The sequence below is a fragment of the Kitasatospora sp. P5_F3 genome, assembly GCF_054049135.1.
The window spans coordinates 59,985-117,655 of sequence record NZ_JBFUMY010000024.1 but is presented as its reverse complement, the minus strand read 5'-3'; the positions used below and the strand labels follow the sequence as shown (position 1 = coordinate 117,655).

Here is a 57,671-nt window from a genome sequence, read left to right as displayed (position 1 = left end):
GCCCTCCCCGTCCCGTTCGCGGTGGAGCTCGGCACCAACTACCTCAGGCCCCGGGCCGACGAGCTCGGCGACGGCGCCTTTGCCGCCCGGGTGGCCGAACAGGCCGACTGCGGGCTGCTGTTGGACCTGCACAACGTGCTGGCCAACGAGCGCAACGGTCGCTGCACCGTCGACGAGCTGCTCGCCGAACTACCGCTGGACCGGGTCTGGGAGGTCCATCTGGCGGGCGGCTTCGAGCACCGCGGCTACTGGCTGGACGCCCACAGCGGGCTGCCGGACGAGGACCTGATCCGGCTCGCCGAGCGGGTGCTGCCCCGGCTCCCCGCACTCCGTGCCGTCCTCTTCGAGGTCACGGCCTCGGCGGCTCCGGGCCTGGAGGCCGGTGCCGTACGGGAGTTGACGGACCGGCTGCGGGACCTGTGGCCGACGGCCACGGTCGCCGCGCCGGTGCCCCTGCGCCCGCCGGACCCGGTGGTGGGCGGGGCGACGCCGGAGGAGTGGGAGGCGGCCCTCGGCGCTCTGGCCGTGGGCCGGGAGCCCCGGACGGCGCTGGAGCGGGAGTTGGCCGCCGATCCGGCGGTCGAGCTGCTGCGCGAACTGATCCTGGAGTTCCGCGCGGGCGCCCTGGCCGGGACGCTCGTACACACCGTCCGGCTGCTCCTGCTGACCCTGGGCGAAGCCGGGGTGCGCGAGCTGATGGCCGGCTACGCCCGGCGGCGGACCCCCGAACTCTTCGCCACCGAGGAGGCGTTCGCCTTCGCCGAGCACCTCCGGCGGAGCTGCCCGGCGGTGCCGCTGCTGCCGGACGTGCTCGAACTGGACCTCGGCCTGATGCTGGTCCGGCTGGACGGTGAGTCGCGTACGGTGACCCTCGGCACCGACCCGACCGTCCTGCTGGCCGAACTCGGCGCCGGGCGGCTGCCGGTGGCCCCGCCACGCGGCAGTTACCTGCTTCGGCTGGTGGACGACCGCGCGGCCGGCTGAGGACGGGTCACTGCCCCGGCCGCAGGCGGAGGCGGTGTGCGGGTGTGCGGGTGTGCGGCCCCGGCGGTGCCGTGCCCGTTCGAGAGCTGTCCGCGGGAGCCCCTACGATGGCCGCCATGACTACAGGGGGGCCGGGCGCCCAGCTCGTCGACGGCCGATTCGAGTTGCTCGAGCGGCTCGGCGGCGGCGGTATGGGGCTGGTGTGGCGGGCCCGGGACATCGTGCTGCAGCGTGAGGTGGCGCTCAAGGAGGTCCGCTCGCCGGACCTGGCGATGCTCGCGGCCGACCCCGCCGCGGCCTTCGAGCTGCGCGAGCGGGTGCTGCGCGAGGCCCAGGCGCTGGCCCGGCTCCAGCACCCCAATGTGGTGATCATCCACCACATCGTGGACACCCCCGAACTCACCCATCCCTGGCTGGTGATGGAGCTGGTGCCCGGCGGCTCGCTGCACGACCGGCTCAACCGGGGTGCACTCTCGCCGCAGGAGGCCGCCCGGATCGGCCGCGGCGTGCTCTCCGCGCTGCGCGCCGCACACGCCGCCGGCATCCAGCACCGCGACGTCAAACCGGCGAACGTGCTGATGCGCACCGACGGCACCCCGGTGCTGACCGACTTCGGTATCGCCGCGCTGAGCGAGTCGACCAGCCTGACCGCGACCGGCGCGCTGATCGGTTCGCCCGAGTTCATCGCCCCCGAGCGGATCCGCGGTCAGGAGGGCAACCCCTCCTCCGATCTGTGGTCGCTCGGCATGATGCTGTACGTCGCCGTGGAGGGCCACCACCCGCTGCGCCGCGCCACCAGCTTCGCGACCCTGGCCGCCGTCCTGGACGAGCCGCTCCCGCCGCCGGTGCGCTCCGGCCCGCTCGGGCCGACGCTGGTCGCGCTGCTGGCCCGCGACCCGGCCGTCCGGCCCGACGCCGACCAGCTCGACCGGCTGTTCGCCGCGGCCGAGCAGGGCATCGACGGGACGCTCGGCGGCGGGTCGGTTCCGTACACGCCCACCCAGCTCAGCGGCACCGTGCCCCGTCCGGCCGGTCCCGTCGACAAGGTGCCTGAGTACGGCGGGTCCGGGTACGACACCGGTGGTCACGAGCCGTGGGTGCAGCCGGGGCCGGCCGAGCCTCCTCGCGCCCGTCGGCGTACCGGCCCGGTGCTGGCGGCGGTGGCCGGCGTGGCGGCGGTCGGTCTGCTGGGCTGGTCGCTCAGCCACGGGCTGCCGGCCTTCGGCAACCGCGCTGCCGGCGGCTCCTCCCCGCAGGCCGCCCGCAGCAGTACGGGCAGCACCAGCACGGGCAGCACCGTGGTCGGCGGCACCGCCTCGTCCCCCGGCACGGGCGATACCCCCAAGGCCGCGAACTCCGCGTCCTCCGCCAAGGACCTGCTCACCCCGAACGGTGCCCGCGGCCTGGTCGATTCGATCCGCTCGGCCATGGGCACCACCACGATCACCCAACTGCTGATCTACCCGGGGTACGCCAGTGCCAGGGTGGTGAACAAGGACAACCCCAAGCACTACGACGACTTCGACTACCGTGACGGCAAGGTCACCAGCAAGCCCGGCGGCATCGTCGGGACCAACGACAGGACAGTGGATCTCACCAAGATCGACTGGAACCAGATCCCGACCGTGATGGCCAAGGCCCAGACCGAGCTCGGTGTCGCCAACCCCAAGTCGCGCTATCTGAACGTGACGTACGGCTGGTTCGCCGACGAGATCACCATCCGGTACTACCTGTCGGGCGACTACGGCAGCGGCGGCTACCTCACCGCAGGCGCCACCGGCAAGGTGCTCAAGGTGGTCAAGTCCGGCTGACAGAAAGGACGTTCGGGGGGGCGAAGCCGGGGCCTCCGAGCTGATGTGCCCGGTGGCCCCGGCCGTCGGGGTGGTGTCAGCTGACGGCCCAGCGCTGGAGGGCGCTGCCGGTGTCGGACTGCTGGGTGACCTGGGCGCCGTTGGACGTCGAGGCCGTGGTGAGGACCAGCCCGCTCTTCTGGGACGTGAGCTTGAATCCGCCGGTCGCTGCGGTGACCAGCCAGCGCTGGTTGCTCGCCCCGGTGCAGGTGGCCTGGATCACCTGGGCACCCGCACTGGTGGATCCGCCGCTGACGTCCACGCACAGGTGGGACTCGCCGTTGACGAGCTGGTAGGAGCCGTCGCTCTGCTGGGTGAAGACCCAGTCCTGGTTGGGTCCGCGGTTCGGTGTCCAGGTGATGAGCTGGGTGCCGGAGGCGGTGGAGTGGTTCGGATCGTCCAGGGCCTTGCCCGAGCTGACCACGGTGTGGGTGCCGTCGGCCACGGCGCCCACCGACCAGGTGAAGGTGCCGGTACCGGTGGCGGTTCCGGAGGAGGCGGTCACGGTGACGGTCGAACTGCCGGTGCTGCCGGGGGTACCGGTGATCAGGCCGCCGGGGCTGATCGACAGGCCGGCGGGCAGGCCGGTCGCCGAGAAGGTCAGCGGCTTGTTGGCGGAGTCGGTGGCGGTGAGTTGGAGCGAGACCGCCGTGTTGACCTTGGTGGACTGGTTGCCGGGGCCGATGACGGACACGGTCTCGGGGACGGCGCCGGCCACGGTCAGGGTCAGGGACTGTTCGGCGGCGTTGCGGCTCGCGCCGACCGGGCTGCCGGTGGTGTTGGTCCAGAACCGGGCGGGGGTGGTCTCGGCCGGGCGCGAGGTGTCGGAGGACAGGCCGATCACCAGGCCGCTGTAGCGGTTGACCAGGCGGTACGTGCCGTTGGGCGTGTTGGTGGCGGACTTGCCCGGGATCACCCACCACTGCTGGCCGACGGTGGGCCCGCCGGTCGGGGCGGCGGTGACGGTGGGCTTGGCGCCCCAGGCGCGGCCTGCGGTGACGCCGGAGTCGACGCCGAGCAGCTGGCCGGTGGCGCCGTTGGTGATGCGGTAGGAGCCGTCGCCGTTGCCGGTGAAGCTCCAGGTCTCGAGACCGGAACCGGTGGCGGCCGCGGCCGAGGTGGTGGCCGAGCTGCCGGAGACCTGGGCCAGGACGCGGCCGGCCCCGTTGCCGATGCGGTAGGACTTGGTCACGTCCACCGGCGGTGCGGCGGGGGTGGCGTTGTCGATGCTGAGGTTGATGTACTCGCTGCTGGAGCCGCCCGAGCAGCCGAAGGAGCAGTAGGTACGGAAGTTCTTGCCGACGATGCCGCTGCCGGTCTTGCTGACGCTGTCCAGGAACCAGCGGTACCAGGAGGCGGTGTGGTAGCTGCCGGTGTCGCCGATCCGGTACCACTTCTGGGTGGTGAGGTCGTCGGTGGCGTACAGCTCCTGGGGCGCGTTCCCCGACTGGTCGACGGCCTGCGGTTCGCCGATGTACAGGCCCAGGTGGGCGTTGTAGGTGATGTCCATGACGAACAGCGGCGAGGTGGCGGGCATCGTGCCGGCGGCGACCTGCTGGTCGGCGGTGCCGGTGTTCGCCGGGTTGTACTCGGCGGTGGCCGGGGTGTAGCCGGTGCCACCGCCGGCGGCGGGCACCATGTTGCTCTCCTTGCCGCCCTTGCCGGGCTGGGACCAGGCGCCGTCGTACCACTTCTGCCACGAGTCCGGTGCCATCTTGGCGGAGATCGGCGACCGGGCGACGTGCTCGTGGAAGGCCTTCCAGCTGCCGCTCTTGTCGACCACCCGGGAGCCGTAGAAGACGTAGAAGTACCCGGAGGCGGTGTCGACGAACAGCCGCTGGTCGCCGTCGCCGTAGTAGTAGGTCTGGTTCGGGAAGGCGGTGGTGTCACCCCGCTTGGTGCTGTGCGGGGAGGTGATGACGTGGTCCTTGATGGTCCACGTCCGGCCCTGGTCGGTGGAGACGGCGTAGTCGATCGCGTCGTAGTGCAGGCCGTCGCCGAAGGGCTGCGGGGTGAACTCGTTGTGCACCAGGCCGTACCAGTCGCCGGTGTCGGGATCGACCCAGAGGCCGGCCAGGTCGCAGAAGTTCTTCTGGGAGTAGCCCGATCCGGCGGGCGGCGCGGTGGCCTCGAGCCCGGTGGGGCTGTTGTTGCACCGCCAGGTGGTGTCGTTGTTCTTGTCGTTGGAGTTGGCGGGGTTCACCGCGTTGCTGAGGGTGGTGTTGAAGGTCGCGGTGTCGAGGTTGCCGCCCGAGTAGAAGTCCCAGACGCGGCTCTGGTTCGCGCCGTAGAGGGCGGCGGCCTGCTGGTAGTAGAAGGTGCCGTCCTTGTCGATGTAGGGGAAGGCCGGGGTGTCGGTCGGGTGGGTCCAGGCGCCCTTGGCACCGACGCTGACGGTGTATCCGGAGGTGGGGGGCGTGGCCTGGGCGGCGCCCGGGGCGAGGGCGCCGCCCGCCMCCGMCACGGTGGCGGCGAGGACGACGGCGGCGAGTCTGCTGCGGGGAGCCGGCACGGAGGCCTCCTTCTTCAGGGGCGCCGTGGCGCCGCTCTGCTCGTGGGGGAGGGGTACGGCGGTGCGGGTCGGGGTGCGGTGGGACGCCAGGCGTCCGGTTCGCCGGGCGACGAGGTCGGCCCATGGGTGTGGGCGTGGCATGGGGTGGCCCTCCTGGTCAGGACTCCGAGCCGGGCGGCAGGCGCAAGGGAATGCACGGCACGGAGCGGGTGGGGGATGAACGCTGAGACACCGCGAGCTCTGCAGTTAGGTGCAGTATCCGGCCCTGTATCGCGCAGATGTCAACACGAACGCGCAAAATGTTGCATCTTCGCTAGGCTTCGCACGCCCGGGTGGACACGCCCGGGGCAGATGGTGCGGGCGGTTCTGGCTGGTGCGGGGCCTGTCGGGGCGTCTTCCTGGCCCGGAGCCGGCGGGGCGGATCAGTCCTCGGTGGGCGAGAGTTCGGCCATCTCGGACCAGCCGTCGGAGGGTGCGTCGACGTAGATGATCTGCGGCTTGGTGGCGATGGTCTTCGGGAGGGCGGCCATCGCGGTCTTGAAGTGGTCGGAGTTCACGTGCACCGCACCCGCGTCGGCGGACTCGAACGCCTCCAGCAGGACGTACTGGTCGGGGTTCTCGACACTGCGGGACCACTCGAAGAAGACGTTGCCCGGCTCCGCGCGCGTCGCGCGGGTGAACTCCTCGACCTGCGACATCCAGCTGTCGCTGTACTCGGGGCGGGCGGTGAACTTGACGGTGATCAGGATCATGCGGTTCTTCCTCCGAACGGGACAGGGCATGGGGGCGGCGCCCTCGGTAGAACCACCGGGAGGCGCCCGCCCCGAGCCTAGTCAGCCGGTCCGGCCGGAGGAGGAGTGTGCTGCAGTGTTCAGCCGACCTGCGGCGGGGTGTCGAGCACCCGGAAGGAGATGCCCGCCGCGACCAGCCGGTCGATCAGCGGCCGGCCCATCGCGACCGCCGTGGTCAACTGTCCTGCCAGGGGCGGCAGATCGTCGTACGCCAGGCAGAGCGCCGACTCGGCCAGCATCTTCGCGGTCTCCTGGTAGCCCGGATCGCCGCCGGACACCTCGGTGAGGACCGTCCGCCCGTCCTCCGCCCGCGCCACGAACCGGACGGTGAACCAGGACCGCGCCCGCTGCTCCGCGCTCGGCCCGTCGCCGGGCTTGCGCAGCTTCCCCAGCGCCCGGCGCAGCACAGGCAGTTGGGCGGCCAGGGCGAGTGCCACCACGGCCGCGACACCACCAACGGCGATCGGCAGCCGCCGGACCGCCGCGTAGTGCGCGTAACCGAAGTCCGGGCCGTACTCGTCCAGTGCGGCGGCCGAACGGGCCACCATCTGCGGGTCGATCGTGGGCATCGGCACGGCCCAGGCCCGGGCCGCCCGGGAGCGGTGCGGGCGGCCGGTCGGCGTGTGGATCAGCCGGTCCTTCGGCCGGGGTTCGACCGCGCGGCGCGCCCGGGCGGCCTGCGCCATCGCCCTCGGCCGGGAGAAGGCCGTCATCGCCGAGGCGAAGGTGCCGCCGGAGATGGTGCCGCCGGCGCGGACGAAGCCCTCCACCGAGAGCCGGGCCGCCGGGCCGCCGTGGCGCAGCAACTCCTCGACGGTGAACAGCACGCCGAGGTCGTGCGGCACCGAGTCGAAGCCGCAGGCGTGCACCAGCCGCGCACCGGTCGCCACCGCCCGCTCGTGGTGCCGCAGATACATCCGGTCGACGAACTCCGGCTCGCCGGTGAGGTCGACGTAGTCGGTGCCACTCTCCGCGCAGGCCGCCACCAGCGGCTCGCCGTGCCGCAGGTACGGGCCGACCGTGGACACCACCACCCGGGCCGAGGCGGCCACTTCCCGCAGCGCCTCGCGGTCCGCGGCGTCCGCGACCAGCAGCGGAAGGTCGGCGCAGCGTGGGTCGGTCTCCGCGAGCTTCGCCCGGACGGCGGCGAGCTTGCGCTCGTCCCGCCCCGCGAGCGCCCAGCGGCAGCCGTCGGGCGCGGCCCGGGCCAGGTACTCGGCGGTGAGCCCGCCGGTGAACCCGGTGGCACCGAACAGGATGAGGTCGTACGGGCGCGGCGCGGTCATCAACAGTCCCTACTCGCGGGTAATCGGCTGCGCCACGCTAGGAGCCCGCCGCGGCACTGTCAACGGCCTCGGCCCTCAGTCCTCCGCCAACGACTCGCGACACGGGCGCCGGCCCGGAACGCCCCCGTTCGGCGGAGGCGCGGCCCAGGCGTGCGGGAGGGTCCAACGCGGGTGGATTTCCGGGGAGTCGGCGATCGCTGCCGCCGTGGTGGCGTGCGACGTCATTCAGGACCCCTGCGACAGTTCGGTGCGCGGAGCTACCAGGACGGGTTCATACCGAGCCGCCGTCCGAGGAGGCCGGTCAGGTGACGATGGCGAGGTCGTGCGGGGTGTTGTTGAACCGGTGGCCGCCGGTCTCGGTGACGGTGACGATGTCCTCGATTCGGACGCCGAAGCGTCCGGGGAGGTAGATGCCGGGTTCGATGGAGAAGCACATCCCCGGCACCAGGGCCTGGTCCTCGCCCTCGACCATGTACGGCGGCTCGTGGGTGCTCAGGCCGATGCCGTGGCCGGTGCGGTGGATGAAGTACTCGCCGTAGCCCGCCTCGGTGATCACGGTGCGGGCCACCCGGTCGATCTCCTGGCAGGCGACGCCCGGCCGTACGGCCTCGAACGCCGTCTGCTGGGCGCGGCGGACCACCTCGTGTACCGTCCGCACCTCGTCGGGGACGTCGGCTCCGACGTGGACCGTGCGGGTGGTGTCGGAGCCGTACCCGTCCTTGAGTCCGCCGAAATCCAGGACGACGGTGTCGCCGTGCTGGATCACCCGGTCGCCCGCCTCGTGGTGCGGGTTGGCGCCGTTGGGGCCGGAGCCGACCACGGTGAAGTCGACCTGACTGTGGCCGTACTCCATGAGCAGTCCGGCGAGGTCGGCGGCGACCTCGTTCTCCCTGCGGCCGGCGAAGGTCACCTGCACGATCCGGCGGAACGCCTCGTCGGCAGCGGCGCCGGCGGCCGCGAGGCGTTCGAGCTCGTCGGCGTCCTTGACGGCGCGGAGCATGGGCAGGGCCCGGGTGAGCGCCACGAAGTGGCCGGCCGGGAGGGTCTCCTGCAGGCCGAGGAGGTGCATGGCCCAGGCCGAGTCGGAGATACCGTACCGGCCCCGCGGATCGAGCAACGGACTTGCCGCGGCGTACGGGTCGGTGCCGTCGGTCCAGTCCGTCAGTGCCAGGGCGGCGGCGCCGGGGGCACCTTCGGCGTCCGGGCGCTCAAGCCGCGGCACGATCATGGTGGGCGGCCGGTCCGGTGCCAGAACCAGGGCGGTGAGCCGTTCGGTGATGGCGACCGGCTGGTAGCCGGTCAGGTACAGCAGGTCGGGGCCGGGCGTGACGACCAGTCCGGACAGGCCGGCCCGCGCCGCACCGTCGGTGGCACGTGCCATCCGGGCAGCGAAATCCTGGACCGCGAAGGGTTTCGGCATCGTGTGGTGGCCTCCGGTCGGACGGTGGTCGGTTGACGAGGGATCAGGTGCGGGTGAGCTCCGCGTAGTGGCGCAGGAAGAGTGCCTCCACCAGCGCCATCCGTTCGATCTCGGTGGGGTCCACGCTCTCGTTGGGCGCGTGGATCAGGCAGCGCGGTTCCTCCACGCCCATCAGGATCAGCTCGGCGTCGGGGAAGGTCGAGGCGAGGACGTTGCACAGCGGGATCGAGCCGCCCTGGCCGAGGAAGGAGATCGGCTTGGCGTAGGCGTCCCGCATGGCGCGGTCGAGTGCGGTGTACGCGGGCCCCTCGGTGGCAGCGCGGAACGGCGAGCCGGTGCCCTCGAGCTCCACCTCGACCCGCGCCCCCCAGGGCGCTGCGGCCTCCAGGTGTGCCGCCAGTGCCTGGGCGGCCGCGTCGGGGTCCGTCCCGGGTGGTACCCGCAGGCTCACGCGGGCCCTGGCCCGGGCCGGGATTGCTGCGGCCGAGCCGACCACGGGAGGGCAGTCGATGCCGAGGACGGTGACCGCCGGGCGTGCCCACAGCCGGTCGGCGACGCTGCCGGAGCCGGTCAACTCGACCCCGTCGAGCACGCCCGCGTCCGCACGGAACTGCCGCTCGTCGTAGCCGAGGCCCGGCCAGGTGCCGCCGCTGTCCAGGCCTTGGACGCGGGTGCTGCCGTCGGCGTCGCGCAGTGAGTCGAGGATGCGGATCAGTGCGGCGAGCGCGTCCGGGGCCGGTCCGCCGAACATCCCGGAGTGCATGTCTCCGGCCAGGGTGGAGACGGTGACCACGATGTTGGCGAGACCGCGCAGCACCGTCGTCGCGGTCGGTGTGCCCACGGCGGCGTTGCCGGTGTCGCAGATGAGCAGCGCGTCTGCGCGCAACTCCTCGGCGTGGCCGGGGACGTAGGCCTCCAGGCCCCCGGTGCCCTGCTCCTCCGAACCTTCGACGACCAGCTTCAGACCCACCGGGATGTCGTCGCCGAGCGCTCGCAGGGCGGTGAGGTGCATGACGATGTTGCCCTTGCAGTCGGCCGCTCCGCGCCCGTACCAGCGGCCGTCGCGCTCGGTCAGCTCGAACGGCGGGGAGTGCCAGGCGGCATCCCCCAGCGGGGGCTGGACGTCGTAGTGGCTGTACAGCAGGACGGTCGGGGCGCCGGGCGGTGCCGGGCGGTGGCCGAGCACGGCGTGGCTGCCGTCCGGGGTCTCGGCGAGACGGACGTCCTCCAGTCCCGCGTCGGCGAAGGCTGCGGCCACCCACTCGGCGGCGCGTCGGCAGTGCTCGGGCGGGAACTGGCGTGCGTCGGCCACGGAGGGCATCGCGACGAGTTCGGCGAGATCGGCCTTGGCCCGGGGCATCAGTGCGGCCACCCGAGCGGCGAGGCCATCGGCCTTTCCCGGAGCGGCAGTTGGCTCAGTCACGGACCACATCCGCGGTCTTGAGGGTGTTGAGCTGTTCCTGGTAGTCCGCCAGCTTGTCAGGGCAGTACACCTCGACCACCTCGGCGCCCGCTGCCAGGATCCGGCCGTCCGCGATGATCGGGCGCATCCCGGGTCCACCCGCGCCGTTGGACATCTGCACCCGCCAAAGGCCCTGCTTCAACGCCGAGTTCGGGTCTTCGCAGACGGGACCGCCGTCGGTGCCCAGGACGAGGGCGGTGTTCTGCACGTTGATTGCGGGGAAGCCCTGGGCGACCAGGGCGTCGTTCAGCTCGTTCGCCTTCCGGTGGGCCTCGTTGGTGGCCTTCTGCTGGGTGTAGGTCAGCAGGCCGGCGATCATGAGACCGACCAGGAGCACGATCGTGCCGATGTAGATCCATCGGTGTTCGGAAGCCATCCGGGTGGGGCTCATGCCACTTCCTCCTCGATCGCGCCGGTACCGGCCTCGGGCTGACGCCAGCTCGGCTTGCGCGCTTTCAGGAACGAGAACGGGATGACGACCCCCAGCAGCAGCAGACCCCCACCGACGATCCCGATGTAGGTCCAGACGCTGCCTCCGCCGAACTGCGAGGAGGGCACGAAGCCGATCACCATGGCCAGGGCCGAGGACACGAACCCGACAACGCAGACCGTGGTCAACATCGGCGCGCGATAGCCGCGCGGATGGTCGGGTTGCTTGCGCCGCAGCTGGATCGCCGCCAGGAACATCAGCAGATACATGATCAGGTACACCTGCGTGGTGATCACCGAGAAGATCCAGTACACGCTGGACACGTCCGGGATCAGCGCGTACAGCACCGCGATCACCGTCGTGACCAGGCCCTGGACGACCAGGATGTTCTGCTGGACGCCCTGGGCGTTGAGGCGCTGGAGGAAGGGCGGCAGGTAGCCCTCCTGCCGGGAGATCAGCAGCAGTCCCTTGGACGGCCCGGCCAGCCAGGTCAGCATTCCACCCACCGAGGCGGCGCACAGCCCCACCGCGATGATCGGGACCAGCCAGCCGATGTGGAAGTACTGGAGGAACGCGTCGAAGGCCTGCATGACGCCGGCGGTCAGGCTGAGCTGCTCCGAGGGGATCACCCAGCTGATGGCCAGGGCCGGCAGGATGAAGATCAGCAGCACCAGGCCCATGGCCAGGAACATCGACTTGGGGAACTCCTTGGCCGGGTCACGGAGCTTGTTGACGTGGACCGCGTTCATCTCCATACCGGAGTAGCTGAGGAAGTTGTTCACGATCAGCACCAGGCTCGCCACGCCGGTCCACTCGGGGAAGATGTGCGCGCCGTCCATCGGCGCCGCGGACGGGTTGCCCTGACCGAGGAAGACCATCCCCAGGAGGACGAGCAGCGTGCCGGGAACCAGCGTGCCGATGATCAGCCCCCAGGAGGCCAGCCCGGCGACGGCGTTCGTGCCACGGGAGGAGATCCACACTCCGCTCCAGTAGACGACCACGATGACGATCGCCGTGTAGACGCCGTTGCTGGCCAGGGCCGGATTGATCACGTACGCGATGGTGCTGGCGACGTAGGCGAGCAGGGTGGGGTAGTAGAAGATCGTCATGGCGAACTGGCACCACACGGCGACGAATCCGAGCGGCTTCGACAGACCCTGCGCCACCCAGTTGTAGACCCCGCCGCCCCATCCGGAAGCCAGCTCCGCCGACACCAGGGCGGTCGGCAGCAGGAACACGACTGCGGGCAGCAGGTAGAGGAAGACACAGGCGAGGCCGTACACCGCCATGGTCGGCGACGAACGCAGACTCGCGACCGAACTGGTCGTCATCAGTGCCAGCGTCAGCCAGGTGATCTTGTTGGACCCGGCTCCGGTCCGGACTGCGGTGGCCGCCCGGGTCCCGCCCGCCCGGCCGGAGCCTTCGCCCGGTACATCTACAGTGCTCATCGAGTGCCACCTCGTCCCAACGTCGGCGCGCCCTTCGCACCACGTTCGATACTGGTCACTCACCGTGGCCGTCGCACGTCGGCTTACGCCGCCGGAGGCAAGCCGGTCAGCCGTTCGGCCTCGCACCCTCCCTCGGGCGCCCGCTGGTTGTGCGGTGGATGAGGGTTGCGGCGGCGAGGGTGGTGGTGGCGAGGGTGGGCCAGAGGATGAGGGGGGTGAGGGTGGTGATGACGGCGGGAGAGACGGCGAGGCTCAGGCCGGTGGAGAGTTGGAGGCGGGAGAGGGCGCGGCCCAGGTGGGCCGGCGGGGCGAGGGCGGTGACGAGGGCGGTGGCGCTGCCGGCGTAGAGGATCTCGCCGAGGGTGCAGGGCACGATCATCAGGGCCACGGCGAGCGGGCCGAGCGGGGTGGCCAGCAGGAAGCCGAGGTAGCTCGCGGCGAGCACCGCCCCGGCCAGTACCAGCACCCGGCTGCGCGACCAGCGGGCCGCCGCCCAGGCGGTGACGGGCACCTGGAGGGTGACCACCAGGACCGTGTTGGCGACGAACACCGCGGCGGGCCAGGCGGGCGAGGCGTGCAGGACCGTCACCAGGACCAGCGGCAGCGCCACTTCGGGCACGTTCAGGCAGAACACGTACACCACGTTGGCGAGCAGCACCGCCCCGAGCCGGGGCGCCTTCCCGGGCCCGTCGGCCCGCGCAGCCGCCGGCCCGGCCGAGACCCGCACCGAGCGGGCCAGCGCGGCCGCCGTCAGGAAGCCGAGCCCGGACGCCGTGGCCAGCGCTCGCAGCGCCGGCGGGCCGCCGGTCAGGCAGACGGCGGCGAGCAGGGCGCCGACGCCGAGCCCGGCGTTGCGGACGGCTCGGGCTGCCGCGAGGACGGTGTCCCGCAATCGGTCCTCGGCGAGGGTGACGACCAGGGCGGCGTGGGCGGCCGGCCAGGCCTGGTTGCCGATGCCGAGGAACAGCGCGGCGAGTGTGAACAGTGCGACGCCGCCGATCGGCGCGGCCAGCAGTGCGGCCACGCCCGCCACCCGGACCAGCATCGACGCGGCCACCGCCGCACTGCGCGCGCCGCGGTCCAGCCAGCGCCCGAGTGGCGGCATGCAGGCCAGTCCCGCGACGATCCCGCCGGTCATCGCCAGTCCGGTGGTGGCCGCGTCCAGTTCGAGCACCGTGATCCCGTACAGCAGCAGGAACGGCCGCAGCAGGCCGGTCCCGAGCGCGTCGACGAGCAGCGCGGCGGCGTAGCGCGGGCCGCCGCCGGCCCGGACGAGTTGACGGAGCGTCGGGCGGGGCGTCGGGCGGCGCGGCGCGGTGGTGGTCATGGCGCCCAGGGTGCGGGCGGGACGGCGGGGCGGTCACGTGGATTGACGCTTTCCGTCAATCGGCGGCGGTGTGCCCGCGAGCGGCGAGAATGTCGGGGTGACCCTGCGCATCGACCTCGCCGGGACGCCGCCGGAGCGGATCCGGTTCGGGGTCTCGCCGCTCGCCGAACTCACCGCGATGCTGCACGTGCTGGCGTCGCCGGAGCACCATCCGCAGCTGGCCGGGTGGGCGGCGGGGGTGTGGGCGGGGCTGCGTCCGGAGTTGGCGGAGCGGCTGCGGGAGGCGGAGTTCCTGTGGCGGTCCTCCCGGGCGGACTTCCTGGTGCCGGCCCGGCCCCGGGCTACCTTGGGGGCCGAACTCGACGAGGTCGACCGGATCGACGACGAGCGGTACACGCACGCGGCACTGGTCACCACCTGCGGCTCGAACCGGCGCACCTTCGCCGACCGCACCTTCGCCGACCGCTCCGCGCTGCACGACCCGGCCGCGCGGGCGGACGCGCTGGACCGCGCGCAGGCCCGCGGTCCCGTCCAGGAGGCGTTCGCGGAGCGCCTGCTGGCCGATCCGCCGGCCGTCCGGGCCCGGGTGCGGGAGACCCTGGAGCAGTGCGCGGAGGCGTTCTTCGACGCCGAGTGGCCGGCGCTGGCCGCCCGCCTGGGCCGGGACGTCCGCGACAAGACGGAACTGAGCCGCCGTCAGGGGCTGTCCGCCGCGCTGGCGGAGGTGTCGGCGGCGATCGCGCTCACCCCGGACGGCGGCTCACTGGTCCTCGACAAGCTCCAGGACTCCATCGCGCCGGCCGGCCCGGCCGGCGTCACCCTGCTGCCCAGCGTGTTCGGCCACCCGCACCTGGTCGCCGTGTACGCCCCCGGCTGGCAGCCCGTCGTCCAGTACCCGGCGGCGGGCGGAGAGCGGCCGGCGACCGTCCCGCTGGAGGCCGTTGGCCTTCGGCTGGAGGCCCTGGCGCACCCGGTCCGGCTCCGCCTGGTCCGCACCCTGGCCCGCGGACCGCACACCACCGGCGAACTCGCCCGCGCCTGGGAGCTCACCCCGCCCGAGGTCTCCCGCCACCTCACCGTCCTGCGCCGGGCCGGCCTGCTCACCGCCCACCGCCGGGGCCGCCACGTCCACCACGCCCTCGACCTGACCGCCACCGCGGCCCTCGGCACCGACCTGCTCACCGCCGTCCTACGCTGACGGGCCCTCAGCCGACCGTCGACGTCGTCGTCGGCTCCGACTGGACAGTGGGTGCGAGGCGCCGGACTCCCGCGGCGGCTGTGGATGCTGCTGGGGGTGTCGACGGCCTCGGCGGTGTGGCCGGCGGAGTACTGGGCGCTGGAATACGCACGGCTGCCGGCCGGGCGGCCGTGCCTTCCCGCGCTACCGAGATGATCAGTTCCCGCAGTCGCTCGACATACGCCTCCATGCTCTTGTGAGCAACGGCGTTGTCGGGGTAGCGGCTCGCGAACTGCAGGCCCTCGTGGAGCCTGGTGGTCCAGGCGCATACCTGGTCACCGTAGGAGACCCGCAGCAGCGCGTACGCCTTCAGCTCCTGCCAGCGTTCCGCGCCGGGGATGCTGCGGGCATCGACGAACGAGACGATCGAGTACAGGTCCGGGGACGTCGGACGGAAAGCGGATCCCACCAGCTGGAGGACACGGGCGATCGGCATCCTCGACAGCGGCCTGCTCTCCCGCAGGGCGGCGCGGACCATCGCCAGCACGCTGTCGAAGTCGGGCGCTTGCGCGACAGGGATCTCGATCGGCGCACCGCCCACGTACCAGCCCACCGAGTCGGCCCATTGGGAGTGCGCGCGGGTGTGAAACGGGACGACCGTGCGGTACACCTGCTGCCCGCCGTACTGGTGCACGATGAGGGCGGTGGCCGCGAGGATGCCGGCCAGACTCCCGCCCCAAGGGCGGCAGTACGCCTCGAAGTCCGCGGCCACCGAGGCGTCCACGAGCATCTCCTGCATGAACTTCTGCTCCGGCAGCGGGCCGGCATCGTCGAGGCCGAGGTCGAGGGGGAAGTTCGGCAGCTTCCCGTCACAGCGGTTGATGAACTCTCGCCAGCGGGCGACGACGGCATCCATGTCGTCGATCCGGTCGGCGCTCGCGCGCTCCGCTGCACAGAAGTCGACATAACTTGCTACCGGCGTACTCTCCACGACACGGCCCTCGAGCCCGGCCGCGTAGAGCTCATGGATCTCTGCAGCGATCCGCTGAAGCGAGTACGCGTCGACGTTGGTGTGGTCGAATGCCATGTAGACACTCGCGCCTCCCTCGCGGACGGCGGCAGCGAAGATGAAGTTTGGCCAAGCGAGTGCGTCCGCCGCCTGATCGAAACGATTCTGCAGGTACCGTGTCAGCACCTCTGCGTCCGCGAAGTCGCCGACCTCCTTGCGGTGCAGTACGACCGCGTCGGCGTCCAGTGTGAAGCGCCGCATCTCCTCACCCACCCAGCGCAGCCCGCTGCGTAGCGTCTCGTGCCGCAGAGTCCACGCTCGCAGCGCCTCCTGGAGAACATCGAGGTCGACCCTTCCGGGGATGTCGAAGGCGGTGCCGAGCCAGGTGGGTACGAACAGGCCGCCCTGGCGCACCGCCTTGGCGGTGCGGACGTGGGCTTCCTGGATGTAGGCGGGCGGGCGGCAGTCGTCCGGCAGGGCGGTGGCTGCCTCCACGGCCTCCTGGCGCAGCGTCCACTCCACGAGATGGCCGGGCCGGACCTCGCACCGCTGGATGTCGGTCACTCGCATGAAATCTCCGTTCGCATGCCCCGGCGGCACCGGCGGGGCGGAGCAAGGCGGCCCGCCATCGGCTGCTCCGCCAGGTGCCGCCGACATGTGCCGGCGGGCATCGGCCAGCGGTAGCCGGATCAACGACCAGATGATTTCAAGGACACGCTTCGGTCAGCTCGATCGAGATCCTGCCGTCCGCTCCGACCGTAAGGTTCGGGCAGTCGCCGCCGGTTATGTGAAAGTTCGTCATGCCCGTCTTCCTGCTGGGGGAGGCGTGACAGGCGTGACACAGACCGGGCTCAGCCTGTCGGGTCGTCAGCGGTCCGTGGCCGACTGTTCCGGCGCGGAGCGCTGCCCGCATCTCCAGCCCCTGGTGCTCACGTGGGCGCACGCCCGGGAACACCAGCGGGAGCCGGCCCGGAGGGTTCCGGGGATCCAGGCGAGCTGGGCAGCCTGTGCGAGATGGCCTGGAATCAGGGCATCGACCTCTACGGGGAGGACGACAACCGCTTCCTCAAGGGGGCCGAGTACGCGGCCAAGTACAACCTCGGCGAGGACGTCCCGTTCACTCGCCTCACGTTCAAGCAGGGCGCGCCCGGTGTCTGGTTGAAGATGGTGGAGGACGCCGCGCCCTCCGCCTCCGGCCGGGGCGATCTTCGCCCGATATGGGCGGTGATCCAGAACCACTACGTCAACCGCCGCGGCCTCTCTGCGCCGTACACCAGCGCCATGGCATCGAAGCTCGCGCCCGAGGGCGGCGCTGGCGACTTCGGCCCGAACAGCGGCGGCTTCGACCAACTCGGCTTCGGTACACTGGTGTTCACCCGTGACAAGGCCGTCGCTCCGGTGTCGCCGTCCGTGCCGACGGGACCGCCGACGGGCAGCGGAAGCTCCTCCGCGTCGACTTCGCCGAGCCCGACCGGGGGTTCGGCCAAGGATCTCGCCGCCACCGGCTCCAACGGCCTCCTCCCGCTCACCGGCATGGGCCTGCTCGCCATCGGCGGCGGCGTGCTGGCCCTCCGCACCCGGGCCCGCCGCAAGGGCGCGCACCGCGCATGACCTGGTGCCCATGAAGGGTCGTTCACCCGGGCCGGTCAGGTCGGGCGCCCGCCCGGTCGGCCGGCCGCTCGGCGTGGGCGGTTGGAAGGCTGTGAGGGGACTGTACGTCCTCGGCTCTGTCCCGTAATCGGTGGTGACAGGGCGTCAGGCGAGAAGGATGCGGTGGCGGAGGAGGGTGAAGCCGGCGCGGCCGTGCATCTGCCTCGTGATCCGTTTGGTGTGGGTGTTGACGCCTTCGGTCGGGCCGTTGTGGTGCGGGAGGGTGAGGCCGGCGTCGACGGCCGCAGCTCTGCGGTGCGGACGTTCGTGAACGGCGGGGCGGTGAGGCCGCCGTAGGTCGGTGCAGTCAGGGCTTCCCTCTAAAGGTGGTGCGCCCTTGTCATTTCGTTGGACGGACGCGCTGCTCGGGCTGCCGGTGCGGTAGGAGCCCGCAGGAGGTCTCGCCAGTCGGCGGGCCAGTTGGCCAGCGCGAGGATGCCCATGATGACGAGGTGGGTCGGCGCGGCCCAACTTTCCACCGTCGGGTCGTGGTTGACGATGTGGGTGGTGGCCGCGCCGGTGAGCACGAACATCAGCGTCGTGGCACCCAGGAAGCGTGTTCGTCGATGGGGGATCACCAGCAGGACGGCGGCGGCACCTTCCAGAGCACCGACCACGAAGCGCATCCAGGACGGGTATCCCCACTCGACGAACTTCGCGGAGTACGCCGAGCTGAATATCGTGTCGCCCGCCCAGTACTTGGTCACGGCGCCCAGCGCGAACTCAAAGGCCAGGAACCAGTACAGGCCGGTCATGAGGCGTTTCGACATAGTTGTTCCTTCAGGGGGAGTCGGGCAGGGTGATGCCTCCGCACGGCGATTGCATCTGCCGCGGGAGTCTTGCTCTCGGGGGTCAGCCCCGCAGGGTGGCGATGGCCTTCTCGATACGCCGTCGGCGCGTCTCGGGCTTCTTCGCGCTCTCGATGGCGCGCACATGCTCGCGTTTGTGGCTGTACGCCAGGTTGTCGTAGGCGGAGCGGGCGACCGGGTCGTCGTCCAGGGCCTGGGCGAAGTCCGGAGGCTCGACGACGACGCGCGGCTCGGTGTCGAGCTCCACCTCGACTTCGACCTCGTCGCCGATCGCGACACCTGCGGCCTGCCGGTTGGCGTTGCTGAGGCCGAGCAGGTGGCGGCCGCGTAGGAGGGCGACCCGGCTCTGCCAGGAATGCCCGTTGACCGTGATCGTCACCGGCGGCCGCGCGCCCCCGCCGAGCGCTGCTACCACCTCGGGCGGAACTTCCAGGCCCCGCATGGGCTCGGGTGGCTCGACGTGGGCCCGAAACTTCATGATCTTCTCCCGTTGTTCTGCTGGTTCACCGCGGATCCCGCTCGCCCGGCTCCGATCGCCGCTCCCGCTTCCCGCGACCGGGTGTGAGGCAAGAGGTCGCGGCTACTCGGCGTAGAACTGCTTGGCCCGGTCCATGTCCCGGACACCGAGGAGGATCGAGCTGACGTGCGCCTTCATGTCTTGCTTCTTGCACTGTGGATGTATGCGTGTTCGCCGCTCAATCGGTACGGCGGGAGAGCCAAGCGGGCCGAGAGTCAGGACGGCGTGGGGGCGAGCGGCGCGGCATTCTCCCAGGCGAACCCGTCCGGGTCGGTGAAGGCGTCGGCGGTGCTGCCGAGGACGATGCGGTGCGAGCCGGTGCCGTCGGCGGGGACGCCGAGGTCCTTGGCAAGGGCACGGCGCTTGTACAGCGCCAGCGTGACGGGGCTGGACTGACCGGGGGCGAACTCGGCGTACTTGCCACCGAAGCTCTTGGCCACGGTCAAACCCCGGCCGACGTAGAGCTGCTTGGTGGCCTTCACGTCCTCGACGCCGATCAGCAGGACGACCTGGTCGATCTCGCGGGTGGCGGGGCCGGTGTCCTTCTTCGCCGAGGTCGCGATCTTCCAGATCGTCCCGTCCGGGGCCTGGACGACGCCGCTGTAGCCCCACAGCGACTTCGTAGCGGGCTTCAGCACAGTGGCGCAGGCGTCCACGGCGGCGCCGACGAAGCTGTCGACGGTGGCCGGCCCGGACACCGTGAGCGCCAGGGTGAAGCCGCGGAATCCGGTGGAGTGGGCCTGGGACGCCCGCAGGGACAGGTACCTGTCCACGCCGAAGGCGCTGTAGAAGCGGTGGGCGGCCTCGACGTCGGCCACCTCAAGGGTGACGGATGCGAGGGACGTGTGGGCTGCGGTGGAAGCGGTGGTTGCCATGACCATCACGCTAGGGGCTGCACGGCAGTCGGGGCTTCTCGATTCCTGACCGGTATCGAGAGTTGCTTCGCCACGCATGCCGGCATCCCCGCCATCGTGATCGCCGACCCCGTGTCACGGGCCGCACCCAGCGGCATTGGAATGGTTGGCTGCTACGTCGCGGCCTGGGCCACAGCGGGATCAGTCCGGATGCAAGTGTGCGTGCGGTTCCACCAGTTGTGAGCGTCGGAGAGGCGGAGGGGGAGCGGCTTCACAAGGAATCCACAAAATCGATCCGTACGCTGCGGGAAGGAAGTGGGGACCGTTCACGCGCCGACGCGTGACCCGGGCGTGGGGCACGAGGCGCCCGGGTGGGTCCACACGTTCGATCCCGAGGGGGGATCTTGACCGCACCGTACCGCGGACGCCTGAGGGCCCTGGCCGCCGGGGGCGTCCTTGCCCTGGCTGTCGGCGCTCTCGCCGCCACCCCGAGCACGGCCGCCCCGCAGCACCGCGCGCCCGACTCCGTCGTCGCGCAGTCCGTGACCGACTCCGCACCGGTGTCGGACCCCGACGCCGCGCCGCGCGGCGTCGGCGAGTACCCGACCGTCGTCATGCCTGCTCTGTCCGGGCCGTCCGAGCAGGTGACGGCCGCCGCCAAGCCGCGGCACGACGTCGACGGCGACGGCCGCAGTGACATGATCGTCATGGAGTACGACCAGGCCACAGCCGTCTACCTGTCGTCGATCCAGGCCTGGAGCGACTACACGATCGCCAAGACCGACCCCGACGCCTCGTTCAAGGACCTGCTGCCGGTGGGCGATGTCGGCGGCACGACCAAGCCGGAACTGCTCTCCCTCTCCTTCGACGGCGTCCTGACGCTCTACGAGGCCGGCTTGAACGCCACGTCGGCGCCCCTGTGGTCGGGCGGCGGCTGGCAGAAGTACAACCGCCTCATCGCCGTCGGGGACGTCACCGGAGACCGTCACCCCGACCTGCTGGCCCGCGACTTCGCCGGTGACCTGTGGCTCTACACGGGGACGGGCACCGTCACCAAGCCCTTCAACGCGCGGGTCAAGGTCGGCACCGGCTGGGGGATCTACGACCAGATCGTCGGTGCCAGTGACGTCGACGGCGACGGCCTCGGCGATGTTCTCACCCGCACCCTGACCGGCGAGCTGTGGTTCCACAAGGGGGCCGGCAGCGCCACCGCCCCGCTCAAGGCCCGCGTCAAGGTCGGCACCGGCTGGAACGCGTACAACGTGATCAGTGGCTCGGACGACGGCGACGGCGACGGCCTGAGCGACCTGCTCGCCCGCGATCGCGACGGCGTGGAGTACTGGTTCAAGTCGATCGGCGGCGGGCGCTTCGCCGCACCGGCGTACTTCGGCAGCGGCTACGAACGCAACAAGTTCATCGTCGGTGCGGGTACCACGCAGCTCTACGGCAAGGCCCAGAATCTCATGACCCAGACCGACGGCACCCTTTCCAAGTACTACGCCCTGGCCAACGGCGCCTACCTGACGCCGCCGACCGGAGTCGGCAAGGAGAAGCCGGGGTCCCGCAACACGTACGCCACCGCGCTCAACAGTCACAACCACGCCAGCTATGTGGAGAACACCGGCAGCGACCTGTACATCCGCAGCAAGAAGGTCAGCTCGACGTGGAACTACAACGCGATGGTCGGCCCCGGCGACCTCACCGGCGACGGCAAGGGCGACCTGCTCAGCCGCGACTCGGCGGGAGTTCTGTGGCTGCACCCCGGCGACGGGGCGGTGGACACCAAGCTCGGCACGCCCATCAAGGTCAGCAGCGGCTGGAACGCCTACAACGCGCTGGTCGGCGCGGGCGACTACTCCGGCGACGGACGGCCCGACCTGCTCGCCCGGGACACCTCCGGCCGGCTGTTCCTCTTCAAGGGGACGGGGACGTCCACCGCGCCGTTCGCCGCCCGGGAACAGATCGCCACCGGCTGGGACGTCTACGACATGCTCGTCGTCCCGGGTGACATCGACGGGGACAGCAAGGGCGATGTGCTCGCCCGCGCCAAGAACGGCGACATGTACCTGTACGCCTCGACGGGCAACGCCGGCACCGCGACCTTCGCCGCCCGGGTGCTGTTCGGCAGGGGCTGGAACATCTACACGAACATGCTCTGATCCTGTCCATCGGACCCCGGCGGTGACCAAGGAGGCCCGTAACTGGTCACCACCTGGGCGTCCGCCGGACACCGACGCGGCCCTCGGCCCGATCCGCTGCTCCGACCGGAGAGCGGATCGGACGATCGCGAGGGCCGCGTCGGTCGGAGCGCGGTCTCCGGACGGAGGGCGCCGAGCAGACGGATCTCAGGAGCCTCCGCCGGTGGAGCCGCCGTGACCGCCCATCGACGGGTACTGCACCCGGCGTCGGACGACCAGGTCCACCTGGACGGCGGAGGGGGCGAGTATCTGTTGCAGCTCCTGGCACAGGGCCGTGGTGTCGGTCGTCCACCGGGGCAGTGACGTGGGCCGGATCAGGTGGCCGTTCTTCAGCAGCACGTACAGGGTGATCTTGGCGTTGACGGGCTTCCGATCCTCCTCGTGCGACTCCGTGACGGCGTGGTCGATCCAGATCTGCCGGACGTCGGTGAGCGGCCTCGGCCGGTCCGTGCGGGAGCCCCGGACGACGGTCATGGTGTCGGGGGAGGCGGCGGGGGAGAACCGCAAGCGGTTCACGTCCCGGAATGCCCCGTACAGGATCACGAACGTGTTGACGACGAGTCCCAGCACGGCGGCGATCCCGACCAGAGCCCAGATCCGGCCGGGTTCGAGACTGAAGATCAGCGCCATGACCACACAGACCGGGATACCGCAGACGGCGCCGGCCACGAGCGACCCGAGCACCTCCCCGGGCCAGCGCTTGGCGGCGAACACGAGCGGCCCGACCCCCTCGCGAAGCACCACGTCGACCACGTCGGGACTCGAACGGTCCACCCGCACCCTGCTCATGACCCAACGTTAGGATCGTCACGCTGGTTGTGGAAGAGCGCCCTCGGCCAAGCGGACCGGCCGAGGCGCGCCTGTCTGCGTGGTCGGGGCTGGGGTTGGTGTTGCGGCGGTGGGCAGTGTCCTTTCCATCGTAGGCTGATGGGTCGTCAGTGGACTGATTCGTCGGCGATCGTCGGGAGTGGGGCTGTGGATCTCGTGGGTCGTGGTGGACCGTTCCGGCTGTTGGTGACGGGTGGTGGTACGGGTGGGCACACCTATCCGGCGCTGACGGCGGTTCGTGCGCTGCAGGCTCGTCTGGCGGAGGCCGGGTGCGCCGTGGAGGTGCTGTGGGTCGGCACGGCCGAGGGCTTGGAGGCGCGGGTCGCCCCGAGTGAGGGCATCGCGTTTCGGGCGGTGGCGACCGGCAAGGTCCGCAGGTCGAGCAACCCGCTGAAGATGATCTCGCCTGCGAATGTGAAAGACATGGGGCGTGTCCCGCTCGGTGCCGCGCAGGCCCGTTCGATCATCGCGGAGTTCCAGCCGGACGTGGTGCTGGCGACGGGCGGGTATGTGGCGGTGCCGGTGGGGCTGGCGGCGCGCTCGTGCGGGGTGCCTCTGGTGGTCCACGAGCAGACCGTCCGCCTCGGGCTGGCGAACAAGGTTTTGGCCCGGGCCGCGACACGGGTGGCGGTGTCCTCGGAGTCGACTCTGCCGCTGCTTCCGGAGTCCGCGCGGCGCACCGCGACGGTGACCGGGAATCCCGTACGGCCGGCGGTGCTGGCGGGCCGGCCGGAGAAGGCGGTCCAGGCGCTCGGCCTGTACGGCTTCGACCAACGCCTGCCCACCGTGTACGTCACCGGCGGGGCGCAGGGATCCGCCCAGATCAACACACTGGTGACGGGTGTACTGCCGTGGCTGCTGGCAGGCGCGAACGTCATTCACCAGTGCGGGCCGGCCAACGAGGAGGGCCTGCGGGCGCAAGCGGCGGCCCTGCCGGTGCACTTGGCGGGCCGCTACCTGCTGACCGGGTTCGTCGGTGCGGAGCTGCCAGATGTGCTCGCGCTCGCGGACCTGGTCATCTCGCGCAGCGGCGCCGGGACGATCGCGGAGCTGACGGCTCTCGGGAAGGCCGCGGTGTTCATCCCGCTCGCCACCTCAGCGGGAAACGAGCAGGCCCACAACGCGACGCACCTTCAGGAGGCCGGCGCCGGCATCGCCCTGCTCGGCGAGGTCACTCCTGGCGGGCTGCAGCTGGCCCTGGCCCCGCTGCTCGCAGACCCGGCCCTGCGGGCGGCGATGGCGTCCCGGGCTCGCGAGCAGGGCAGGCCGGATGCGGCCGAGCGCTTGGTGGATGTGATGCTCGCGGCGGCCGAAGCCCGCTGAGGCGCTCCACCGTGCGGTTCGACCTTGACCGGTGCCGCAGGGCTTCTCCTGGCGCGGGCCCGGTCCCGCCGCCGCGAGCTGGTACGGCTGCGTGATGCGCTGCAGAGGACGCCTCCTGAGAGTGCCACGCAGCCCGCACACGGTGGCGGGCAGGGCGCTGAGAAGGACCTTGAGTGCACTTCACCAGGGCACGGTGCCGGCGTCCTCGAAGAACCTGCCGGTCGGGCCGTCGTCGGGCAGGGTCGCGAGTTTGATGGCGATCGCCGCGCCCTGTTCGGGGGTGCGCACGCCGTGGAAGCCGTTGAGGTCGGTCGCGACGTAGCCGGGGCAGGCGGCGTTTATCAGGATGTTCGTGCCGCTCAGCTCCCGGGCGTACTGGAGGGTGACGGCGTTCAGGAAGGTCTTCGACGGCGCGTACGCCACGGCCACCGGACCGATTGCCTGCTCGCCACCGGCTCCGGACTGCCGGGTGAGGGAGCCGACGCTGCTGGACATGTTGACGATCCGGGGCGCGGCCGAGCGGCGCAGCATCGGCAGCATCGCGTTGGTGACGCGGAGGACGCCGATCACGTTGGTCTCCACGACGGTGCGGATGGTGGCGGGATCGACCCGGGTGGGCTCCTGCGGCATGCCGCCGCTGATGCCGGCGTTGTTGACGAGCACGTCCAGGCGCCCTGCCTGATCCTCGATCAGCCGTGCGGCGGTGCTCACGCTGGCGTCGTCGGCCACGTCCAGCGGTACGCCGAACGCGTCGACGCCGGCCGCGCGCAGTCGCGCCACCGCGGCCTCACGGCGCTGATCGTCTCGGGCGCCGACGCCGATGCTCCAGCCGAGGGCGCCCAGGCCCATGGCGATCTCGTAGCCGATTCCCTTGTTCGCGCCGGTGACCAGCGCAGTCGTTCGTTCGCTCATGGGCACCATGCTGCCTTCGGACCCGGGCGGCGGTCCAAGACCGATCGGGTGGGGAACGATACCGTCAGGGTATTGATCCGGGATACCGTGGCGGCATGGAGACCCGGGAACTGCGCTACTTCGTCGCTGTCGCCGAGGAACTGCACTTCGGGCGTGCCGCTCAGCGGCTCGGGATCGCGCAGCCGCCTCTGTCACGGGCGATCCAGCAGCTCGAACGCCGGCTCGGGGCAGCACTGTTGGACCGGACCAGCCGCACGGTCACGCTGACGGAGGCCGGTTCGGTGCTGTTGGTCGAGGGCAGGGCTGCCCTCGACGCAGTCGACGCCGCCGAGCGCCGGACCCGCCGTGCGGCCCTTGCCGTGACCGGCCGTCCCGGCCTGGCCCTGGTCACGAAAGCCAGCGCGTCCAGGGAACTGCTGGCCGAACTGCTCGCCGCGTACGCCGCCGAACCCGACGCGGTCCCCGTCGACGTCATCCTGTGCGGCCCGGCCGAGCAGCAACGACTCCTGCGCGAAGGCCGGGCCGACGTGGCACTGCTGCACCGGCCGTTCGACTCGACAGCCGGGTTCCACACCGAGGAGCTCAGCACCGAGGGCCAGGTGGTGGTCCTGCCGGCCGGGCATCCGCTCACCGCCCGTACCCATGTGCACATGGCCGACATCGCCGCTCTGCCGGGCCTGCCCCTGCCACGCTGGCCCAACCCCGACGGCACCTACCCGCCCGGCCCCGGCCCCCAAGTCCGCGACCACGCACAGCTGTTGCAGCTCGTCGCACTCGGCCGCGCGTGCGCGGTCTCACCGGAGTCGTGCCGATCCCAGCTGCACGGTGACCTCGCCGCCGTGCCAGTGCTGGATGCGCCGGCAGTCACCACCGTCATCGCCTGGCCCCCGCACAGCCGGTCCAGAGCCGTCGCGGACCTCGTCCGGACGGCGACACGCCTCCAGGAGTTCCAACGCACCTGACCGAGATCGAGGGCACCAATGTGGCGGCCACGCCACTGCCGGGCGACCCGCCCGGCAGCACCTCCTCCGACTCACCGACCGCCCTGGCCCAGGGAGTTCCGGGAGACCTGCAACGGATCGGGTCCGACGCCAAAGCCAAGCTGAACGCCCTCGACACGGGCACCCGGGGACACGCGGGCGATGAGTGCGACTCTGTGACCTTCTGGGGCGCGTGGGTGGGACAGCTACCTGCGGCGAATTCTCCTGACGATGCAGACGACGGCGGGGGCGAGCAGCGCGAGGGCGATGACGACGTAGTGCCAGGGTTCCACGGTGGTCTCCTCGGACGGTGGGGTAGCGGCGCCATCCTGCCGCACTGTGGCCGGGGGCGAGGGGGCAACGGCGGAGGAGACCGTGATCGTTGGTCAGTTGCCGGGAAGCCAGGGGGTGATGGGGCCCAGCCGCTGTCAGGCGGCCGGTGCCTGCGGGACAACCCCCACGCGTGCGGGTCCGACTGCGAAGCCGGTGCCGACGTACACGCCCCACGGGGACCAGCGCGCCGAGAGCCGCACTCTGCGCCGAGACCTGTAGGGTCTCGCGCTCCGTGGCGGAATCTCGTGGATCCTGGCGGATGTGCGGCGGAACGCGAGAACCCACAGTCCGGCGCCACGCACTGACCGGGCCGGCCTGATGAACAGCCACCAGATGGGGCTGCCAGCAGCTCAGGCCCGATGCTCCTGTCCAGGGCCGGCGGGCCGCTGCGGCCGGCGAGACACCGGCCCTCGGCTCGCTCGCGGGATCATCACGGGGACACCGTCCTTCTCGTCACGACGGCGACGCTCATCCGCGACGCAGAACAGACAGGCGTTGCCGGCCGCCGGATCGGTCGGCGCGCCGGGGTGGCGTTCGCACCCGGACGTGTTGCGGGGTCGGGCGAGCTCGCGCGCGACGCAGAAAGCTTGGTGGACGGTGTCGGCCATCTCCAAGAACTCGGCGTCGGTGGAGCGCAGCGACATGCCGTAGCCGAGTTCGCTGGTCCGGCGCAGGAAGTCCTGGAGTAGCTCGAGCGTGAACGGGCCGTCAGGGACCAGGTAGCCGAGGGGGTTCGTCTTGGCCACGGGCGGCACGAGGGAGCCGGTGGTGCTCAGGCGGCGGGCTTCGTTGCAGATCAGGCACCGGGTCCAGCCGCGCGGGGGCTCCGGGTCGATCGCACCGTTGGGGTGCCGGTCGCAGCCGGTGTAGGTCTTGGCCGGGGCGAGGCTGCGGGCAGCGGTGAACGCGACCCACAGCCCGTCCGCGACGAGCTCGAACTCCGTGGGGTGCGCCCCGTTCCAGAGATTGCGGACCACGTCATCGGTGGCGGCGAGCTTCGCGCGCAACTCGGCCAGGTGAAACGGCCGACCAGCCGGAACGGAATACGTACTCTGGCTGCGCCCACTGTCACTCATGGCGGTAAGCCTGGCACACCGGGCCGACAGGCTGGTGCCTTCGACCACCGGAATCCGGCCGCACTCCGGCGGCCGACCTGCGCGGACTGCCCGGCGACCGCGCCTCGTTGAGACGGTGGTGGTGTGTACCGGGTGGCGGCCGGGCTTGGGGACCCTCCTGACGGTGTACGAGCTATCGCGTAGGGTGCTTCGCAGGTCTGTTGGTGCCGTCCGGGGGGTGGGCATGGGTGTCGTACTGCCAGATGAGCTGGCGTGGGTGCTGGATCTGATCGGCGTGAACTGGCCGAACGTGGACGAGGACGACTACCGCGAGATGGCGGACGCCATGCGGTCGTTCGCCGACGAGCTCGACAGCGGTATCGCGGACGCGCACTCCGCGGTGCAGGACATGATGGGCGCCAACGCCGGACTTGCGGTCCAGGCGTTCGAGGCGCACTGGGGCACGCTGTCGGGCACACACCTCAACCAACTCGCCGAGGGCGGCCGCATCGTCGCCACGGTGCTGGACGGCACGGCGCTGGTCATCGAAGGCGCGAAGATCGCCGCGATCATCCAACTGGGCATCATGGCGGCCGAGGTGATCGCCGCCCAGGCAGCGGCGCCGTTCACCTTCGGTCTGTCCGAAGTCGGTGCGCTCGGCGCGACGCAGGCGACGAGACTCATCATCAAACGGCTGCTCAAGGAAGCCGAGCAGCAGATCATCTCCGAGCTCGTGTCCATGGCCACCGGGCCGGTGATCGAAGCGGTCGGGAACATGGCCGGCAGTCTGGTCATCAATCTGCTGGAAGACGCCGCCGAGTCCGGCACCGGCGCGCGGGGGAGTGCGGCATGAGCGACGGATTCAAGTTCGACCCGGACTCGATGGACAATCTCGGCAAGCGGTTCGACCGCTTCTCCGACGACCTGGGCAACTCCAGCAGCCGCCACCACGGACGGGCCAAGTCCGCGTTCGGCCGCACCCGCGGCAAGGGCGGCCTCGCGGCCGCGGCCGAGCAGGGCATCAGCCAGCTGCTCGGAGCGATGGAGCAGGGCCAGAAGGCCCTGCAGAAGCACCTCAAGGACGTCGGCCGCGGCCTGGAGATGAACGGCCGCAACCACAAGGCCACCGAGCAGCGGATTGTCGACGCGTTGAAGAAGGGTCCGGGCAAGGGCGACGGCCCGAAGTCCCCGGGCGGCAGCGGGCCCGGCGGCCGGCCGCGGGGCGGTGGCGGCAACGGGCGGCGCAACAAGGGCGAGCAGCCTCTTGGCCGGGGTGACCGCAACGGGCAGGCCGTCGACGGCAACAACGGGTGCCGCACGGCCGGCGACCCGGTCGATGTGGTCTCCGGGCAGATGATCACCTCCGAGACGGACCTGGCGCTGCCGGGGCTGCTGCCGATGGTGCTGCGGCGCGCGTACGCGTCGAACTACCTCGGCGGCCACCTGTTCGGTCAGGGCTGGTCCTCCACCCTCGACCAGCGCATCGAGATCGACGCCGACGGCATCCACTTCGCCGGTGACGACGCCCAGATCCTCCACTACCCCCTGCCCTCCCAGTCGGGCGTGCCCGTCGTCCCCACCACGGGCGCGCTGTGGCCCCTGACTTGGGATCAGGCGACGGACACGGTGCGGATCGAGGACCCGGACCGGGGTTGGACCCGCCACTTCGCCGGCTCCGGCAGCGGCAGCTACCGCATCGGCGAGATCCGGCCGATCAGCTTCCACACCGACCGCAACGGCCACCGGGTGACGTTCCTTCGCGACGAAACCGGACAGCTCACCGAGGTCGGGCACAGCGGTGGGTACCGGGTCGCGGTGGACACCACGTTCACCGAGGAGGGCCCGCGGGTGGGCGGGCTGCGCGTGCTCGGCCCTGCCGGGCAGGACACCCAGGTCGCCGAGTACCAGTACTACCCGGACGGTCAGCTCGCGGGCATCGTCAACTCCACCGGACTGCCGTACATCTACGAGTACGACGACGACGGCCGCATGACCGCCTGGATCGACCGCAACGGGCAGACCTACGAGTACGAGTACGACAACACCGGCCGGGTCGTCCGCGGCGTCGGGCAGAACGGATTCCTGTCCGCGGCCTTCCACTACGACGTCGCGCAGCGGGTGACTGTCAGCACGGACAGTCTGGGTCAGGCCACGGAGTACCACTACGACGATCAGTTGCGCGTGGTGCGGGTGGTGGATCCGCTGGGGAACGCGGCGGTGACGGAGTACGACGAGGCCGGCCGGGTGACCGCCCGCATCGATGAGATCGGCAGGGTCACGCGCCTGGAGCTGGACGGGCAGGGGGATCCGGTGCGGATCACCGAGCCCGGGGGTGCGGTCATCGAGCTCGCGTACACCGGGCTGCGGCAGCTGGCGTCGGTGTCCCAGGGCGGCGCGACGGTGGCGACGTTCTCCTATGATCCGCAGGGCAACCTGCTGGCGAGCACGGACGCGGCAGGTGCTGTGACCAGCCGTCAGTACGACGGTCAGGGCCGCCTCGTCCAGGTCACGGATCCACTGGGCCAGGTCCGGCGGATGGAGAACAACGCGGCCGGGCTGGTCACCGCGATCACCGACCCGCTGGGCAACACCACCCGGGCCACCTATGACGCGTTCGGCCGGGCGGTGACGTTCACGGACGCCCTCGGTGCCGTCACTGCATTGGCCCTCAGTACGGAGGGGCAGGTCACCGGGCGGGTGCACCCCGACGGAACCCGCGAGAGCTGGGATTACGATCCGGAGGGCAACCTCGTCGGGCATGAGCTCGACGGCGCGGTCACCCGCTTCGAGACCGGGCCGTTCGGCCGGCTCGCCGCCCGTACGCTGCCCGACGGGGAAGTGCACCGCTTCGAGTACGACACCGAACTGCAGCTCCTGGCCGTCTCGATGAACGGCGCCGCCTGGCGTTACAGCTACGACCGGGCCGGGCACCTCACGGGGGAGAGCGACTTCAACGGGCGGGTCCTTCAGTACCGGCTCGACGGCGCTGACCAGCTGCTGGAGATCACCGACTCCGCCGGGCAGAGCACCACGTTCTCCTACGACCCGCAGGGCCGGATCACTCGGCGCCGGCACCACGACGGCACCGCAACCACCCTCTCCTACGACGAGCGCGGCCTGCTGACGAGGGTTCAGGACGCCAGGGGCGCCATCGAGTACACCCACGATGCAGCCGGCCGCGTCCTCAGCGAGAGCGTCGACGGCCACACCACCGCGTTCACCTACGACGCGCTCGGCCGCCGCGCCAGCCGCACCACCCCGAGCGGCATCGTCTCCACCTGGACCTACGACGCCAACAGTCAGCCCGCCAAGCTCAGCAACCCCCTGGCCGCCCTCACGTTCGCCTACGACGCCGCCGGCCGCGAGACCACCCGCTACCTCGGCACCCGAGCGGCCCTGACCCAGACCTGGGACACCAGCGATCGGCTCAGCGCCCAGTCCATCTGGGCCACCGACCCCGCGCCGGACAGCACCACGGCCTACACCAACCTGCAGGAACGCACCTACAGCTACCGCGCCGACGGCATGCCCGCCGCCGTCACCGACCGGCTGCGCGGCCGCCGCGACTTCGACCTCACACCGGCGGGACGTGTCACCCGGGTGCGCGCCGAGACCTGGAACGAGAGCTACGCGTACGACGTCCTGGGCAACATCACCCACGCCCAGGACAGCCGCCGTCCCGACAGCGCGGCCGCGGGGGAGCGCACCTACAGTGGCTCGCTGCTTCGGTCGGCCGGCCGCACCGCCTACCAGTACGACGAGCAGGGCCGCCTGACCCGCCGGATCGTCCGTACCCTGTCCGGGCAGCGACGTGAGTGGCGCTATTCCTGGAACGCCGAGGACCAGCTGGTCAAGGTCGACACCCCGGACCGCGGAAGCTGGGCCTACGTCTACGACCCGGTCGGCCGGCGCGCGGCGAAGTGGCGCCTGACCGAAGGGGGCCAGGCCGCGGAGACGGTGCACTTCGTGTGGGACGGCGTCCAGCTCATCGAGCAGTACCAGACCCTGCCGGACGGGAGCCGACGAAACGTCACCTGGGACTGGGCTCCCGGCGCCTGGGCACCGCTGTCCCAGACGGAGCGTCACTGGGACCTCCAGGGGCAGGCCCTGGAGGAGCGCTTCTACGCCATCGTCACCGATTTGGTCGACACCCCCAGTGAACTGGTCACCCCCGACGGACAGGTCGTCTGGACGGGCGACACCGACCTGTGGGGCCGCCGCAACCACGCCGGCGCCGACGGCCGCCCCTCGTGCCCGCTCGGCCGGCCGGGCCAGTACTACGACAGCGAGTCGGGCCTGGAGTACAACTACTTCCGTTACTACGACCCCTCCACCGGCCGCTACCTCAACAGCGACCCCATCGGCCTCGACGGCGGACCCAACCCCCACTCCTACGTCCCCAACCCCCTGTTCTGGAGTGACCCGCTCGGTCTGGCCGCCCGCCGCCAACCGGTGGGCTGGGGAGGCTCCCACTACAGCCTGCGGCCCAGCAACTGGACCGACGGCAGCGACACCAACGCCTACGAGCGAAACCACATGCCGGCCCGCGACTCCTATCTCGGTGTCGGCACCTCCCAGCTCGGATACGGCGCAGGCCCGGCCATCCGGATGGACTACGACGACCACCGCGCGTTCATCAGCACCGGCTCCGGCGCCGAGTCCATCGCCTGGCGCGCCAAGCAGCGCAGCCTCATCGCCCAGGGCAAGTTCGACGTCGCGATGAAGATGGACATCGGCATGATCCGCAAGATCCACGGCAACAAGTACGACGCCGCCATCCAGGAGATGGTCGACCACCTGCCCAACAACAAGAACTTCCAGAAGTACCTCTCCGACAACGGCTGGAAGCTGCGGACGTGCCTCCTAAAATGACGGTCATGGACATCGAACTGGATCCCCCGAACGGCATCACCGGCTTCCCGCTCGGCATGCCGGCGGAGGACGTCAAGGCGGCTGCTGCTCAGCTGGGCCAGGTCAAGGTCACCAACGAGGGCTCCACCAGTGCCTTTCGCCCGATGAAGGTCCTCGCCCTGCACCCGCAGTTCGAGATCGTCTTCCACATCGAGCGCGGCAAGACCCTGCGAGCGGCCGAGGTGTGGATCCCCCAGCCCGGGCCGCAGCAGATCACGGTCAGCTTCCGCGGAATCGACGTCTTCCGCACCCCCGCTCTCCAGCTCCTCGAACAGCTGGAAGACCTGGGCCTGACGCTCCTTCAGGTCGAACCCAACCACTGGACCGTCCCCAAGCTCTCCCTCGGCCTCACCCGCACCGCCGGCCACGAAGTACCCCTCGACACCGACGGCGAGCCCAAGTACTTCCAGGCCGTCCTCGCCGGCCCCACCGACTACTACGACTTCCTGCTCAACCAGTAGCGCCCTCGGGAGATGCATAAAGGATTAATATAAAGCTGCTATGCTTCAGGCATGAGTCGCCGAGACGCCGCGCACGGCGCTTCCGATGCCATCGGGTCAGCCCTCTACGGTCTGGCCACCAGGGCCGTGAGACGCCTTCCCCGCGACATGAGCCTGACCTCCGCCGCCACCTTGGCCACGCTGGACAAGACCGGCCCGCGACGGATCACCGATCTGGCGGTGGCCGAGGGCGTCACCCAGCCCGCGATGACCGTCCTGGTCCGGGTGATGGAGGAATCCGGGCTGGTCGAGCGGAAGGGCGATCCGTCCGACAAGCGGGTCACGCTGGTGTGCCTGACCGAGGCCGGCGCGTCGTACGTCCGGAAGCGACGCCAGGCGGGCGTCGACGCGTACGCGCGGTTGATCGACGAACTCACCGGTGACGAGGTCGAGGCCCTGGCAGCAGCCCTTCCGGCGCTGCTGCATCTGGCGGAGCTCGAAAGCCACGCCCGAGCGGAGCCGGGCCGGTGACCGCGGCCCAGGCTCATGACCAGCCCATGAGCACTGCCCTGACACGTTCCGAGGCCCGTCTGCTGGTCCCCGCCCTGATGTTCATCGCCCTGGTCGTGGCGGCGGTCGCCAGCCTCGGGACGCCGCTCATCACCAGCGTGGCGACCACGTTCCACGTCTCCCTCGACAGCGCGCAGTGGACGCTGACCATCGCCCTGCTCAGCGGCGCCGTCGCCACACCCGTCCTCGGCCGGCTCGGAGCCGGTCCGCACCGGCGGGCCACGATTCTCGCCACGCTGGCGATCGTCGTCGTCGGCAGCGCGCTCACCGTGCTGCCGCTGCCGTTCGCCTGGCTGCTCGTGGGCAGAGCGGCCCAAGGCGTCGGACTCGGTCTCACGGCGCTGATGATGGGCGTGGCCCGCGACCATCTTCCCGAGGAGCGCAGCGCGGCCACGATCGCCCTGATCTCAGTGGTCTCCATCATCGGAGCCGGCGTCGGCTACCCGCTGGCCGCGCTGCTCGCCGAGTTCGGCGGACTGCGGGCCGCCTACGGCCTCGGCCTGCTCGTCACCGCCATCGCCTTCGTGACCGCGTGGCGCTCCATGCCCGCAGCTCCCGAAGGCCGCTCCGCTCACGTGAACGTGGCCGGTGCGCTCGTCCTGGCCGGTGGACTGCTCCTCGTCCTGTTCCTGGCCGGCGAGAGGAGCCTGTGGAGCCGGCACCTCGCCGTGGCGGTGGCCCTTGCCGTCGCCGCCGTACTCCTGCTCTGCGTCTGGACCGTCTCCGAACTGCGGACCAAGACGCCCCTGGTCGACGTCCGGGCGGTACGGCACCCGGCGGTCGCCGGGGCGAACATCGCCATGTTCGTCGGCGGGAGCGGCATGTACCTCCTGCTCACGCTCATCACCCGCTACGCGCAGACGCCGCACAGCGCCGGCTACGGCTTCGGACTGACCACCTTCGTGGCGGGGCTGGTCCTCATCCCGTTCTCCGTGCTGGGGTTCGTCGCCGGCAAGCTCACGCCACGGGTCCGGACGCGGATCGACGGTCCCCTGCTCCTGGCCGGCAGCGCCGCCATCGTCGGCGGCGGGTTCGTCCTGTTCGCCACCGCCCGGTCCAACCTGGCCGGACTGCTCGCGGCCATAGGCGTGCTGGGCTTCGGCGTCGGCAGCTTCTCGGCCGCCATGCCCGGCGTCATCCTGGCCGTTACCCCCAAGAGCGAGACGTCGAGCGCCATGAGCTTCAACTACGTCGTCCGCAGCGTCGGGTACTCCCTGGGCAGCGCCATCGGCGGTCTGGTCCTGGCCGCCGGCACCGCCACGGGCCGCGTCTTCCCGGACGAGGACGCCTACACGACCGCGGCGCTGGTCGGCGTCGCCGCGATGGCGATCACGACGACGGCCGGCCTCGCCCTCGCCCGCCGACGCTCACCCGAGACCAATCCGAGAGCATTCTTCTGAGCATCAATTCCGAACACAGGAGGTACCGTGCCCAAGGGCTACTGGGTCAGCGTCTACCGCACCATTGCGGACCCCGAGAAGCTGGCTGCCTACGACAAGCTGGCCGGTCCAGCCGTCAGGGCCGCGGGCGGGCGGCTGCTCACCCTCGGCAGCCGGGTCGCCGCACATGACGCCGGAATCGCCGAGCGCACCGTTCTGATCGAGTTCGACAGCTTCGAACAGGCGGTCGCCGCACGCGCGAGTGCGGCCTATCAGAAGGCGCTGGCCACACTTGCTGACGGCGTCGAGCGCGACTTCCGCATCATCGAAGGCCTCGACTGACGACCGATGCTGCGTCGGCGACGAACGCGAAGCCGACTGCGGGGATCACTCCGGCTCGTCAGCGCGCCGCACCGTCGGGAACAGCGTCAGGCCAGTGGCGTCGGCGGTGATGTCCAGTCCGGCGACGGTTCCTGGCGGCGCGGCGGCACGGCGGCGCGGCGGCACGGACGTCGGCCTCGATGTCGGCGGGGGTGCGTTCGACGAGGTTCCAGCGGCCGATGTGGGTCATCAGGGCGGCGTAGGGGTTCGGGGTCGCGATGTTGGAGAAGTAGAACGTGCCTCCGGGGCGGCACAGGCGGGACAGAGTGGCGCGGTCTGGTCGGGTTCCATGCCGACGTGGCCACCCCGGGACTCGGCGGGCACTGGCAGGCCGCGCCCGCACTGCGCCGAGCGGAACTCGCGGCGCTGTACGCCAAGTTGCTGACCGGTACCGAGGCGATCGGTGCGCTCCCGGCCACCCTGTCCTGGGAGTGCTGGCGTCCCGGTCGTGCCGAAGGCCGGCTGATCGGCGGGGTGATCAATCGCATCGTGCCGGCGCAGGCGACGCGTTTCGCGCTGCCGCTCGAATGGTTCGACGGCGCGGTGCTGTTCTGGGAGGAGACGGGTGGCCACGCATCGCATGTGTGGAGCTATCTACAGGTACTGCGGCACTCTGGCATCCTCGATCGGATCTCCGGCATGGTCGTGGGCATTCCGCGCGAGATCGGCGGGCTCGACTCGTCCGACGCGTCCCCGACCCTGCCCGAGATCGTGCTCGACGTCCTCGGCGACCGTGACATCCCGGTCCTGGGCAATGTCGAGTTCGGACATGCCGGCCCGAATCTGCCGATGCCGGTCGGCATCCGCGTCGCCCTCGATGCGCAGCAGCGGAGTTTGTCGCTGCTCGAACCGGCGGTACGGCCGTTCGTGGCGACCGGACCGGCTGGCTGAGCAGCTCGGATCAGTGAGCCAGGCGTCGGTGACGGCCCGTCATGTGTCCACAACGACTGGATCAGCGCCATCCCACCGTCGTCGCCGAGCGGCGTGCTGCCGTCTGCACGGCCGGCCACGGAGGTGCCGACAGCGGCTACGGCTCGGCGTAGCCGGCGGACGCGACCAGGTCGGCGGGGGCAGTCACCGCTACGCCGAACTCATCGCGGCCCACCGGGGGTCCGGACCCGGGAGCCCTGGCGACGGAACGCCGTAGACTCCTCGAAGTCCAGAGCTGAGGAGGGGCAGTGGAGGCGTGGCTTTCGGTGCGGGGCGGGGATCCAGTCCGCGAACTGCAGGAGCTCGACGAGTGGTTGAACGGTGAGCCGGAGCTGCGCGGTCGGCTGAAGCCCCGTGCCGCGCAGCCTGGTCCGGGTGAACTCGGAGCTCCGTTCGACGTGTTGATCGCCGCGATCGGCAGTGGCGGGGCGATCAGTGTCCTGGCCGGTTCGCTGCACGGGTTCCTGACCCGGCCCCGTGGTGCCGACGTACGGATCTCAGTCTCGTCGCCGGACGGGCGGAGTGTGGAGCTGGAGGCCCAACGGGTCGAGGACGTCGAGGTGTTGCTGCGTCAGGTGATCGCCGCCTCGGAAGGGTCGGCGGGGGAGCCTGGAGCGGAGCAGACCGGAGTCGTTGAGGCGTGAAGCGACCGATGGTCCGGGCGGTCGACCCCGCGCGCTCGCGGATCGTGCTGATCGGCACGCCGTACTACCGTGACGAGCGCCTGACGGATCTGCCGGTCGTCGCGGCCAACGTGGCCGACCTGGCCCAGGTCCTCACCGACCCGGCGCTCGGGGGGTTCGCGGCGGAGCACTGCCGCACCGTGCCGGCGGACGCCGGGTTGGCCCAGGTCGGGGAGGCCCTGACGGTCGCGGCCGAGGAGGCGGGGGACCTGCTGCTGGTCTACTTCGCCGGTCACGGTCTGATCGACCGGCGCGGGAAGCTCCACCTGGGCCTGGCTGGGACACGGATCGACCAACCGGCCTACTCCGCCCTGGCGTTCGACGCCATCCGCGAGACCTTCCTGGACAGCCGGGCGGAGAACCGCGTGCTGATCCTGGACAGCTGCTTCAGCGGCCGGGCGATCGGCCGGCCGCTGGCCGGCGAGGAGCAGCCGCTGCTCGCCGCGCTGGAGGTCTCCGGCGCCTTCACCCTGACCTCAGCCCCGGCGAACCGGGCGGCGTTGGCGCTGGAGGGTGAGCGGCACACCGCGTTCACCGGCCGGCTGCTGCGGCTGCTGGAGGAGGGCAGCCCCAAGGCCGGACGGATGCTCACCCTGACGGACGTCTTCCGGCACCTCCGCGCCCAACTGACGGCCGAGGGTCTGCCGGTGCCGCAGCAGCTGGGCACCGACACCGTCGGGATGCTCGGGCTGGTGAGGAACCGGCAGGCGGCGACGGGGCATCAGTTACTCGTGCACGAGACACTTCCGGTGCTGGTGAACGCAGCTGTCACCGGACGGAGCTCGCCCGCTGTGCAGCCGACGACCTCCACCGCACAGAAGGAGGCTGCCCCGGCCATCGAGCAGGCACTGCACCACACCGCCGGGGCCGGCAGCAAGCAGCTCCGGTGCATCTGCCTGGCCGCCGTCGCACCGGTGGTCGCGGCCGTGTCCGAAGAACAGGCACTGAGCATGGCCGCCACCGTGTCGGACGTGGACCGCCGCCAGTCGATCCAGGCGAACATCGGCGTGGTGGTGGCCGGTTCGGACGTGTTCCGGGGGATCGACATCGTCTGGTCCGGCTGGGAGCCCTACCGAACCGGGGCACTGGCGGACATCGCGCGGCTTCAAGGTCGGCTCCACCCGGACAGCGGGGAGTACATCCTCGACACCTATCTCCTGAACGGCCGCGCGCCCGACCACGCATTCCCGTGGGACGCGGTGGTGCGGGCCGTCGCCGAGTTCGCGCCGGACCGGGCGGAGCGGCTCGCCGTCGAGATCCCGAACGAGAACTTCCGCACGGCGGCCCGGGCCAGTATCGCGCTCGCGGTGGCGGGCACCGATCCGGACCGGGCCCTGCGCCTGCTGCCCGAGCAGTGTGCCCCATGGGTGGCGCCGGCCGTCGCGGAGGCCCTCGCGGTGGTCGACCCGGACCGGGCACTGCGGTTCGTCGCTCCGCTCGTCGGCCAGGATCCCCACGCCCACGCCCTCGTGGCCGTCTCCCGGGCGGTGGCGGCCACCGACCCCCAGCGGGCCGTGCAGATCGCCGACGCCATCACCCACCGCGCGCGCCGCGCCGAGGCCCTGGCGGCAACGGCGACCGTGTACGCGGCCACCGACCTGGACCGGGCGCTGGAGATCGCCGGCATGATCTGCGACCGCCACGTGGAGGAGGCGGCACGGGCCGACCTCGCTCCGGTGGTCGCCGCGACGGATCTGGAGCTGGCCATGGGTATTGTGGCCGACGGCATCACCGACACGCTGTGGAAGGTGTACGCGCTGGCGGGGATCGCCGCCGTCCGCCTCGACACCGGCCACCGCCGGAGCAGCGCCGCCCGCCTGGCGGCCCGATAGGGCCGGCCGGTGGCACCGTTCGCCTCAGCCCCGGGATCTACCGGGCGGTGGAGGCCTGACGGACCGTCGCGGCCCGCCTGGTCGCCCGTACATCGCGCGGGCGGTGGCCACGGTGGTTGGCGTGGCGGCCGAGAAGCTGGTGTTCGGAGCGGAGTCCGCAGGGGCTAACACCTCTGGCATCTTCGGTGCCGCTCCTGGTGCTGGGGGGAGACGCAGCCGCCCATCTCGGCCGGCTGACTCATCGGTTACTCGGTTATTTCGGGGTTGCAGCGTGCTGATCTTCCTCCGTTCTTCTCCCGCTGTCTCGCCCAGCTCAACCAGGGGAGAACCAGAACAAAGGCCTCAACTGCCGCGTGCGGCACGCTCCTGACCGACCGCAGAGTCTGCTCGCGGGGGTGGTCGCACCTTTCAGGATGCCGACGTCATCGTGGTGACGGGGGCGAGATCGGTCGGGGTGACCCATCAGCTGCGGCAACTGCTGCACCACGCCAGCGCGCACCCGGTAGTCGACACCGTTGCGTGGAAGCCAGGGCACTGCGGCTGCTCGCACAACTTCCGGCCGGGCAGTGGGTGGTGGGAGGTCGCGGACAGGCCTCGCGGACGCGAAGACCACGGGGTAGCCAACGAGTTCGCTCTCGCCGACCGCCGAGAGAATCCGCTCGTAGATCGGTCGTCCGTCGGAGCAGAGGGTGTCGTCAATGTCGAGGACCACGGTGCTGGCGCGAAGAAGGATCGACCGGGAGCGCACCGGTCTGGGCAGGGGTGTGGATACGGTGGCGACTTGGCAGCCGCCCCGGGTGGACGCTCGGCGGCGCGCCAGACCTGGCCATGGCCTACCCCACACGGGTGAAGCTCTTTGCCACGGAGGGCAATGGTGGGTGACAGTTCGCGATGTGACCGATGCCCAGGTGGTGGCCGACGCGACAGCGGAGACGGGTGACGCGGGCTCGGCGAATACGTCGGCCAAGCCGATGAGGGAGAACTACCGTGACTGACCTGTACTTCCGGGCGGCCAGGCTGTTCGGCAGTACCGATGATGCGGTGCACTGGCCCTACGGCATGGGCAGCCCGGAGCGGAGCATCCGGCGCACGGATCCCGAGCGCTACGAGGGGCTGATCCCGCCGCACCAGCCCCGGGCCGGCGGCGCAGCGTCGCGGATGCGGACAGTGTGCTGGCCGTGCTGGCCAAGATGGCGGGGCCGCTGCGCGCCCGTGAGGTGACCGAGGAGCTCGGGCTGGAGGGCGTCGCTGCGAACGTCAACGCGATCCGGACCCAGCTGGAGCGCCTCGCCAGCAGAGGTCGTGCGCAGCGGACCGGCCGGGGCCTGTACACAGTCGCCCCGCAGGGGGTGATCTCGGGCTGAGGTTCAGCGGTCTGGGCAGGGTGGGTCGCCACCGTGACGCGTTCCCTACCCTGGTCCGACGGTGTGGTCGCCGCTGGCCTGGTCACGGGCAGCTGGCAGTAAGCGGTGGGGTGACCGAGACGTCCCGGCGGTGTTGCGGGAGACCGTCGTCGTGCTGCATCGGGCACGCCGTCCTGGGCTCGCTGGTCAACTCGGCGGTCTGGGTCGGGTCTGACAGTCCAGCAGATATTTGTTGGACGTGACGAAGGGGGACCGGCCGTTGCTGGCCGGTGCCCCTTCTGCGCTGGTGGCGCCCTGCGCTGACTACTCCCCACGCTGCAGGTTGACGATATGCCCGCTGGCCAAGGGCCAGGCCGAGCCAGGCGATGACGGAGGCGCTTCAGTGGCCCCGGTCGAGTGGGAGCTGGTCCGCCTCATATGATCATCGCCTCGTCGGGCGTTGTGAGGGAGTGGGAATGTTCGGGGTACTGCGAAACAGGGGGAAGCGGCGGGCCCGTGACGCCTCCCAGCGGCTCTACGACGAGGGCCACCAGTTCGGGGACCAGGAGCGCTGGGCCGAGGCGGAGCGCTGCTTTTGGCAGGCCGTCCAGGTGTCCAACCGCGGGTTGGGCGCGGAATCCGGCCCGGCACTCATCTGCCGCACTGCCTGGGCCGTAGCGTTGCGAAGACTGGGCCGGACCGACGAGGCCTTGTCCGAACTGCGGGAGCTGACCGTCCAGTCTCCGGCTGTGCTGGGCGAGACTCATGAGAACACGGCCGAGGCCCGGATCCAGCTCGCCAACATGCTGATCGGCAGGGGCAGGCCTGCGGAGGCCGACGCGCTCTTGGCGCTGGTGCTGCGCCACCGCCCCGCGCCGGACGAGTACGGGCTGAACGCCTGGGAGGCGAGGTTGAGGGCATTCGCCGTCCAGGGCCGGCACCGCGAGGCCGTCGACGGCTCGTGGGCGCTGCAGGAGCAGACCGCCAGGATCCACGGTGCAACGGCCCTCAGCACTCTCAAAGTTGCCTCCGAGCGTGTCCAGAACCTCTTCTGCATCGGTGAGTACGAGCAGGCCGAACGCGAGTGCCGGGCCCTGCTGGAGGTGCACGACAACCCCAGCCTGCTCTGGCTGTCGATCATGAACGCCCTCGTCCTCGTACTCACCCACCTCGGACGCCACGACGAGGCCGAGGCCGCCGCCCGCCGCGCATTGCTGCGGGAGAAGGATGTCGCCCAGTCGAGCAGTGACTTGCGCATTGCCCTGACCCTCGGGCTCTCCCGCGCCCTCAGCGGCGCCGGCCGCCACGAGGAGGGCCTGCAAGCCGCCGCCCAGGCCGAGTTGGACCACCGCAACGACCCCACTCCTCGCGTCGCCTTGGCCGCACCGGTCGCCACCGTCACCGCGCAGGCCCTGCTCGGCCTCGGACGCAACGATGAAGCCGAAACCCGCAGCCGCAGGGCCATCGACCTCGCTCAGCCGCTCGGCCCCACTCACCACAGCACCCTGGAAGCCGCCACCACCTTCGGCCGCGTGCTCGCCGCCCAGCACCGCCACACCGAAGCCCGCGACCACCTCACCCGCTGCACCGCCGCCTGGCGCGAGCACTTCGGTCCCGACCACCCCCGCACCCGAGCCGCCGAAACCATCCTGGCCGCACTCCCGCCCGCTTGAGAGGGCGGTTCGGGAGTATTTGGCCGGTTCTGTTGTCACCTGATGGTATGGGCGGGGGCGTCAGAGTCAGGCCCTGCGGACCTGCAGTCTTCGATGAGCTGCCAGAAGGTGTCTTCGTTCACGCTGCGAGCATGACGCAGAGGACAGACACTCCCGACCACGGAGCTACCTGGTTGCTGCTGTGGGACTGATGAAGATCACCAATAGCATCCAGAACTCGTGCCAGAGTCGGAACTCGCGAACAAAGCCAGCCGCGTGCTGGTGGCGTCGCCACCCTCAGTAGGGTGGCCTGATGTTCGATCAGTTGGAGATCAGGGTGCTGCCGCCAGGGCCTCGGTTCGCTGCCCAGCTGCGGTTCTGGGTCAACGGCGAGGACGTGGTGGAAGGCGCAGTCGATGAGGGGGTCGCGGGCCCTACGCGGCTGAAGCACTGCCGGTCGAGCGTCCTAGTCTCCTGCGGGCGACCAGCGATGCGCGGCGCGTGGAACTGGGAGAACCCGAGTGCACCGGCGGTTGCTGCGGGTTCCTGTCCGTGGTCGTGCAGCGGTTCGGAGACATCGTGCGGTGGTCGGACTGGGAGGTTCCGTACGCCCCTGCGCTCCTGCCACTGGAGTTCCATTTCGACGCGGACCAGTACGACGCCGAACTGGCCCGCGTCGAGGCGGACCGATGGTGGCAGGCCCATACGTAGCCCAGAACGGCGCAGCCACCCGCTTGACTGACTGACGGATCAGGTGAGCGCCTTCATGTGTACCCGGCTGAGCAACTTACCCGTGTACGCCGACACCTGCGGCCCTGGCGGGCCGTCAACTCGGCGATGGAGTCGGATGGGTACGGTCCGGTGACCTTTGCTGGCATCGCGGCGACCCTCCTGTGTTACCGCCGCCTCACGGTCTCACCCAGGTGATCTCCGGACGGACCCTCGGTAGTGCCCACGGTTCCAGGGCGCCGCTGGCCAGATCGGCGAGGAACTGAACAGCCCCACCGCTGTAGTGCCACCAGCTGCCGCTGCGCGACGCGACGGTGACGGTCCAGTTCTCAGGTCCGGCAGGGCTGGTGGTCCACAGGAAGAAGTCCCCTGGTTGGAGGTACCCCAGGGAAGCAGACCGCCAGGCGCCGGATAGGGGTGCATCGGATCGGCCAGATCTGCGTCCTCACACCATTCGGCGATGGTCTCCAGTTCTTCGTGGGTCCCGTGCACCCACGCCACCTCGTTGCCCGGCACCGGGCGACTGGGGCTCATGAAGCCGCTCAGCTCGAAACTCGGGTAGTGCTCGCACAGCAGCTTGTAATCGGCAGGCAGAGCCGTCTCCAACTCGCCTTCCAACAGGCGCCAGTCGACGCTCTGGGGTGCCGGCCGACGGTGGGACGCTAGATCAGGCACGGCCCGTTCAAGCTCCACGACCGCCTCATCGGAACTGGCCAGGCGGCGACGCGGTGCCTGGGTACCAACGAGATCATCCACATGAGCAGATTGCCACACCGGTACTACGCCGACGCGGTCACGCCTCCCCGACAAGTCACGGCCAGGGCCCACCCTTGTCATACCTCAGATTGAAACTCGAACGACTTCATCTGTCGCTGCAGGGCGCTTCAGTACCAGAACGCCTTGATTGCCGCATGCCCTGCGTGAGCGGCCCGCTGGTAGAAGGCGACGAGCCCTTGACCCCCCCCCCCGCTTCTGCCACCTGGTGAGGGCGCAGGGTCAGGAACGGAGGACCGTCCTCGCGGGAAACGAGTTCGCCTCCGAAGATCGGCAGCCCGCTCGGGTCCGTGGCGTCCTTGGGACCGTCGGGGGCACCGGTGTAGAGCTGGTTGACGCCCGCGAAGTCCTTCTCGATCGAGTCCGCCACTCCTGCTGCGTATTCCTCGCGGTGGTTGTCCCAGGCCGTCAGCATGAGGGCCTCCATCTGCAGACCGTCCGGGCGAATCTCCGCTGGAGGGACAGCCCTAAGGTGCATGTGGAAGCTCACGGGTCCGCCTTCGATGATCTGGTCTGGGTCGACGCCCGGAACGTATCGAACGAGTCTGACGGTCCGATGGACACATGGTCCCTGACCGTGGTGGCCCCCACCCCTTCGGGCAGCCGAGATGATCGGCCCATGGGCTGCGCGGCCGGCACGATGGCATGTTCGCGTCCGAAAGACTGCAGGTCAAAGCACTAGTCACGGCCGATCCGTGGGTCTAGTGTCTCCGCCACGGCAACCCCACCACATCACCACCGGGCTGCCGGGCAGAGCAGCCGTGCCACGCCCCCGGCACGGCCGGCCTCCTACCGGCCGGGCCCGCCGAGCGTCCCCCGTCGCTCCCGGGCCCGGCCGCTGCCAGTGGGCGCGCGGTGGCGCCGCTACCCCGCCTCCTCGCAGTCGTCGTCCCAGGTGCCGTCGAAGGCGATGAACCCGGACGGCAGGTCGAAGCCCACCCGCAGAGGGTCTCGGGCCGGGTCCCGGCTGTGCCGAGATGGAACTCCAGGACGGCACTGGCCAGGTCCTCCCTGCCGGTGGCCACGCGATGGGCTTGCTGCCTCAGCAGGGCCTGAGCCCACGGCGCGCGGTGATGCGGAGTAGGCAGGGCGGTCTGGAGGACTTCAAGGGCGTGCAGCTGTCCGTCCAGCTGGGCGAGCCGCTGCACGGCGTGAGCGTTGGCGGCCGGCAGGGCAGGTCGCTCCTTGCTATTTTACTGATGGTGAGTCAATCTCCTTTTACTGCATGTGAGTTGATGATGCAGTGCGCGTGATGATCCGCGCGCCCGTGGGGGGACGAAGGGGGAAGTCGATGACAGCAGGGCGGCATGTGTTCCGGGGGGTGGCCGCAGGGGTGCTGGCCGTGGTGCTCGGGGCCGGTGGTGCGTTACCGGCTGCGGCGAGCAGTCCGGAGGGAGTGGTACGGGGGGCCGGGACGCCGGGCACGATCGCGGGCAGCTATCTGGTGCTGCTCACCCCGCAGAACGCGAAGTCGGTTGCCGCGCAGGGTGCTTCGCTCGCCGCGCGCTACGGCGGCAAGGTGCGGCGGAGCTTCGACGCGGCGTTGCACGGTTTCTCCGTCGAGCTCTCGGAGCGCCAGGCGCGCCGACTGGCGGCGGACCCGGCGGTCGCCGAGGTGGTGCAGAACCGCAAGGTCTCGATCGACGGGAGTCAGTCGGCCCCGCCCTCCTGGGGGTTGGACCGGATCGACCAGCGGCGTCCGCCGATGACCGATCGCTTCGACTACCCGGTCAGTGCCGGGCAGGGAGTGACGGTGTACGTCATCGACAGCGGCGTGCGGATCAGCCACGAGGACTTCGGTGGTCGGGCCTCCTACGGATTCGACGCCGTCGACGGGGATTTCGAGGCCGACGACGGCCACGGCCACGGCACCCACGTGGCCGCCACCGTGGCCGGCGCGACGTTCGGGGTGGCCAAGCAGGCCAAGGTGGTGGCCGTGCGGGTCCTCGACAACGGCGGTGAGGGCACCGTCGAAGGAGTGGTCGCCGGCATCGACTGGGTGACCTCCCACGCCGCCAAACCCGCCGTCGTCAACCTCAGCCTGGGGAGCGATCCCGACGACGTGTTCGACACCGCCGTACGCAACTCGATCGCCGCCGGCCTGACCTACACCGTCGCGGCGGGCAACAGCAGCGTCGATGCCTCGCAGCACTCGCCGGCCCGGGTGTCCACAGCCATCACGGTGGGGGCGAGCGAGGACGACGACACCCCCTCCTGGTTCTCCAACTACGGCCCCCTGGTGGATCTGTACGCCCCGGGTTCGGACATCACCTCGGCCGGGATCGCCTACGACGAGGACTACACCACGATGTCCGGCACCTCGATGGCCTCCCCGCACGCCGCAGGTGCCGCAGCCCTCTACCTGGCGGACCACCGCACGGCCACGCCCGCCCAGGTGTCCGCCGCACTGACCTCGGCCGCCACCGTCGGGTCCCTGCACGGCCTGGAGGACGGCACGCCCGACCGGCTGCTGTACACCGGGAGCATTCCGAACCGCCCGGCAGGACCCCGGTTCACGAACGACACCGACATCCCGATCGAGACGGCCGCGATCCAGTCGTCCGTGACCGTCACCGGCGTCACGGGCCGTGGCCCGGCCAACCTCGACATCGTGGTCGACATCGACCACCAGTGGCCCGACGACCTGGTCATCGACCTGATCGCACCCGACGGCTTCACCTACCGGCTCAAGGAGGAGCGCTTCCTCGGATCGTTCGACGCCGGTGTCCACACGATCTTCGGCGTGGACGCCTCGGCCAGGACGGCCAACGGGGTGTGGCGGCTGCGGGTGGCGGGTGGTTCGGAGTACTTCGAGGGCTACCTCGACCGCTGGGCGCTGCAGTTCTGAGGTCGGGTCGGAACAGGCCGGTCGGCCGGGTGGTCCCGGCTGGCCGGCACCGCCCGGAGGGTGCGCCGGGCTGCCCGGCGTTCCACGAGACGGGTGACGCCGCGGACGATCAGGACGGCGTAGGTCCAGCCGACCAGGATGTCGATGATGAAGTGCTCCCCGCCGTAGACCAGCGTGCAGGCCATCGCGAGCGGGTACGCGGCCAGCAGCACGCGGATGCGGCGGGTGGCGGTCGGCCAGAAGAACAGCGCGATGAGCATCGGGTAGGCGGCGTGCAGTGACGGCATCGCGGCCACGTCGTTGGCGAACCGGCTGCCGTCCTCGAACACGGATGCGGCGCGGGGCAGTTCGGCCTGGGCCAGTACGTCGGCGACGATCCTGGTCACGGCGGGAGTGGCGCCCCGCTCCGCCGCCATCCACGGCGGCACCGCCGGATAGAGGACGTAGGTGAGGAATCCCGCGTAGGTGAGGGCGAGGTAGCAGCCGAGCAGGCGGCGGAACTTGGCGTGGTCCCGCCGCCAGAGCACCGCGAGCAGCACGAAGACCACGAAGAAGTGCGACATGTACACCGTGACGGCGGCGTAGTCGTACCAGTGCGCCGTGCCGGGGGAGTAGAGCGCGTGCTGCAGGCGCACCGTCCACGTCTCGCCGAACCCGAGTGCCCTGTCGAAGGCCAACTGGGGGCGCAGGTGCGGCGCCCAGGGGGTGTGGGCGCCGTAGCCGCGCAGCAGTGAGTACGTCCACACCACCGCCATCACCGGCAGCCAGTCCCGCAGCACCAGCAGGGCGCGGCGCCAGCCCTCACCGCCGTGGGCGGCGGCGGCCAGCAGGGCGCCGATCAACCACAGGAACACCAGATCCTCGGTGTAGGGCAGGCCGTTCACGTACGTCCACCGGGCGAGCAGGGCGAAGTAGAGCGGCCAGGCCGCCCGGCGGACGAAGCGCCACCGGTTGGCGGAGGACGGTGGCGCGGCGGCATTTGCTGGTGACATGGAGCGAGTACGCACGAACAATCTCCGGGAACTGCGGTGAGCATGGGGCCCACACGCGCCCAGGCAGCGTGCCATGCACGGATGAGCCGTACCTGGGAGTTTGCTGACGCTCTCTTGGGAGCGCCCGTGGTGCCGGAAACCAGCCGGGTGAAAAGTTGCCAGTGGGGCTGGTTCGCCCTGATATGCACGGCGCACCACATGTGGGCATGAGCGCCCCCGTGGGAACTCTGCGCGCTCTACCGGTGGCCACGGGTGACGGAAATGATGGGTACACCACATGTGAACCAGGCGATCCGCACCCTGTCCCCGGCCAGGTGGACATGCGGCGGAAGGAGCTCATGGTGTTGCTTCTCATCTCCCCGGACAGCGTCGAGGAAGCCCTCGACTGTGTGAAGGCGGCGGAGCACCTGGACATCGTCGACGTCAAGAAGCCCGACGAGGGCTCGCTCGGCGCCAACTTCCCCTGGGTCATCAGGGAGATCCGCGACGCGGTACCGGCGGACAAGCCGGTGTCCGCCACGGTGGGTGATGTCCCGTACAAGCCCGGGACGGTGGCGCAGGCCGCGCTCGGCGCGGTCGTCTCCGGCGCCACGTACATCAAGGTGGGCCTCTACGGATGCACGACTCCCGATCAGGGCATCGAGGTCATGCGCGCGGTCGTCCGGGCGGTGAAGGACCACCGCCCCGACGCGCTCGTCGTCGCCTCCGGCTACGCCGACGCCCACCGCATCGGCTGCGTCAACCCGCTCGCCCTGCCCGACATCGCCGCCCGCTCCGGTGCCGACGCGGCGATGCTCGACACCGCGATCAAGGACGGGACGCGGCTGTTCGACCACGTTCCTCCTGAGGTCTGTGCCGAGTTCGTCCGGCTGGCCCACGCCGCCGGTCTGCTCGCGGCCCTCGCGGGCAGTGTCAGGCAGGCCGACCTCGGTCCGCTGACCCGGATGGGCACGGACATCGTGGGCGTGCGGGGAGCGGTCTGCGAGGGCGGCGACCGCAACACCGGGCGGATTCAGCCGCATCTGGTGGCCGCCTTCCGGGCGGAAATGGACCGGCATGCCCGGGAGCACGCCGCCGGCGTCCCCGCCGTGAGCTGACCGCCGGCATGGCGACGCCTGAGGCCGGCAGCGTCCTCGGACGCCGGGCCGTACGTTTCTCCGTCGTCGACCCGGCGACCGGGGAGACCTTCGACGAGGTCCCCGACCAGCAGCCGGGCGAGTTGGACGACGTGGTCGCCCGCGCCCAGCGAGCCTGGCACGGCTGGCGCGCCGACCCCGCCGCCCGCACCGCCGCGTTGCGCGGCGCGGCCGACGCCGTGGAGGCGGCCGGTGACGACCTCGCCCGGTTGCTCACCCGGGAGCAGGGCAAGCCCCTGGCCGAGTCGTCCGCCGAGGTCGCCCGCGCTGCGGCCCGCCTGCGCTACTTCGCCGACCTGGCCCCCCGGACCCGCCGGATCGACGACGGCCGGCCCGTGCACAGCGAGATCCGCTGGCGCCCCCTCGGGCCCGTCGCCGCGATCGTGCCGTGGAACTTTCCGCTCCAGCTCGCGGCGGCGAAGTTCGCGCCCGCGCTCGCGGCGGGCAACACCATGGTGCTCAAACCGTCGCCGTTCACTCCGCTGGCCACCCGGCTGCTCGGCTCCGTCCTCGCCACCGTCCTGCCCGAGGGCGTACTGACCGTCGTCACCGGCCGCGAACCCCTCGGTGCCCGCCTCGCGTCCCACCCGGGCATCCGCCACGTCACCTTCACCGGTTCGGTGCCCACCGGGCGGGCCGTCGCCGGAGCGGCGGCAGCCTCGCTCGCCCGGGTCACCCTGGAGCTGGGCGGCAACGACGCCGCCGTCCTGCTGGACGACGTCGACGTGGACCGGATCGCGGACCGGCTGTTCTGGGCGGCGTTCCGCAACTGCGGGCAGGTCTGTATGGCGGTCAAACGCGTCTACGTCCCGGCCCGGCTCCACGCCGAGGTCGTCGAAGCCCTCGCCCAGCGCGCGAAGACCGTCGCCGTCGGGCCCGGCCTCGACCCCGAGACCAGGCTGGGACCGGTCAACAACGCCCCGCAGCTGGCCCGGGTCGAACAGCTCACGGCGCAGGCCCTGGCGGGCGGCGCCCGGGCGGCGTCCGGCGGCCACCGGCTGGGCGGGCCGGGCTACTTCTTCGCTCCCACGATCCTGACCGACGTCCCGCCCGGCAGTCCGGTGGTGACCGAGGAACAGTTCGGACCGGTGCTGCCGGTGCTGCCGTACCGGAGCCTCGACGAAGCCGTCGACGCGGCCAACGGCACCGGCTTCGGACTGGGCGGCTCCGTATGGGGCACCGATCTCGACCGGGCCGAGGCGGTGGCCGACCGGCTCGAATGCGGCACGGCCTGGATCAACCACCATGCCGAACTGTCCCTCGCCCAGCCCTTTGCAGGCGTCAAGGACAGCGGAGTCGGCGTCGCGGGCGGACCGTGGGGGCTCTACGGCAACCTCCGGCCGTTCGTCGTCCACCGCCCGCAGGAGGCGTGACGATGAGGTTCCAGGCAGCCGTACTGCGCTCGTACGAGAGCCCGTTCACGGTCGAGGAGGTGAGCCTGCGGACGGAGCCCGCTGTCGGCGAGATCCTGGTCGAGATCGCAGGCTCCGGGATGTGCCGGACCGATCTCGCGGTCCGGCGATCCGCCGGCCGCAGCCCGCTGCCGGCCGTCCTCGGCCATGAGGGGGCCGGGGTCGTGGTGCGGACGGGCGGCGGCCCTGACGCCGCGATCGAGGTGGGTGACCACGTCGTGCTGAGCTTCGACTCCTGCGGACACTGCCGGAACTGTCGCGGTGCGGCCCCCGCCTACTGCGACTCCTTCGCCTCCCTGAACCTCTTCGGAGGACGCGAGGAGGAACCGCCGCGGCTCACCGACGCCACCGGGGAGCCGCTGGCCCCCCGTTGGTTCGGCCAGTCCTCGTTCGCCGAGTACGCGCTCGTCCCGGCCCGCAACGCCGTCCGGGTCGACCCCGCCCTGCCGCTCGAACTGCTCGGGCCCCTCGGCTGCGGCTTCCTCACCGGCGCCGGAGCCGTGCTGAACACCTTCGGCGCAGGCCCCGGTGACACCCTGACGGTCCTCGGAGCCGGAGCCGTGGGCCTGGCCGCGGTGATGGCGGCCACCGCCGCCGGCGTCACGACCGTGGCGGTCGACCGGAACGCCCAACGGCTCGCCCTGGCCGAGCAGTTCGGCGCGATCCCACTGCCGCCGGAACGGCCCGGCTGCCCGAACGGATCCGACGGCTGACCGACGGCGGCGCGCAGTACGCCCTGGACACCACGGCCTCGGCCCCGCTCATCAACGACGCGCTCCACGCACTGCGCCCCACCGGCAGCCTCGGTCTGGTGGCACGCCTGCACACCGCACTGTCGCTCGAACCGGGCACGCTGGACCGAGGCCGCAGCATCCGCCACATCTGCGAAGGGGACGCCGTACCCGCACTGCTGATACCCCGGCTGACCGGGCTGTGGCAGGCCGGCCGCTTCCCCTTCGACCAGCTGATCCGCACCTACCCACTGGCCGACATCAACGAGGCCGAACGCGACTGCGACGCGGGCCGCGTGGTCAAACCCGTCCTGCTCCCGGCGGGAACCAGCCTATGAGCGAGGCACGCGGCACCACGGACCCGCCCCGTCCGACCAGCAGGCACCTCGCACTCCCCACTCCCGCCAACGGAGGCAGCATGGCCGGCACGGCGCCGCAACAGACAGGCCTGGAAGGCGTGGACGGAGGTGTGGGCCTGACCGCTCTCCTGGTCGCCGCGGCACGGGCGTTGGAGACCCACCGCCACGACAGCCTGGCCCAGGACGTCTACGCGGAGCACTTCGTGCGCGCCGCCCCGGCATGCACGGACTGGCCGGTACGCATCGAGCAGGTCCCGGACGGGGACGACAACCCGTTGTGGGGGCGGTTCGCCCGCTACTTCGGTCTGCGGACCAGGGTCCTCGACGACTTCCTCCTCCGGTCGGCCCGTGCGGACGCCCGTCAAGTGGTCTTGTTGGGCGCGGGGTTGGACACGCGCGCCTTCCGGCTGGACTGGCCGTCCGACGTGGTGGTCTACGAGATCGACCGGGCGGGTGTGCTGGCCTTCAAGCAGCAGGTGCTCACGGACCTGTCGGCTGCCCCGAAGGTGAAGCGCGTTCCGGTACCGGTCGACCTGCGCGCGGACTGGGTCACCGCGCTGACCACCGCCGGCTTCGACCCGGCCGTGCCGAGCGTCTGGCTGGCCGAGGGACTCCTCTTCTACCTGCCGAGCCCCGCCGAGACGTACCTCATCGACACGGTGGACAGGCTGACCACCGCAGGCAGCGCTCTGGCCTTCGAGGCCAAGCTGGAGAAGGACCTGCTGGCGTACCGCGACAGCCCGATCTACACGGCGACGCGAGAACAGATCGGCATCGACCTGCTCCACCTCTTCGACAAGGGACCACGACCCGACTCCACCGGCCACCTGACGGACAAGGGCTGGTCCACCTCGACGCACACGCCCTTCGACTTCAGCCGCCGGCACCGACGCGGCCCACTCCCCGAGCCGAACGACGCGCTGGAGGGAAACCGGTGGGTGTTCGCGCACAAGCCTCGGCCATGACGTCCGCACAGGCCCGGGGCTTCGCCGGGATCGGGATCGGGATCGGGATCGACCGCCCGACAGCACGGGAGCGGAGGGCGGGGCCGTGCCGCAGGCCCCGCCCGGTGGGACGCATCCCGGGACAGATGCTGACGGGCCGTCAGACCCGGGCAGCCACCAGCTGGTCGCCCGGGATCCCGGCCATGTCCGGCGCGTAGTAGTCCACGATGCCGGCGGCCCAGGTAGCCACGGTGATGCGGTCCTTGGCGTCCGGGTCGAAGGCGTCGAAGAGCGCGTGGATGTTCGTCTCCTCGAAGCCGATCGCCGTCATCAGCGCTACGAAGAGCGGGCGCTCGATCAGGCCGTCCCGGTCAGGGTCGCCGAGTGCGGCGAGCGCCTCGGCGAACTCGGCGATCGTGGGACCGAAGCGCTCGGGGTCGAGCACGAACGGACGGAACTCGTCGACGGTGATCACGCCGTCGCCGTTGGCGTCCAGTTCAGTGGCAAGCGTCGTCCAGTAGCGGCGGAACGCAGCCCGGATGGCGGCCTTGGCGCCGTCGTCCGATGCGGCCGCCGCCTCCAGAACACGGCCCGTCATGAGGTCGAAGTCCTCGGAGTCGATGACTCCGTTGCCATTGGCGTCGAAGAGGGAGAAGACCAGCTCGACCCGCTTGGCGGCCTCAGTTCGCATTTCCGTCACCTGTCTTCTGCGGCCCGCCGATTCCCGGGCCTGGCCCAATGAGTGCTTCTACGTAACCGTGCCGGGAGAGAGGTGTAACGGTGGGGCGGGATCCGTTACCGGAAGGAGTGAGTTCACCGACAATCAGCCCGGGCAGATCGCCAACCTTCCGGCCGGTCGTCCCACAGTGCAACAGAGGCCGGGGCGTCGGCCGCACCCGGCCCTGGTCCGGGGTCAGGCCGGGTCCGCCACCCGTCCCAGGGCCTCGATCTGCTCCTCGGGGACGTAGGCGGGCGGTACTTCACGTCCCCGGCCCAGGTGGTTGAAGAGCAGGTTCAGGGTGACCGCCAGCAGGCAGCCCGCCGAGATGCCCGAGTGCAGCACGGTCGCGATCTGGTCCGGGAAGGAGTGGTAGAAGCCCGGGTAGGCGATCGGGAAGATGCCGAAGGCCAGACTGGTCGCCACGATGATCGCGTTCGATCCCGCGCTCAGGTCCGCCTTGCCCAGGGTTCGGATGCCCGCCACCGCGACCGAGCCGAAGAGCACCACACCCGCGCCGCCGAGCACCGGCTGCGGCACCAGCGAGACCAGGCCGCCGACCACCGGCAGCAGACCCATCACCACCAGGAAGACGCCCGCCAGCGCCACCACGAAGCGGCTGCGGATCCTGGTCAGTGCCACCAGCCCGATGTTCTGGGCGAAGGCCGAGCAGATGAAGCCGTTGAACACCCCGCCGAACGCCGTCGCGAGCCCGTCCGCGCGCAGGCCGCCCGCGATCGTGCGGTCGTCGGCGGGCCGCTCCACGACCTCACCGAGCGCGATCATGTCGGCGGTCGACTCGGTCATCGAGACCACCATGACCACCAGCATCGAGATGATCGAGGCGGCCTGGAACTGCGGTGCGCCGAAGGCGAACGGGTGCGGCAGCTCGAAGAGCGGCAGGCTGCCGAGCGCGTGCGCGTCGACCTTGCCGAGCGGGATCGCCGCCAGGGTGCCCACCAGCAGGCCGAGCAGGATCGAGACCCGCTGCAGGAAGCCGCGCAGGAAGCGGTTGAAGAGCACCACGGCGAGCAGGGTGAGCCCGGCGAGACCCAGATTGGCGAGTGAACCGTACTCGGGCGACCGGGAGTTGCCGCCCTGCGCCCAGTTCCCGGCGACCGGGAGCAGGGAGACGCCGATCAGCGTGATCACCGTGCCGCTCACCACCGGCGGGAAGAATCTGACGAGCCGACAGAAGACCGGCGCCAGCAGGAAACAGAACAGCCCGGCCACGATGGTGGAGCCGAAGATCAGCGGCAGAGCCGCGCCCTTCTTCGCCTCGATCACGGCGAGGATCGGCGAGACCGTGGCGAAGGAGACGCCGTTGACGAACGGCAGTCGCGAGCCGATCCCCCAGATCCCCAGCGTCTGCAGCAGGGTGGCGATGCCGGCGATGAACAGGCTGGCGGCCAGCAGGGTGGTGAGCCGGGCCGGGTCCAGCCCGGCTGCGGCGCCGATGATCAGCGGCGGCGCGGCCACCCCGGCGTACATGCTGGCCACGTGCTGGAGCGCGACGGTCGCCATCCGTCCCGGCGGCAGCATCTCGTCGACCGGGTGCTGCGGGGTCTCGGGCTTCTTGAGTACGGCCTGACGTCCCATGGGGCGTCCCTCCATATCTGAGGTGACTTCGGGCCCGGGAGCGTCTGCCGAGGTGCGGGACCGGCACGGTGGCGCTGGGACGACCCTGGCGGACGACGGTGCCGTCGCCCGCGCTGCCGGAGCCTGCGGCGAACAGGCTCCAACCCATGAGATGAGTTCCGTGATACGGAATCTGAATTCCGAGATCAAGGTCCCTAGAATGTAGAAAGCTCCACCCAAACCGTCAAGACTTCTCTTTCGACCGGCCGGTGGCGCCGCCGAATCTGTGTCTTCCTCCAAGCGTGACCGGATTCGATCGAGCCGTGGATGCCCGCTCGAGTTGATCAGAATCAAACATTTTCCAACCTGAAGACACATGGGGCTTGTCCAAGCCCTTGACATAGCCGGACGTCCCTCCGAGACTCTCGTCGACCGCTTGTTTGCGTCAACATGCCTGGACGGGCAGTACGACGCAGTGGGTGGTCACCCGTCGGCGGCGGCCTGACCCACCAGGCGCCCCACGGGGTCAGGTGCGGACCCCCTGTACGGACCGGAAGTCCTGCCAACTTCCCCGTATCCGGACGGACTTGAGAACGAGACGGCCACCCGTAGTCAGAGCAGCGAACCCCACCCCCACCCACGACGCACGCGCGGATCACGCCCTTCTCGCCCCCACCCACGGAGCGGGACACCAAGGGACGCCCCCATGCCATGCCCCGTACTCGACCCGGTCGTGTTTGCGCGACCAGGATCGAGACCGTGGCAGCGCGTGCCTCGGAGAACGAAGGTCTGAAGAGATGCCGCGATTGAGAACGCTTGTGCTCGGCGCCCTGCTGGCGCTGTTCCTCCCCCTGCTGTCGGGCTTCGGCACCGCGCAGGCTGCCACGGTGACCGTCACCAACGGCACCCAGTTCACCGACACCGCCGGAGACCCGCTCCACGCGCACGGGGCCGGCGTCATCAAGGTCGGCCAGTACTACTACTGGTTCGGCGAGAACCGCAACGCCGACAACAGCTTCCGCTACGTCTCCGCGTACCGCTCCACCGACCTGAAGACCTGGGAGTTCCGCAACAACGTGCTGACCCAGGCCGCCGCCCCGGAGCTGGACTACGCGATCATCGAGCGGCCCAAGGTGATGTACAACGCCGCGACCGGCAAGTTCGTCATGTGGATGCACAAGGAGTACGGCGCGCACTACGGCGAGGCCCGGGCGGCGGTCGCGGTCTCCGACACCGTCGACGGCACCTACACCTGGCAGGGCAGCTTCCGCCCGCTGGGTGAGATGTCGCGGGACATCACGACCTTCGTGGACGACGACGGCACCGGCTACATGGTCTCGGCCGCCAACGAGAACGCCGACCTGCACATCTACCGGCTCACCGCCGACTACACCGCCATCGACGCCCAGGTGCAGAACCTGTGGGTCGGYCAGTCCCGCGAGGCGCCCGCCCTGTTCAAGCGCAACGGCGTGTACTTCCTGCTGACCTCCGGGGCCACCGGCTGGGCGCCCAACCAGCAGAAGTACGGCACCGCCGGCAGCGTCACCGGTTCCTGGAGCGGCCTGCAGGACATCGGCGACGGGACCACCTACGGCAGTCAGACCGCGTTCGTGCTACCCGTGCAGGGCAGCAACGGCACCAGCTACCTGTACATGGGCGACCGTTGGGGCAACTCCATGGGCGGGACGGTCAACGACTCGCAGTACGTCTGGCTGCCGCTGACGTTCCCGACGGCCGGCACGATGACCATGGGGTACTCGCCGCAGATCACCGTGGACACCGCCACCGGCACGGTGAGCGGCATGAACGTCACCTGGGAGAGCCTGACGGGCCGCCAGAGCGGCAAGTGCGCCGACATCGCGAACTACTCCTTCGCCGCGTCCGCCCAGCTCATCCAGTGGGGTTGCGGCAACGGCGCCAACCAGGACTTCTGGCTGAAGAGCCTCGGCACCGGCTACGTGCAGATCATGGCGCGGCACAGCGGCAAGTGCCTCGACATCGCCGACGCCTCGACCGCCGACGGCGCCCTCGTGGTCCAGAACACCTGCAACGGCACGACCTCCCAGCAGTGGCAGGTCCAGAAGGTCAGCGGCGTCACCGGCTTCGTCCGGCTGATCGCCCGGCACAGCGGCAAGTGCCTGGACGTCACCAACCAGTCCACCGCCAACGGCACCGCGCTGGAGCAGTGGACCTGCGGCACCGGCACCAACCAGCAGTGGCAGCGGACCGCCGCCTGACCCCACCCACCGACGCCCCTCCACCCTGTTCGGCGGAGGGGCGTCGCGCTGCCCGATCCGACCACCGAGGAGAACCCGTGACGCTCCGTCAGCCATCACCCGCCCGGATCCCCAGGCCCCGCACCGGCCGGACCAGGACCGGTCTCACCGCCGCCGCCGCCGTGACCGCCGCCCTGGTCGCCGGGATGCTGAGCGCTCCCCCCGCCGTCGCCGAGGAGGCGGCCGCCCACGTCACCGTCCGGCTCGATCCCGGCTACCAGCAGCAGCCGTTCCAGGGCTGGGGCACCTCGCTGGCCTGGTTCGCCGAGGCGACCGGCGGCTGGCCGGACGCGAAGCGCAACGAGCTGGCCGACGCCCTCTACGGCGCGGACGGCCTCGGCTTCACCGTCGCGCGGTACAACCTCGGCGGCGGGGACAGCCCGGAGACCCAGCCGTACCTGCGGCCGGGTGCCGCGGTGCCCGGCTACTGGAACCGGCCGGCCGCCTTCGGCCCGCCGGCCGGTGGCACCCAGGGCTGGACCGAGCCCACCGACTGGTGGAACCCGACCGACCCCACGCACTGGAACGCCGCCGCCGATCCGAACCAGCGATGGTGGCTGCAGGCCGCGAAGGCCCGTGGCGCGGACACCTTCGAGGCGTTCTCCAACTCGGCGCCGTACTTCATGACCAGGAGCGGCCTGGTCTCGGGCGCGGGCAACAACTGGGAGGACAACCTCCGCCCGGACCAGTACGACCGGTTCGCCGCCTACCTGACCGGGTCGCTGCAGCGGGTGCAGGCCGCCACCGGCGTGACCTTCGGCGCGATCTCCCCGATGAACGAGCCGATCACCTCGTACTGGGGCGCGTACGGGCCGCAGGAGGGCTCGCACTGGGACCCCGCCTCGCAGGCGCACCTGATCACCAGCCTGCGTACCGCGCTGAACGGAGCCGGTCTCGCCACCCCGGTGTCGGGGATGGACGAGACCAACCCCGACCTGTTCCGGGACGACTGGAACTCCTACGGCACCGCGGTGCGTGCTGCGGTGGGCAAGCTGAACACGCACACCTACAGCACCGGCGGCCGGGTCGGCGTGCGCGACATCGCCAAGGGCTCCGGCAAGCCGCTGTGGATGTCCGAGGTCGACCTGGGCGACAGCATCCCGCAGAGTTTCACCGACATGACGCCGGGCCTGGACCTCGCCCGGCACATCAACGGCGATATCCGGGAACTGGAGCCCGGCGCCTGGGTGATGTGGCAGGCCGTCGAGGACTACCCGAACATGATGCCGGGTCAGGAGGACGCCAACTGGGGTCTGATCCAGGTCGATCTGACCACCACCGCGCCGGCCGCCGAGCCGCTCCGCAGGAACAAGAAGTACTGGGCGATGGCGAACTACAGCCGGCACATCCGCCCCGGCGCCCGGGTGATCAACACCGACTCGGCGGACACCCTGGCGGCGCTGCGGCCGGGCGGAGCGGGTGCCGTGGCCGTCTACACCAACACCACCGGCGCCGCGCAGACCGTCACCTTCGACCTGGCGGCCTTCCAGACCGTCGACACCGCGACCCCGGTCCAGCGGTACACCACCGACGCCGGCAAGAACGCGGAGCGCGAGGCCGACCTCTCCACCACGGCCGCCAGGACGCTCACCGCGACGGTGGGCCCCGCCTCGGTGACCACCTTCGTCATCCCCGGCGCCACCGGCGTCGACACCTCGGCGACGACCGCTCCGACCGGCCAGCCGCAGCAACTGCTGAACGACCACAGCGGGATGGCGCTGTCGGCGGGTCCGACCACCCAGAGCAGCCCGGTCCAGCGCACCTCCAACCCGGCCGACACGGCCCAGCGGTGGACCTTCACCAAGGTGGCCGGCGGCTGGAACAGCACGGCCACCTACCGCCTCACCAACGCCAAGAACGGCAAGGCGCTCAGCGTCGCCTCGGGCGTGCTGGGCTTC

44 protein-coding genes and 1 pseudogene (2 of these 45 cut by a window edge) are annotated in these 57,671 nt (G+C 70.8%); 26 read left to right on the top strand and 19 right to left on the bottom strand.

Translation table 11 applies throughout. The annotated features are described in order from the left end of the window. A protein-coding gene (locus tag ACXJMZ_RS16710) for a DUF692 domain-containing protein (protein ID WP_457030834.1) crosses the window boundary here: on the top strand, positions 1–984 show its 3' portion. 414 nt of this gene lie to the left of the window's left edge; only the last 984 of its 1,398 coding nucleotides appear in the window; its start codon lies off the left edge, out of view; its stop codon occupies positions 982–984. A 116-nt stretch (positions 985–1,100) separates the two neighbouring features. Then, a complete protein-coding gene (locus ACXJMZ_RS16705; RefSeq protein WP_457030833.1) occupies positions 1,101–2,795 on the top strand; it encodes a serine/threonine-protein kinase in 1,695 nt (564 codons plus the stop codon). 76 nt (positions 2,796–2,871) lie between these two features. Here ACXJMZ_RS16705 and ACXJMZ_RS16700 read toward each other — a convergent pair whose 3' ends face one another. The 8 genes from ACXJMZ_RS16700 to ACXJMZ_RS16665 form a co-directional block, all read right to left on the bottom strand. Then, entirely contained in the window at positions 2,872–5,346 is a 2,475-nt protein-coding gene (locus ACXJMZ_RS16700) for an RICIN domain-containing protein (RefSeq protein WP_457030832.1), read from the bottom strand. Between the two features lie 422 nt (positions 5,347–5,768). Then, on the bottom strand, positions 5,769–6,098 hold the full coding sequence (locus ACXJMZ_RS16695; protein ID WP_457030831.1) for a putative quinol monooxygenase: 330 nt from the start codon (positions 6,096–6,098) through the stop codon (positions 5,769–5,771). 119 nt (positions 6,099–6,217) lie between these two features. After that, the gene (locus tag ACXJMZ_RS16690; RefSeq protein ID WP_457030830.1) at positions 6,218–7,423 is read right to left on the bottom strand and encodes a saccharopine dehydrogenase family protein; all 1,206 of its coding nucleotides are present in this window, start codon (positions 7,421–7,423) and stop codon (positions 6,218–6,220) included. Positions 7,424–7,724: 301 nt separating this feature from the next. Next, the gene (locus ACXJMZ_RS16685; RefSeq protein WP_457030829.1) at positions 7,725–8,843 is read right to left on the bottom strand and encodes an aminopeptidase P family protein; all 1,119 of its coding nucleotides are present in this window, start codon (positions 8,841–8,843) and stop codon (positions 7,725–7,727) included. 43 nt (positions 8,844–8,886) lie between these two features. Beyond that, the gene (locus ACXJMZ_RS16680; protein WP_457030861.1) at positions 8,887–10,203 is read right to left on the bottom strand and encodes a M20/M25/M40 family metallo-hydrolase; all 1,317 of its coding nucleotides are present in this window, start codon (positions 10,201–10,203) and stop codon (positions 8,887–8,889) included. Between the two features lie 55 nt (positions 10,204–10,258). Next, complete coding sequence (locus tag ACXJMZ_RS16675) at positions 10,259–10,696, bottom strand: hypothetical protein (RefSeq protein ID WP_457030828.1); 438 nt, start codon at positions 10,694–10,696, stop codon at positions 10,259–10,261. Continuing rightward, on the bottom strand, positions 10,693–12,183 hold the full coding sequence (locus ACXJMZ_RS16670; RefSeq protein WP_457030827.1) for an APC family permease: 1,491 nt from the start codon (positions 12,181–12,183) through the stop codon (positions 10,693–10,695). The genes ACXJMZ_RS16675 and ACXJMZ_RS16670 overlap by 4 nt, the downstream gene beginning before the upstream one ends. Before the next feature lie 106 nt (positions 12,184–12,289). After that, positions 12,290–13,510, bottom strand: a complete 1,221-nt coding sequence (locus tag ACXJMZ_RS16665; RefSeq protein ID WP_457030826.1) for an MFS transporter — start codon at positions 13,508–13,510, stop codon at positions 12,290–12,292. Positions 13,511–13,607: 97 nt separating this feature from the next. Here ACXJMZ_RS16665 and ACXJMZ_RS16660 point away from each other — a divergent pair, with 97 nt between their 5' ends. Beyond that, positions 13,608–14,708: a DUF5937 family protein gene (locus ACXJMZ_RS16660; protein WP_457030825.1), complete on the top strand. Its 1,101-nt coding sequence runs from the start codon at positions 13,608–13,610 to the stop codon at positions 14,706–14,708. 7 nt (positions 14,709–14,715) lie between these two features. Here the strand turns inward: ACXJMZ_RS16660 and ACXJMZ_RS16655 are convergent, their stop codons facing one another. After that, positions 14,716–16,266, bottom strand: a complete 1,551-nt coding sequence (locus ACXJMZ_RS16655) for a condensation domain-containing protein (protein WP_457030824.1) — start codon at positions 16,264–16,266, stop codon at positions 14,716–14,718. A 444-nt stretch (positions 16,267–16,710) separates the two neighbouring features. Here ACXJMZ_RS16655 and ACXJMZ_RS16650 point away from each other — a divergent pair, with 444 nt between their 5' ends. Beyond that, on the top strand, positions 16,711–17,307 hold the full coding sequence (locus ACXJMZ_RS16650; protein ID WP_457030823.1) for a hypothetical protein: 597 nt from the start codon (positions 16,711–16,713) through the stop codon (positions 17,305–17,307). 359 nt (positions 17,308–17,666) lie between these two features. Here the strand turns inward: ACXJMZ_RS16650 and ACXJMZ_RS16645 are convergent, their stop codons facing one another. The 3 genes from ACXJMZ_RS16645 to ACXJMZ_RS16635 all read right to left on the bottom strand — a co-directional run bounded on the left by ACXJMZ_RS16645 (position 17,667) and on the right by ACXJMZ_RS16635 (position 19,553). Continuing rightward, positions 17,667–18,116 (bottom strand): DoxX family protein, encoded by a 450-nt coding sequence (locus ACXJMZ_RS16645; protein ID WP_457030822.1) that lies wholly within the window; start codon positions 18,114–18,116, stop codon positions 17,667–17,669. Between the two features lie 82 nt (positions 18,117–18,198). Further along, the gene (locus ACXJMZ_RS16640; RefSeq protein WP_457030821.1) at positions 18,199–18,633 is read right to left on the bottom strand and encodes a YdeI/OmpD-associated family protein; all 435 of its coding nucleotides are present in this window, start codon (positions 18,631–18,633) and stop codon (positions 18,199–18,201) included. A 254-nt stretch (positions 18,634–18,887) separates the two neighbouring features. Further along, entirely contained in the window at positions 18,888–19,553 is a 666-nt protein-coding gene (locus tag ACXJMZ_RS16635) for a glyoxalase (protein WP_457030820.1), read from the bottom strand. A 377-nt stretch (positions 19,554–19,930) separates the two neighbouring features. Between ACXJMZ_RS16635 and ACXJMZ_RS16630 the strand changes: the two genes are divergently transcribed. Next, complete coding sequence (locus ACXJMZ_RS16630) at positions 19,931–21,685, top strand: FG-GAP repeat domain-containing protein (RefSeq protein ID WP_457030819.1); 1,755 nt, start codon at positions 19,931–19,933, stop codon at positions 21,683–21,685. Between the two features lie 186 nt (positions 21,686–21,871). Here ACXJMZ_RS16630 and ACXJMZ_RS16625 read toward each other — a convergent pair whose 3' ends face one another. Next, positions 21,872–22,513, bottom strand: a complete 642-nt coding sequence (locus ACXJMZ_RS16625) for a hypothetical protein (RefSeq protein WP_457030818.1) — start codon at positions 22,511–22,513, stop codon at positions 21,872–21,874. A gap of 186 nt (positions 22,514–22,699) precedes the next feature. On the opposite strand from ACXJMZ_RS16625, the gene ACXJMZ_RS16620 reads away from it, so the two are divergent. Then, complete coding sequence (locus tag ACXJMZ_RS16620) at positions 22,700–23,875, top strand: UDP-N-acetylglucosamine--N-acetylmuramyl-(pentapeptide) pyrophosphoryl-undecaprenol N-acetylglucosamine transferase (RefSeq protein ID WP_457030817.1); 1,176 nt, start codon at positions 22,700–22,702, stop codon at positions 23,873–23,875. Positions 23,876–24,055: 180 nt separating this feature from the next. Here the strand turns inward: ACXJMZ_RS16620 and ACXJMZ_RS16615 are convergent, their stop codons facing one another. Then, a complete protein-coding gene (locus ACXJMZ_RS16615; protein ID WP_457030816.1) occupies positions 24,056–24,787 on the bottom strand; it encodes an SDR family oxidoreductase in 732 nt (243 codons plus the stop codon). 95 nt (positions 24,788–24,882) lie between these two features. On the opposite strand from ACXJMZ_RS16615, the gene ACXJMZ_RS16610 reads away from it, so the two are divergent. Then, positions 24,883–25,749: a LysR family transcriptional regulator gene (locus ACXJMZ_RS16610; protein WP_457030815.1), complete on the top strand. Its 867-nt coding sequence runs from the start codon at positions 24,883–24,885 to the stop codon at positions 25,747–25,749. A gap of 701 nt (positions 25,750–26,450) precedes the next feature. On the opposite strand, the gene ACXJMZ_RS16605 is transcribed toward ACXJMZ_RS16610, so the two are convergent. Further along, the gene (locus ACXJMZ_RS16605; RefSeq protein ID WP_457030814.1) at positions 26,451–27,224 is read right to left on the bottom strand and encodes a hypothetical protein; all 774 of its coding nucleotides are present in this window, start codon (positions 27,222–27,224) and stop codon (positions 26,451–26,453) included. A gap of 175 nt (positions 27,225–27,399) precedes the next feature. Here ACXJMZ_RS16605 and ACXJMZ_RS16600 point away from each other — a divergent pair, with 175 nt between their 5' ends. From ACXJMZ_RS16600 to ACXJMZ_RS16550, 11 genes are all read left to right on the top strand, one after another. After that, positions 27,400–28,008, top strand: a complete 609-nt coding sequence (locus ACXJMZ_RS16600; protein ID WP_457030813.1) for a WXG100-like domain-containing protein — start codon at positions 27,400–27,402, stop codon at positions 28,006–28,008. After that, entirely contained in the window at positions 28,005–32,027 is a 4,023-nt protein-coding gene (locus tag ACXJMZ_RS16595; protein WP_457030812.1) for a DUF6531 domain-containing protein, read from the top strand. The genes ACXJMZ_RS16600 and ACXJMZ_RS16595 overlap by 4 nt, the downstream gene beginning before the upstream one ends. A gap of 5 nt (positions 32,028–32,032) precedes the next feature. Further along, the gene (locus ACXJMZ_RS16590; RefSeq protein WP_457030811.1) at positions 32,033–32,527 is read left to right on the top strand and encodes a hypothetical protein; all 495 of its coding nucleotides are present in this window, start codon (positions 32,033–32,035) and stop codon (positions 32,525–32,527) included. Between the two features lie 51 nt (positions 32,528–32,578). After that, positions 32,579–33,037: a MarR family winged helix-turn-helix transcriptional regulator gene (locus ACXJMZ_RS16585; RefSeq protein WP_457030810.1), complete on the top strand. Its 459-nt coding sequence runs from the start codon at positions 32,579–32,581 to the stop codon at positions 33,035–33,037. Positions 33,038–33,063: 26 nt separating this feature from the next. Then, positions 33,064–34,476 (top strand): MFS transporter, encoded by a 1,413-nt coding sequence (locus ACXJMZ_RS16580; protein WP_457030809.1) that lies wholly within the window; start codon positions 33,064–33,066, stop codon positions 34,474–34,476. A 27-nt stretch (positions 34,477–34,503) separates the two neighbouring features. Next, the gene (locus ACXJMZ_RS16575; protein WP_457030808.1) at positions 34,504–34,797 is read left to right on the top strand and encodes a DUF1330 domain-containing protein; all 294 of its coding nucleotides are present in this window, start codon (positions 34,504–34,506) and stop codon (positions 34,795–34,797) included. A gap of 336 nt (positions 34,798–35,133) precedes the next feature. After that, complete coding sequence (locus ACXJMZ_RS16570; protein WP_457030807.1) at positions 35,134–35,727, top strand: LD-carboxypeptidase; 594 nt, start codon at positions 35,134–35,136, stop codon at positions 35,725–35,727. 287 nt (positions 35,728–36,014) lie between these two features. Continuing rightward, positions 36,015–36,410, top strand: coding sequence for an effector-associated constant component EACC1 (locus ACXJMZ_RS16565; protein WP_457030806.1), 396 nt, complete (start codon positions 36,015–36,017; stop codon positions 36,408–36,410). Next, positions 36,407–38,281 carry a caspase family protein gene (locus ACXJMZ_RS16560; RefSeq protein ID WP_457030805.1) on the top strand — a complete coding sequence of 625 codons (1,875 nt, stop codon included), beginning with the start codon at positions 36,407–36,409 and terminating at the stop codon, positions 38,279–38,281. Before ACXJMZ_RS16565 ends, ACXJMZ_RS16560 begins: the two co-directional genes overlap by 4 nt. A gap of 1,178 nt (positions 38,282–39,459) precedes the next feature. Next, complete coding sequence (locus ACXJMZ_RS16555; protein WP_457030804.1) at positions 39,460–39,645, top strand: hypothetical protein; 186 nt, start codon at positions 39,460–39,462, stop codon at positions 39,643–39,645. A gap of 455 nt (positions 39,646–40,100) precedes the next feature. Further along, the gene (locus ACXJMZ_RS16550) at positions 40,101–41,297 is read left to right on the top strand and encodes a tetratricopeptide repeat protein (RefSeq protein WP_457030803.1); all 1,197 of its coding nucleotides are present in this window, start codon (positions 40,101–40,103) and stop codon (positions 41,295–41,297) included. Positions 41,298–42,867: 1,570 nt separating this feature from the next. Here the strand turns inward: ACXJMZ_RS16550 and ACXJMZ_RS16545 are convergent. Next, positions 42,868–43,269, bottom strand: a complete 402-nt coding sequence (locus ACXJMZ_RS16545; protein ID WP_457030802.1) for a hypothetical protein — start codon at positions 43,267–43,269, stop codon at positions 42,868–42,870. Between the two features lie 487 nt (positions 43,270–43,756). Here ACXJMZ_RS16545 and ACXJMZ_RS16540 point away from each other — a divergent pair, with 487 nt between their 5' ends. Beyond that, entirely contained in the window at positions 43,757–44,032 is a 276-nt protein-coding gene (locus ACXJMZ_RS16540) for a hypothetical protein (RefSeq protein WP_457030801.1), read from the top strand. A 38-nt stretch (positions 44,033–44,070) separates the two neighbouring features. After that, on the top strand, positions 44,071–45,627 hold the full coding sequence (locus ACXJMZ_RS16535; RefSeq protein ID WP_457030800.1) for a S8 family peptidase: 1,557 nt from the start codon (positions 44,071–44,073) through the stop codon (positions 45,625–45,627). On the opposite strand, the gene ACXJMZ_RS16530 is transcribed toward ACXJMZ_RS16535, so the two are convergent. After that, positions 45,597–46,619 carry a phosphatase PAP2 family protein gene (locus ACXJMZ_RS16530; protein ID WP_457030799.1) on the bottom strand — a complete coding sequence of 341 codons (1,023 nt, stop codon included), beginning with the start codon at positions 46,617–46,619 and terminating at the stop codon, positions 45,597–45,599. The genes ACXJMZ_RS16535 and ACXJMZ_RS16530 overlap by 31 nt on opposite strands. 341 nt (positions 46,620–46,960) lie before the next feature. Between ACXJMZ_RS16530 and ACXJMZ_RS16525 the strand changes: the two genes are divergently transcribed. The 4 genes and pseudogenes from ACXJMZ_RS16525 (at position 46,961) to ACXJMZ_RS16510 (ending at position 51,222) form a co-directional block, all read left to right on the top strand. Beyond that, entirely contained in the window at positions 46,961–47,716 is a 756-nt protein-coding gene (locus tag ACXJMZ_RS16525; RefSeq protein WP_457030860.1) for a (5-formylfuran-3-yl)methyl phosphate synthase, read from the top strand. 8 nt (positions 47,717–47,724) lie between these two features. Continuing rightward, positions 47,725–49,128, top strand: coding sequence for an aldehyde dehydrogenase family protein (locus ACXJMZ_RS16520; protein WP_457030798.1), 1,404 nt, complete (start codon positions 47,725–47,727; stop codon positions 49,126–49,128). 2 nt (positions 49,129–49,130) lie between these two features. Continuing rightward, positions 49,131–50,236 (top strand): annotated as a pseudogene (locus ACXJMZ_RS16515) (NAD(P)-dependent alcohol dehydrogenase). Positions 50,237–50,316: 80 nt separating this feature from the next. Then, on the top strand, positions 50,317–51,222 hold the full coding sequence (locus tag ACXJMZ_RS16510) for an SAM-dependent methyltransferase (RefSeq protein ID WP_457030859.1): 906 nt from the start codon (positions 50,317–50,319) through the stop codon (positions 51,220–51,222). Positions 51,223–51,361: 139 nt separating this feature from the next. Here ACXJMZ_RS16510 and ACXJMZ_RS16505 read toward each other — a convergent pair whose 3' ends face one another. After that, positions 51,362–51,892, bottom strand: coding sequence for an EF-hand domain-containing protein (locus ACXJMZ_RS16505; protein ID WP_457030797.1), 531 nt, complete (start codon positions 51,890–51,892; stop codon positions 51,362–51,364). 222 nt (positions 51,893–52,114) lie between these two features. Beyond that, positions 52,115–53,533, bottom strand: a complete 1,419-nt coding sequence (locus ACXJMZ_RS16500; protein ID WP_457030796.1) for a nucleobase:cation symporter-2 family protein — start codon at positions 53,531–53,533, stop codon at positions 52,115–52,117. Positions 53,534–54,294: 761 nt separating this feature from the next. On the opposite strand from ACXJMZ_RS16500, the gene ACXJMZ_RS16495 reads away from it, so the two are divergent. Next, positions 54,295–55,734, top strand: coding sequence for an RICIN domain-containing protein (locus ACXJMZ_RS16495; protein ID WP_457030795.1), 1,440 nt, complete (start codon positions 54,295–54,297; stop codon positions 55,732–55,734). 77 nt (positions 55,735–55,811) lie between these two features. Next, positions 55,812–57,671 carry the 5' portion of an RICIN domain-containing protein gene (locus ACXJMZ_RS16490; RefSeq protein ID WP_457030794.1) on the top strand. It continues 615 nt past the right edge of the window, so only the first 1,860 of its 2,475 coding nucleotides appear in the window; its start codon is at positions 55,812–55,814; its stop codon lies off the right edge, out of view.

Excerpts from the sequence above, each read along its gene's own strand:
- ACXJMZ_RS16705 (WP_457030833.1), top strand. The coding sequence starts at position 1,101 with ATGACTACAGGGGGGCCGGGCGCCCAGCTCGTCGACGGCCGATTCGAG.
- ACXJMZ_RS16695 (WP_457030831.1), bottom strand. The coding sequence starts at position 6,098 with ATGATCCTGATCACCGTCAAGTTCACCGCCCGCCCCGAGTACAGCGAC.
- ACXJMZ_RS16690 (WP_457030830.1), bottom strand. The coding sequence starts at position 7,423 with ATGACCGCGCCGCGCCCGTACGACCTCATCCTGTTCGGTGCCACCGGG.
- ACXJMZ_RS16685 (WP_457030829.1), bottom strand. The coding sequence starts at position 8,843 with ATGCCGAAACCCTTCGCGGTCCAGGATTTCGCTGCCCGGATGGCACGT.
- ACXJMZ_RS16680 (WP_457030861.1), bottom strand. The coding sequence starts at position 10,203 with ATGCCCCGGGCCAAGGCCGATCTCGCCGAACTCGTCGCGATGCCCTCC.
- ACXJMZ_RS16675 (WP_457030828.1), bottom strand. The coding sequence starts at position 10,696 with ATGAGCCCCACCCGGATGGCTTCCGAACACCGATGGATCTACATCGGC.
- ACXJMZ_RS16670 (WP_457030827.1), bottom strand. The coding sequence starts at position 12,183 with ATGAGCACTGTAGATGTACCGGGCGAAGGCTCCGGCCGGGCGGGCGGG.
- ACXJMZ_RS16665 (WP_457030826.1), bottom strand. The coding sequence starts at position 13,510 with ATGACCACCACCGCGCCGCGCCGCCCGACGCCCCGCCCGACGCTCCGT.
- ACXJMZ_RS16655 (WP_457030824.1), bottom strand. The coding sequence starts at position 16,266 with ATGCGAGTGACCGACATCCAGCGGTGCGAGGTCCGGCCCGGCCATCTC.
- ACXJMZ_RS16650 (WP_457030823.1), top strand. The coding sequence starts at position 16,711 with ATGGCCTGGAATCAGGGCATCGACCTCTACGGGGAGGACGACAACCGC.
- ACXJMZ_RS16645 (WP_457030822.1), bottom strand. The coding sequence starts at position 18,116 with ATGTCGAAACGCCTCATGACCGGCCTGTACTGGTTCCTGGCCTTTGAG.
- ACXJMZ_RS16640 (WP_457030821.1), bottom strand. The coding sequence starts at position 18,633 with ATGAAGTTTCGGGCCCACGTCGAGCCACCCGAGCCCATGCGGGGCCTG.
- ACXJMZ_RS16635 (WP_457030820.1), bottom strand. The coding sequence starts at position 19,553 with ATGGTCATGGCAACCACCGCTTCCACCGCAGCCCACACGTCCCTCGCA.
- ACXJMZ_RS16625 (WP_457030818.1), bottom strand. The coding sequence starts at position 22,513 with ATGAGCAGGGTGCGGGTGGACCGTTCGAGTCCCGACGTGGTCGACGTG.
- ACXJMZ_RS16615 (WP_457030816.1), bottom strand. The coding sequence starts at position 24,787 with ATGAGCGAACGAACGACTGCGCTGGTCACCGGCGCGAACAAGGGAATC.
- ACXJMZ_RS16610 (WP_457030815.1), top strand. The coding sequence starts at position 24,883 with ATGGAGACCCGGGAACTGCGCTACTTCGTCGCTGTCGCCGAGGAACTG.
- ACXJMZ_RS16600 (WP_457030813.1), top strand. The coding sequence starts at position 27,400 with ATGGGTGTCGTACTGCCAGATGAGCTGGCGTGGGTGCTGGATCTGATC.
- ACXJMZ_RS16595 (WP_457030812.1), top strand. The coding sequence starts at position 28,005 with ATGAGCGACGGATTCAAGTTCGACCCGGACTCGATGGACAATCTCGGC.
- ACXJMZ_RS16590 (WP_457030811.1), top strand. The coding sequence starts at position 32,033 with ATGGACATCGAACTGGATCCCCCGAACGGCATCACCGGCTTCCCGCTC.
- ACXJMZ_RS16585 (WP_457030810.1), top strand. The coding sequence starts at position 32,579 with ATGAGTCGCCGAGACGCCGCGCACGGCGCTTCCGATGCCATCGGGTCA.
- ACXJMZ_RS16580 (WP_457030809.1), top strand. The coding sequence starts at position 33,064 with ATGAGCACTGCCCTGACACGTTCCGAGGCCCGTCTGCTGGTCCCCGCC.
- ACXJMZ_RS16550 (WP_457030803.1), top strand. The coding sequence starts at position 40,101 with ATGTTCGGGGTACTGCGAAACAGGGGGAAGCGGCGGGCCCGTGACGCC.
- ACXJMZ_RS16540 (WP_457030801.1), top strand. The coding sequence starts at position 43,757 with ATGGAACTCCAGGACGGCACTGGCCAGGTCCTCCCTGCCGGTGGCCAC.
- ACXJMZ_RS16535 (WP_457030800.1), top strand. The coding sequence starts at position 44,071 with ATGACAGCAGGGCGGCATGTGTTCCGGGGGGTGGCCGCAGGGGTGCTG.
- ACXJMZ_RS16530 (WP_457030799.1), bottom strand. The coding sequence starts at position 46,619 with ATGTCACCAGCAAATGCCGCCGCGCCACCGTCCTCCGCCAACCGGTGG.
- ACXJMZ_RS16520 (WP_457030798.1), top strand. The coding sequence starts at position 47,725 with ATGGCGACGCCTGAGGCCGGCAGCGTCCTCGGACGCCGGGCCGTACGT.
- ACXJMZ_RS16510 (WP_457030859.1), top strand. The coding sequence starts at position 50,317 with ATGGCCGGCACGGCGCCGCAACAGACAGGCCTGGAAGGCGTGGACGGA.
- ACXJMZ_RS16505 (WP_457030797.1), bottom strand. The coding sequence starts at position 51,892 with ATGCGAACTGAGGCCGCCAAGCGGGTCGAGCTGGTCTTCTCCCTCTTC.
- ACXJMZ_RS16500 (WP_457030796.1), bottom strand. The coding sequence starts at position 53,533 with ATGGAGGGACGCCCCATGGGACGTCAGGCCGTACTCAAGAAGCCCGAG.